At 63.7% G+C, this 40953-nt stretch carries 35 protein-coding genes, 1 tRNA gene, 1 rRNA gene and 1 pseudogene (1 of these 38 only partly in view); 17 read left to right on the top strand and 21 right to left on the bottom strand.

The features are described 5' to 3' along the window. From rrf to ACIPV6_RS19125, 7 genes are all read left to right on the top strand, one after another. A 5S ribosomal RNA gene (gene rrf, locus ACIPV6_RS19155) occupies positions 1 to 94 on the top strand; the annotation flags it as partial. A 333-nt stretch (positions 95 to 427) separates the two neighbouring features. Next, positions 428 to 922 carry an SRPBCC domain-containing protein gene (locus ACIPV6_RS19150; RefSeq protein ID WP_400272401.1) on the top strand — a complete coding sequence of 165 codons (495 nt, stop codon included), beginning with the start codon at positions 428 to 430 and terminating at the stop codon, positions 920 to 922. Between the two features lie 55 nt (positions 923 to 977). After that, positions 978 to 1481 carry a GNAT family N-acetyltransferase gene (locus ACIPV6_RS19145; RefSeq protein ID WP_400272400.1) on the top strand — a complete coding sequence of 168 codons (504 nt, stop codon included), beginning with the start codon at positions 978 to 980 and terminating at the stop codon, positions 1479 to 1481. Positions 1482 to 1574: 93 nt separating this feature from the next. After that, complete coding sequence (locus ACIPV6_RS19140) at positions 1575 to 3020, top strand: FAD-binding oxidoreductase (protein WP_400272404.1); 1446 nt, start codon at positions 1575 to 1577, stop codon at positions 3018 to 3020. Positions 3021 to 3131: 111 nt separating this feature from the next. Next, positions 3132 to 4568: an MFS transporter gene (locus ACIPV6_RS19135; protein WP_400272399.1), complete on the top strand. Its 1437-nt coding sequence runs from the start codon at positions 3132 to 3134 to the stop codon at positions 4566 to 4568. A gap of 57 nt (positions 4569 to 4625) precedes the next feature. Continuing rightward, a complete protein-coding gene (locus ACIPV6_RS19130; protein WP_400272398.1) occupies positions 4626 to 5096 on the top strand; it encodes a pyridoxamine 5'-phosphate oxidase family protein in 471 nt (156 codons plus the stop codon). Between the two features lie 573 nt (positions 5097 to 5669). Next, the gene (locus tag ACIPV6_RS19125) at positions 5670 to 7451 is read left to right on the top strand and encodes a DUF222 domain-containing protein (RefSeq protein ID WP_400272397.1); all 1782 of its coding nucleotides are present in this window, start codon (positions 5670 to 5672) and stop codon (positions 7449 to 7451) included. Between the two features lie 97 nt (positions 7452 to 7548). On the opposite strand, the gene ACIPV6_RS19120 is transcribed toward ACIPV6_RS19125, so the two are convergent. From ACIPV6_RS19120 to ACIPV6_RS19095, 6 genes are read right to left on the bottom strand one after another with little or no spacing between them, the layout of a single operon-like run. Continuing rightward, positions 7549 to 8766 (bottom strand): amidohydrolase family protein, encoded by a 1218-nt coding sequence (locus tag ACIPV6_RS19120; RefSeq protein ID WP_400272396.1) that lies wholly within the window; start codon positions 8764 to 8766, stop codon positions 7549 to 7551. A gap of 22 nt (positions 8767 to 8788) precedes the next feature. Continuing rightward, the gene (locus ACIPV6_RS19115) at positions 8789 to 9811 is read right to left on the bottom strand and encodes an ABC transporter ATP-binding protein (protein WP_400272395.1); all 1023 of its coding nucleotides are present in this window, start codon (positions 9809 to 9811) and stop codon (positions 8789 to 8791) included. A 7-nt stretch (positions 9812 to 9818) separates the two neighbouring features. After that, on the bottom strand, positions 9819 to 10859 hold the full coding sequence (locus tag ACIPV6_RS19110; protein ID WP_400272394.1) for an ABC transporter ATP-binding protein: 1041 nt from the start codon (positions 10857 to 10859) through the stop codon (positions 9819 to 9821). A 5-nt stretch (positions 10860 to 10864) separates the two neighbouring features. Next, a complete protein-coding gene (locus ACIPV6_RS19105; RefSeq protein ID WP_400272393.1) occupies positions 10865 to 11866 on the bottom strand; it encodes an ABC transporter permease in 1002 nt (333 codons plus the stop codon). 11 nt (positions 11867 to 11877) lie between these two features. After that, complete coding sequence (locus tag ACIPV6_RS19100; RefSeq protein ID WP_400272392.1) at positions 11878 to 13599, bottom strand: ABC transporter substrate-binding protein; 1722 nt, start codon at positions 13597 to 13599, stop codon at positions 11878 to 11880. Between the two features lie 34 nt (positions 13600 to 13633). Then, entirely contained in the window at positions 13634 to 14671 is a 1038-nt protein-coding gene (locus ACIPV6_RS19095) for an ABC transporter permease (protein ID WP_400272391.1), read from the bottom strand. 151 nt (positions 14672 to 14822) lie between these two features. Here ACIPV6_RS19095 and ACIPV6_RS19090 point away from each other — a divergent pair, with 151 nt between their 5' ends. Both ACIPV6_RS19090 and ACIPV6_RS19085 read left to right on the top strand, forming a co-directional pair. Next, positions 14823 to 16289: a chlorohydrolase family protein gene (locus ACIPV6_RS19090; RefSeq protein WP_400272390.1), complete on the top strand. Its 1467-nt coding sequence runs from the start codon at positions 14823 to 14825 to the stop codon at positions 16287 to 16289. Positions 16290 to 16342: 53 nt separating this feature from the next. Continuing rightward, positions 16343 to 17026: a GntR family transcriptional regulator gene (locus ACIPV6_RS19085; protein WP_400272389.1), complete on the top strand. Its 684-nt coding sequence runs from the start codon at positions 16343 to 16345 to the stop codon at positions 17024 to 17026. A gap of 21 nt (positions 17027 to 17047) precedes the next feature. Here the strand turns inward: ACIPV6_RS19085 and ACIPV6_RS19080 are convergent, their stop codons facing one another. From ACIPV6_RS19080 to ACIPV6_RS19060, 5 genes are all read right to left on the bottom strand, one after another. After that, on the bottom strand, positions 17048 to 18460 hold the full coding sequence (locus ACIPV6_RS19080) for a DUF4032 domain-containing protein (protein ID WP_397323290.1): 1413 nt from the start codon (positions 18458 to 18460) through the stop codon (positions 17048 to 17050). Next, positions 18457 to 20058, bottom strand: coding sequence for a beta-N-acetylhexosaminidase (locus ACIPV6_RS19075; protein ID WP_400272388.1), 1602 nt, complete (start codon positions 20056 to 20058; stop codon positions 18457 to 18459). Before ACIPV6_RS19075 ends, ACIPV6_RS19080 begins: the two co-directional genes overlap by 4 nt. A 95-nt stretch (positions 20059 to 20153) precedes the next feature. Then, positions 20154 to 21236, bottom strand: a complete 1083-nt coding sequence (locus tag ACIPV6_RS19070) for an ABC transporter ATP-binding protein (protein WP_400272387.1) — start codon at positions 21234 to 21236, stop codon at positions 20154 to 20156. 207 nt (positions 21237 to 21443) lie between these two features. Continuing rightward, entirely contained in the window at positions 21444 to 22247 is an 804-nt protein-coding gene (gene otsB / locus ACIPV6_RS19065) for a trehalose-phosphatase (RefSeq protein WP_400272386.1), read from the bottom strand. Then, positions 22237 to 23715, bottom strand: a complete 1479-nt coding sequence (locus ACIPV6_RS19060) for a trehalose-6-phosphate synthase (RefSeq protein ID WP_400272385.1) — start codon at positions 23713 to 23715, stop codon at positions 22237 to 22239. The genes otsB and ACIPV6_RS19060 overlap by 11 nt, the downstream gene beginning before the upstream one ends. Positions 23716 to 23881: 166 nt before the next feature. On the opposite strand from ACIPV6_RS19060, the gene ACIPV6_RS19055 reads away from it, so the two are divergent. Beyond that, positions 23882 to 24760 carry a DsbA family protein gene (locus ACIPV6_RS19055; protein WP_400272384.1) on the top strand — a complete coding sequence of 293 codons (879 nt, stop codon included), beginning with the start codon at positions 23882 to 23884 and terminating at the stop codon, positions 24758 to 24760. A gap of 139 nt (positions 24761 to 24899) precedes the next feature. Then, a tRNA-Thr gene (locus ACIPV6_RS19050) sits at positions 24900 to 24976 on the top strand. Between the two features lie 22 nt (positions 24977 to 24998). Here ACIPV6_RS19050 and ACIPV6_RS19045 read toward each other — a convergent pair. The 3 genes from ACIPV6_RS19045 to ACIPV6_RS19035 all read right to left on the bottom strand — a co-directional run bounded on the left by ACIPV6_RS19045 (position 24999) and on the right by ACIPV6_RS19035 (position 27350). Further along, positions 24999 to 25763, bottom strand: coding sequence for a hypothetical protein (locus tag ACIPV6_RS19045; protein WP_400272383.1), 765 nt, complete (start codon positions 25761 to 25763; stop codon positions 24999 to 25001). 20 nt (positions 25764 to 25783) lie between these two features. Further along, a complete protein-coding gene (locus ACIPV6_RS19040) occupies positions 25784 to 26773 on the bottom strand; it encodes an ArsR family transcriptional regulator (RefSeq protein ID WP_400272382.1) in 990 nt (329 codons plus the stop codon). Positions 26774 to 26870: 97 nt separating this feature from the next. Continuing rightward, positions 26871 to 27350 carry a DUF2306 domain-containing protein gene (locus tag ACIPV6_RS19035; RefSeq protein ID WP_400272381.1) on the bottom strand — a complete coding sequence of 160 codons (480 nt, stop codon included), beginning with the start codon at positions 27348 to 27350 and terminating at the stop codon, positions 26871 to 26873. A gap of 619 nt (positions 27351 to 27969) precedes the next feature. On the opposite strand from ACIPV6_RS19035, the gene ACIPV6_RS19030 reads away from it, so the two are divergent. The 3 genes from ACIPV6_RS19030 (at position 27970) to ACIPV6_RS19020 (ending at position 29057) form a co-directional block, all read left to right on the top strand. Continuing rightward, entirely contained in the window at positions 27970 to 28206 is a 237-nt protein-coding gene (locus tag ACIPV6_RS19030) for a hypothetical protein (protein WP_400272380.1), read from the top strand. Between the two features lie 65 nt (positions 28207 to 28271). Then, positions 28272 to 28451, top strand: coding sequence for a hypothetical protein (locus tag ACIPV6_RS19025; protein ID WP_400272379.1), 180 nt, complete (start codon positions 28272 to 28274; stop codon positions 28449 to 28451). Between the two features lie 51 nt (positions 28452 to 28502). After that, on the top strand, positions 28503 to 29057 hold the full coding sequence (locus ACIPV6_RS19020) for a TOPRIM nucleotidyl transferase/hydrolase domain-containing protein (RefSeq protein WP_400272378.1): 555 nt from the start codon (positions 28503 to 28505) through the stop codon (positions 29055 to 29057). A 65-nt stretch (positions 29058 to 29122) separates the two neighbouring features. On the opposite strand, the gene ACIPV6_RS19015 is transcribed toward ACIPV6_RS19020, so the two are convergent. The 5 genes from ACIPV6_RS19015 to ACIPV6_RS18995 form a co-directional block, all read right to left on the bottom strand. After that, positions 29123 to 30142, bottom strand: a complete 1020-nt coding sequence (locus ACIPV6_RS19015) for an agmatine/peptidylarginine deiminase (RefSeq protein WP_400272377.1) — start codon at positions 30140 to 30142, stop codon at positions 29123 to 29125. After that, positions 30139 to 31128: a nitrilase-related carbon-nitrogen hydrolase gene (locus tag ACIPV6_RS19010; RefSeq protein WP_400272376.1), complete on the bottom strand. Its 990-nt coding sequence runs from the start codon at positions 31126 to 31128 to the stop codon at positions 30139 to 30141. The genes ACIPV6_RS19015 and ACIPV6_RS19010 overlap by 4 nt, the downstream gene beginning before the upstream one ends. Before the next feature lie 86 nt (positions 31129 to 31214). After that, entirely contained in the window at positions 31215 to 31811 is a 597-nt protein-coding gene (locus ACIPV6_RS19005) for a TetR/AcrR family transcriptional regulator (protein WP_400272375.1), read from the bottom strand. Then, on the bottom strand, positions 31804 to 33321 hold the full coding sequence (locus ACIPV6_RS19000) for a purine-cytosine permease family protein (protein WP_400272374.1): 1518 nt from the start codon (positions 33319 to 33321) through the stop codon (positions 31804 to 31806). The genes ACIPV6_RS19005 and ACIPV6_RS19000 overlap by 8 nt, the downstream gene beginning before the upstream one ends. 416 nt (positions 33322 to 33737) lie before the next feature. Then, complete coding sequence (locus tag ACIPV6_RS18995; RefSeq protein ID WP_400272373.1) at positions 33738 to 34070, bottom strand: metalloregulator ArsR/SmtB family transcription factor; 333 nt, start codon at positions 34068 to 34070, stop codon at positions 33738 to 33740. Between the two features lie 67 nt (positions 34071 to 34137). Here ACIPV6_RS18995 and ACIPV6_RS18990 point away from each other — a divergent pair. Next, positions 34138 to 34563, top strand: a pseudogene (locus ACIPV6_RS18990) (SDR family oxidoreductase); the annotation flags it as partial. A gap of 496 nt (positions 34564 to 35059) precedes the next feature. Here the strand turns inward: ACIPV6_RS18990 and ACIPV6_RS18985 are convergent. Both ACIPV6_RS18985 and ACIPV6_RS18980 read right to left on the bottom strand, forming a co-directional pair. Continuing rightward, positions 35060 to 36319, bottom strand: coding sequence for a cation:proton antiporter (locus tag ACIPV6_RS18985; protein ID WP_400272372.1), 1260 nt, complete (start codon positions 36317 to 36319; stop codon positions 35060 to 35062). 78 nt (positions 36320 to 36397) lie between these two features. Then, positions 36398 to 37291, bottom strand: a complete 894-nt coding sequence (locus ACIPV6_RS18980; protein WP_400272371.1) for a glucose 1-dehydrogenase — start codon at positions 37289 to 37291, stop codon at positions 36398 to 36400. 241 nt (positions 37292 to 37532) lie between these two features. Between ACIPV6_RS18980 and ACIPV6_RS18975 the strand changes: the two genes are divergently transcribed. Continuing rightward, positions 37533 to 39590 carry an ALF repeat-containing protein gene (locus ACIPV6_RS18975; protein ID WP_400272370.1) on the top strand — a complete coding sequence of 686 codons (2058 nt, stop codon included), beginning with the start codon at positions 37533 to 37535 and terminating at the stop codon, positions 39588 to 39590. A gap of 108 nt (positions 39591 to 39698) precedes the next feature. Further along, on the top strand, positions 39699 to 40953 hold the 5' portion of the coding sequence (locus ACIPV6_RS18970) for a RecQ family ATP-dependent DNA helicase (RefSeq protein ID WP_400272369.1). The gene runs 440 nt beyond the window's last position; only the first 1255 of its 1695 coding nucleotides appear in the window; the start codon lies at positions 39699 to 39701; its stop codon lies beyond the right edge, outside the window.

The raw sequence follows: 40953 nt of genomic DNA, 5'->3' as shown, positions 1-40953 counted from the left end.
AACGCCCGGTCCCATTCCGAACCCGGAAGCTAAGACCCACAGCGCCGATGGTACTGCACCCGGGAGGGTGTGGGAGAGTAGGACACCGCCGGACACAAATTACAAATGGAGCCCCGACCACGACGGTCGGGGCTCCACTTTAACAACCACACTCGTTTCTAACAACGACCTCCGTTGCGGGGCCAACACAACACCCCAAAACCACGAAGAAACACGCACAGCAGGCCCCACAACAAGCTATGCGGCGCACCCGCTAACCCCCACCGTGCATGGGCGCCAAACCCGGCTCCGCCACCTAACCCGTTGCGAGGCCACAGGACACTCCAAAACCAGGAAAAAGCACGCACACCAGGCCCCACAACCAGCTATGCGGACCGCTTGCCGGCACGGGTAGAGATGATGATCGGCACGGGTAGAGTTGATGATCATGGACAGTCTTTTCAGCCACCCTGAGTCGGACAGCAGGGAGTCCCAACCCGACGCGGACCAGCTTGAGCCCTTGATATTTACCATCGTTGTACCTGCCACCATCCAACATGCCTTCATGGGTTTCACTGACCATCCCCATCTGTGGTGGCCGATGGAGGAGCACAGCGTCTACGGTGCCGGCTCGCACGTGGAATTCGAAGAGAACCTCATTCTGGAGACCTCCGAAGCCGGGGAAACGTCCGTTTGGGGCACCATCGACGATTGGCAGCCGCCCCTGTCCTTCCACGCCAGCTGGTATCCCGCCAGTACGCCGCTGTGGTCCACGGAGTTGAGGGTCGCTTTCCGGGCGGTTGATGAGGGTACGGAGTTGCGCTTGGTGCACGATGGATGGGAGGGCGCCGAGGATCCTGCCGCCACCAGGGCTTCCTACGCCGCGGGGTGGCCCGGCGTGCTCGCAAACTATTCGCGGTTCATGGGCGGAGCCGGTGCCTAGCATCCGGCGCCTGCGCCCCGAGGATTGGCCTCTGCTTAAAGCCGTCCGTCTGGAGATGTTGACTGACACTCCCATGGCATATGTGGAGAGCCTTCAGGCAGCCCGTCGGCAGACTGACACTCAATGGCTGGAGCGGGCTTCCGCCATGTCTGCCAAAGACAGTGTCACGCTCGTGGCTGACGAGGTTGGGCCGGGTTCCAGGATCCGCGCACTGATGCGCGTGGTGGTGAAACATCCCCAGGATCCAGGCCGCCCATTGCAAGGTATGTTGATCAGTGTCTACGTTGCCCCCGAATACAGGGGCTTGGGATTGGCCGATCAAATGCTGGCGTATGCGTGCCAGGCAGCTGTTGCGGAGTTGGGAGCGTGGTCCTTGGAACTGGGCGTCCACCAGGACAACCAGCGGGCCATGGCCTTTTACAGACGCCACGGTTTCCAGCTGACAGGGGAAAGCAAACCCTATCCCCTGGACCCGAGCAAGCAAGAGCTTTTCATGGAGAAGCAGCTCGCCCCAGCCGATGCAGGGGCTGCGGCGGTGGATGCTGCAGGTACTGATTAGACTGGTGAGCACCTAAAACACTGCGAAGACTGCCGATTTGGCGTGTCCGCGGTGCTCATGTGTGGAGGAACCACCTTGTCGGATGAAACGGCCATGGCCGCAACAACAGCAGAAGGCATCAAGGAACGCACCATTGGTGGCGGGGAAACCGATTCGGAGTCCCAGGCGCGGAGCGCTTTCCTAGCGGAGCTGAAAGCAGTACTGCGGCCGGACCAAGTGGTGGAAGACGAAGAGACCCGCACCATCTACTCGGCTGACCAAGGTCCGCTGCCGGAACGGCATCTTCCCCTGGCCGTGGTCTGGGCGGAATCAGTGGAGGACGTCCAGAACACCGTGCGCGCGTGTGCGGCCCACCAGATTCCCATCGTCCCGCGCGGCGCGGGGACTGGGGTATCGGGCGGAGCACACGCTACCCGCGGGTGCATCGTGCTCGGCCTCGAACGAATGAACCGCATCCTGGACCTCAACGCTGACGACGAAACCGCCGTCGTCGAACCTGGCGTCATCAACGCCGAGCTGAACGCGGCTGCCGCCCAACACGGACTGATGTACGCCCCGGACCCCGCGAGCTACAAGATGTCCACCATCGGTGGCAACGTGGCTACCAACGCGGGTGGACTGAGGTGCGCCAAATACGGTGTGACGCGCGATTCCGTCCTCGCTCTTGATGTGGTGCTCGCGGACGGCTCGTTGATCCACACCGGCCACCAGACCTTCAAGGGTGTGGCCGGCTACGACCTCACGGCACTGTTGGTGGGGTCCGAGGGGACGTTGGGGATCGTGGTCGGCGTGACGGTTCGGCTCAAATACCTGCCGCGCGAGATCCATACGATCGCCGCTTTCTACCAGGACTTCCGCAGTGCGGCCGCGGGCGTGCTGGCTGTTGGCAAAGCACGCGTTCAGCCGGCCATCATGGAGCTCCTGGACAACGGCACCCTGGTTCAACTCGATGAACTCAACGGTTCGGACCTGCAGGCCCGGGGCAAATCGTTGCTCCTGATCCAGACCGACGGTTTCGGTGCAGCGGCCGAGGCCGCAGTGGTGCGCCAAGTACTGTCCGACGGCGGCGCTACCGTCACCATGGAGGCCAGCGAAGAGGCCGACATGCTGGTGGACCTCCGGCGCAACAGCCGCGGCGTGGAGGTGGACGATGAATTCCGTGTGGGAGAGGACATCGCCGTACCCCGCTCCAGGCTGGTGGATTTTGTGGCTGAGCTTGAGGCCATGGCTGCCCGGCATGACGTGCGGCTCAAGGTGGTGGCACACGCCGGCGACGGCAACCTCCACCCCACCTTCTGGTTGGACCGGGTGGATCCCGCCTCCGACGCCGATGCTCTGGTCCGCTTGAACGCGGCACTGGACGAGTCCATCCGGGTGGGGCTGGAGATGGGTGGCACCATTACGGGCGAACACGGCGTGGGGCAGTACAAACTGCGCTGGCTTGGACTTGAACAGCCCGAGCCCGTGCGGGAACTACAGCGGCGCATCAAGGAGCTGTTCGACCCATCAGGAATCCTGAATCCAGGAAAGGCCATCTAACGCATCTGGTATTCCAGGAAGTCAATTAGCTTCTAGAGTCACATCAGCTATGCCTCACTGACGTGAGTTTACTTTAAACGTCCCGCGCCATATTCTTGCTTGGTATACCAAATGAGTTTGAGAGTGGGTGAGGGCGCGATGGAGCGGTCCTTCGGGGGCGGACGTGTTGCTCCGTGGCTGGTGCTGCTCGCGCTGGTGGTGGTGTCCGTGAATCTGCGGCCCACCATCACCACCGTCGCAGGCGTCATGAACCAAGTGAACGGTGTGTTTGGGCTTGACCCGTCGCTCCTGCCACTGCTGGGTACCTTGCCCGTCCTGGCCTTTGGCGTGGCAGGGCCGATCGCCCCCTGCCTAGCAAGGAAGGTGGGCGCCGGTCCTGCCGTCGCCCTGGCTTTGGTGGTGCTTGCGGTGGCACTGGTGCTTCGCGTCATGCTTCCGGCCCTGCTCCTTCCCGGCACCTTCCTCGCCGGGGCGGCAATCATGACCGCCAGTGTCCTGGTGCCACAGATCGTGAAGGCCAACCATGGCACCGGGTGGTGGACGGGGTTGTGCACCATGGGCTTCGGGCTCGGCGCCGCGCTGGGCGCCGGTTTGGTCCAGCCCCTTGAGCACGCCTTTGGCGGCAGCCTCGCCTGGGCGCTGGCCGTCTGGGCTCTCCCAGCCGTCGCCGGTGCCGCCCTCATCTTCCGCACAGGAACCCCGACGCCGGCACCCGGCGCTGCCACGCAAGTTGCCACGGCGGGACGCAGGCCAGCGGCGGCACCCGGCACGCCCGCCCAAGCATCCACAGCAAGCGGCGAGCGAGCAGCAAGCAGCCGCCCGACGGCGGCACCCGGCACGCCTGCCCAAGCATCCACAGCAAGCGGCGAGCGAGCAGCAAGCAGCCGCGTGCCGACGTCGGACGCTCCACAGGCGGTGACGCCTTTGCGGAAGCAGCGCACAGCGTGGGCAGTGACGGCATTTTTCGGGCTTCAGGCCATGCTCTACTTCGCCATCACCTCGTGGCTGGCTGTGTACCTGACCTCCAAAGGGCTCTCACAGGCCGACGCTGCCGCCCTGCTTGCCTGGTTCAGCTTGGCCGGCCTTCCTGCGAGCCTGTTGGCCCCGGTCCTTGCCGGTCGCCCCAAAGTCCTCCGGGTCCTGGCTCCGGGTCTCGGCCTCTCCGTGTCCGTCGCCCTGATCGGTGTGCTGCTGGCGCCGCCGGCCTTGCAATTCCCCATGGTTGGAGTGCTGGGAGTGGTCCAGAGCGCGGGGTTTGGCCTGGGCATGGCATTGGTGGTGATCCGTTCGGCGGGACCCCAATCCGCGGGAAGGCTCTCCGCGATGAGCCAGGGACTTGGATTTGCGCTGGCGTCGCTCGGTCCTTTGGCGGCTGGCCTGTTACATACCTGGACCGGTGGTTGGGAGGCGACGTTCCTTGCGCTGGCGGCAGAAGCGTTGGTCCTGGCGGGGGCGGGATACCTTGCCATTCGAGGTCCCGTAGCCAGTGTCGAAACGCCTGCCGAACCCCGGCCCGGGAACCAGGCCACGCCCGAGTTGGTTCGCTGATCCGGAGAGGGTTGCGCGCCCTGTTCGGCGGGTGCGCTCCGGCGTATCCTCTGCGGTATGACGAACTCAGTGCCCGGTAGCGGCACGGAAATTCTGCAGGCCAATGAATGCTGGGAACTCCTCCGCGGTGTTTCCGTGGGCCGTTTGGCCGTCTTGGTGGACGACCATCCGGACATCTTTCCCGTGAACTACAAAGTTGATCACGGAACCATGGTTTTCCGTACGGGTGAGGGCACCAAACTTCACGCTGCACTCAGCGATGCTCCCGTGGCCATCGAGGCCGATGGTGTCGATCCGGATACGGGCATCGCCTGGAGCGTCGTGGCAAAGGGACAGGCGACGGCGGTCAAACTCACCCAGGACGTCTTGGACACCATCGGTCTCCTGCTCTTTCCCTGGGAGGCTGGCCAAAAGGACCAGTTCATCCGAATCACCCCCAGCACTGTGACGGGACGCCGGTTCAAGGTAACCCCGCCGGTGACGTGGTGGACGCCGTTGGACGGCGCCCCCACTGCCAGCCCGGAATAGCGTGAGACGACCGCCAGACCGTGTTTTGCTGAATGGCTCCGTTCCCTCCACTCGGATGGGCGCCGCCGTCCCGCTGCTCCCGCTGCTGCCTCTGCGGGGGACACCTCAAGTCGTGCGAGGTGTTGGTTACGGCAGCTGCTTAACCGCTACGGCGTCAATCACGACGACGGCTCACTCACCTCCGGGGTTCGCGGCTGGGACCTGTTGGACTTGTCCAGGGAGGTGGCTCTCAAGGGAATGTCTTTGCAGGTTGTCGGTTGGCTTGCTTCGGTTGCTTCGGGTTTCAGGCGTGCCGGCGTTCCAGGCTGCCTCGGCAGGGGAGGGATAGGTTGGCTCCCGAATCAGGCCCGGTGTTGATGATCCGCTGATCGAATACACCCTGCCACAAGAACGGCCCTGAGGGCATCGGCACAGGCCCGTCGCTCTTCTTTCACCATCCAGACAATGCTTATCGGGCGACCCAGGTCCGCGCCCTCTGGTTGTGGAGGAGGGGTGGAGGGCCTTTGTTGGGGTGTTTCCACATAGCTCGTCAGCGGTCTTATTCAGCGGTTGTGGGGCTGGAAGAGTGGGGGTATGGACGGGTTTTCGGGGCAGTTGGGTGGTGGCGTGGGTGGCGCTGCCGGGGTTGCTGCTGCCCTCGTCCATGGGTCTTCCGCTTCTGTGTCTCCGGTCGTTGGGGCTGGTTCGTCGCAGCCTGGTGTTCCTGTCCTGGAAACGCCCATCTCCGCGCAGGCCTCGATTGCGGATTTGATTGCTGTAGTGGGTGCGCTGGAGCCTGCGGGTGAGGGTGGGGTGTTGGTGGGTTTGTTGCGGGGTTTGGAGGATTTGAAGTCGGCGGTGGTGGCGGCGCAGGCGAGGGTGGCTGTGGCGTTTGATGTGGTCCAGCGCAGGGAGCAGGCCGAGGCGGGCGTGCCGGCCTCGGAGCGGGGTAGGGGTGTGGGGGCGCAGGTGGCGTTGGCGCGTCGGGAGTCCCCGAATAAGGGTGCCCGGTTGTTGGGGTTGGCGAAGGCGTTGGTGGGGGAGATGCCGCGGACGTTGGCTGCGTTGGAGTCCGGGCAGTTGAATGAGTGGCGGGCGACGTTGTTGGTGCGGGAGACGGCGTGTTTGTCGGTGGAGGACCGGTGCGCGGTGGATGAGGAGTTGGCTGCGGATACGGGTACGTTCGAGGGTGCCGGGGATCGGCGGATTGTGGCGTTGGTGAAGGCTGCGGCGTATCGGCGGGACCCGGGGTCGGTGACCCGGCGGGCCGCGTACGCGGTGAATGAGCGAAGCGTGGGGTTGCGTCCGGCGCCGGACACGATGACGTATTTGACGGCGTTGTTGCCTGTGGCGCAGGGCGTGGCGGCGTACGCGGCGCTGACCCGGGCTGCGGGGACTGCCCGCTCCCAAGGCGATGCCCGGTCCAAGGGCCAGGTGATGGCCGATACTTTGGTGGAGCGGCTCACCGGCACACCGGGCGGTGCCGCCGGGGTGCACCTGGAACTGGTGATGACTGACCGGACCTTGTTGCAGGGTGATAGTGAACCGGCGAGGTTGAAAGGCTACGGCATCGTCCCTGCCGGCTGGGCCAGGACCCTGGTCAAGCACGGCCCCGACAACGACCCGACCACACATGCCGGGCAAGGGGCCGGCACTTGGCCACCCGAGCTGGCCGGGTTTGGCGGGGAAACGGCCGCGGAGGGCCCGGACGTCGGTGGTCCTTCAGGGCTCCAGTCCGATTTCGACGTCTGGATCCGGCGGCTCTACACGGCGCCGGGGACCAACGAGCTGCTGGCCACCGATTCCAAGGCCAGGCTGTTCCCCAAGGGGATGCGCAGGTTTATCGAAACCCGTGATGACACGTGTCGCACACCGTACTGTGACGCGCCCATCCGCCACTACGACCATGTCCTGGCCTGGCACTCCGGCGGAAAAACCACTCTGGCCAACGGTGCAGGGCTCTGCGAAGCATGCAACCACACCAAAGAAAACCCCGGCTGGAACACCAGACCAAGTGATCAGGGACCACGAACCCTGGAGATCAGAACCCCCACCGGACACCGTTACCAATCCACAGCACCACCACTCCCCGGAAGCGGCAACCCAGCAACTGAACACGCTGACCGGTCGCCTATTAGCGGGTCTGTTGTGGCGGGTGACCCGGACGGACGGCTGGTCGGCGGGAACCTAGCGGCGGGAGACCCGGACGGGTCGCCGGGGGACGGGAACCTGGCCGCGGGAGACCCGGACGGGCGGCTGGTCAACGGGAACCTCGCGGCGGGAGACCCGGACGAGCCGCCGGGGGAAGGGAGCGTCCCGGCTCTCTTCAGATTGGGGACACGAACCCGCTCACGAACCCCGGCGACAGTCCTGTAGCCATACGGTGCCGTACATCCACATGCCGCGAGCCGCAATTCCGTTCAGTCACGGTTTCTGCGCGGTCCAGCAACGCACCGACTCACGAGCTGCTGGGCTAAACGAGTTCCAGCTGGTCGGCCACTACCTTTCCGGCGTGGATGACAGTGCGGTCCTTGCCGCGGTCCATGACGGTGGACGCCACAGTTTCGCCGTCCACCAAGAGCAGTTCAGCGGGGTCGCCGATTTCGACTCCGGGACGGTGGGCTGTGTCCTTGAGCCGCGTGGCACCAGGATCCAGGATGCTGGCCCCGCCGATCGTCGCTATGGCCAGGCAGTGCTCAATGAGCTCGTCCTTCCGGAAACCGTGCGTGAAGGCGAGCTGCCAGGTCCGGTCCAGCATGTCCGTGTTTCCGTAGGGGGACCAGTAGTCACGCTGGCCGTCCTCTCCCAGGCCCAATCGCACGCCAGCCTCGGTGAGGAGGGGAATGGGCAGTTGTCCCGAAGCGGCCGGAGCCACGGAAGCCAGCGAGACATCGAGCTCGGCGAACGAGTCGATGAGGCGCCGCGTGGTGGCCTCGTTCACGCTGCCCAGCTGGTAGGCGTGGGACATGGTGACTTTTCCTTGCATGCCCAAGGCTCGCGTGCGCTCGAGGACCAGGTCCGTGCTGAAGACGCCCAGCTCGCCGGGCTCGTGCAGGTGGATGTCGATCGGCACTTGGTACTTTTCCGCCAAGCCAAAGACGATATCCAGGTGTTTTGCGGGGTCCCGGTCCAGCGAGCACGGGTCAATCCCGCCCATCACGTTGGCGCCGGCCTTCAGCGCTTCTTCCATGAGCTCAACGGTGCCGTCTTCAAGCAACAAGCCCGCCTGCGGGAAAGCGATGATGTCGACGGACGCGCGGTCCGCAAACGCGCCCTTCGCGGCCGCCACGGCCTCGAAGCGTTCCAGTTTACAGTCCACGTCCACTTGGGCGTAGGAACGGACTCGGGTAGTACCGCGGGCGATCATGCGGCCCAGCGTGTCGTTGACCCGGTCCTGCAGCGGAACCTCGGCGTTGCGCCAGTTGAGGCGATCGTTCATCATCATGGTCCAAACGCCTGGACCCCCGGTGTGTTCCCGGAAGGGGAGGCCGATCCGGGTGGAGTCCAGGTGCACGTGGACGTCCGAGAACGACGGCACCAGAATGCGGTTGCTGCCCTCGACGACGGTGGTACCTGCCGGTACCGCCCTGGTGGGGTCATGGGGTTCGACGCCGGTGATCTCGCCGCCGCTGAGCATGACATCGCTCAACGGCTGCCCCCAAGGTCGGACGGCACGAATCAGGGTGTTCACTGTTTCTCCTTTGATTGTGGATCTATTGCACACCCGCCAATGCCTCGGCTGCCACCCCGGTGTGGTGGCATGCCGGAGCGGCGGATTTAGCTGTTGCGGGAACCTCGTTCATGCATCGCTGGCGTTGCTCTTCGGGCAAGGTTGCGATCAGCGGGCAACGGGTCCGGAAGACGCAGCCACTCGGCGGATTGGCTGGCGAGGGCAGGTCTCCGCGGAGCCTGATCTTGACCTGTTCGCGGGCAGCCCGGGGATCCGGGAGCGGCACGGCCGAGAGCAAGGCTTTGGTGTAAGGGTGGCGCGGTTCGCTGAACAGGGAGTCCCGGGTGCCTTGCTCCACGATCTTGCCCAGGTACATCACTGCCACCTCATGCGAGATGTGCCTGACCACTGAGAGGTCGTGGGCGATGAAGATGTAGGACACACCCGTGTCCCGTTGAATCTGCTGCAGCAGGTTCACCACCTGCGCCTGCACTGAGACGTCCAAGGCAGACACAGGCTCGTCGCACACAATCACCGAGGGGTTCAGGGAGATGGCCCGGGCGATGCCCACGCGTTGACGCTGGCCTCCGGAGAACTCGTGCGGGAACCGGTTGTAGTGTTCGGGCTTCAAGCCAACCTGGTCCAGGAGTTCCTTGACCCGGTTCTTCAGTCCGCCCGGAGGGTTGATCTTTTGGGCGACCATGGGAGCGGCGATGGCCGTGCCTACGGTTTGCCGCGGATTCAGGGACGCGAAGGGATCCTGGAAGATCATCTGGACCTTGCGCCGGAAATTGTAGAGATCCCGGCCACGCAACTGGCTGATGTCCACGCCGTCGATCATGATGCGCCCACCAGTGGGGTCCATGAGCCGGGATACCATGCGGCCTGTGGTCGACTTACCGCACCCGGACTCGCCGACGAGTCCCAATGTCTGGCCGCGTCCCAAACTGAACGTCACGCCGTCGACCGCTTTGACCGAGCGCTTGGCGGCACCCGGCAGGAGGCCGCCCTTGAGCGGGAAGTGCTTTTGCAGGTTCTCCACCCGGAGAATTGGCTGGTTATCCATGGCGGTCCTAACGCGCAGTACGGATGGTGAGGAGCTGCGGACCGCTCAGGTGGCAGCGTTTGCCGTGACCGTCCTCGACGATGAGATCGGGCCGCTGGCTGGCACACACGCCGTCGCCGGCAAGGTCGGCGTACTGGCACCTGGCGCTGAAGATGCAACCCTTGGGCAGGTCGAGGAGCGACGGCGGCTGGCCGGGAATCGGGTTCAGCTGGCCGGAGGAACCGGTCAACGTGGGCATCGAATTGAGGAGGCCAAGCGTGTAGGGGTGGCGGGTGTCGTAGAAGATCTCGTCCACCGGACCGGATTCCACGCATTGGCCGCCGTACATCACCAGCACGTTATGGCACACCTCTGCTACAACACCCAGGTCGTGGGTGATGAGGATGAGGGCTGAGTTGGTTTCCTCCTGTAACTCGAGCATGAGGTCCAGGATCTGCGCCTGCACGGTCACGTCCAAGGCGGTGGTGGGCTCGTCGGCGATCAGCAGCTCCGGCTCGCAAATCAGGGCCATGGCAATCATGGCGCGCTGCCGCATTCCTCCGGAGAAGTGGTGCGGGTATTCGTCGAAGCGCTGCTCCGGGCTGGGGATGCCCACCCTTCCCAACATCTCGACGGCGGCCGCCCGGGCCTGCTTCTTGCTCGCCTTGTTGTGGACCAGGTACGCCTCGGCGATCTGGTGGCCCACGGTATAGAAGGGATGCAATGCAGAAAGGGGATCCTGGAAGATCATCCCGATGTTGCGCCCACGGAGTTGCCGCATGGCCGACTCCGGAAGGGCGACCAAGTCCTGCCCCTGGAACATGGCTTGTCCGGTGACCTGCGCCGATGTTTCCTTGAGCAGGCCCATCAAGGCTTGGCTCGTGACGGACTTGCCGGAGCCGGACTCACCGACGATGCCCAGTGTCTGGCCTCGCTCCAAGGTGAAGTCCATGCCGTTGACGGCCGAAACCAATCCGTCGTCGGTGGGGAACTTCACGGACAGGTTCCGCACGTCCAGGAACGCGCTGGTGCCCGCAGGGACAGTGCTGGTCCTTTGCGCGAGTGGCATGTGGGTCATTGGAGCCTCACTCGGGGATCGATGGCGGCGTAAGCGAGGTCCACCACCACGTTGGCGACGATCACGAAGAACGCGGCCAGCATGGTGATGGCCATGGTGACAGGCAGGTCGCCGGAGATGGCTGCGTGCACTGCCGTGAAGCCGAGGCCGGGGACGGAGAAGATTTGCTCGGTCAGGACGGCGCCGCCCAGGAGCAGGCCGATGTCCATGCCAAGCATGGTGACCACTGGTGTGATGCCGGCCCGGACGCCGTGTTTGAACGTCACTGTCCTCGGGGCGAGGCCCTTGGCTCGTGCTGTCCGGATGAAGTCCTCGCCAAACGTCTCGATCATGTTGGTGCGGGTGACTCGGATGTAGGAGGCGCTGAAGAGCACAGCCAGCGCTATCCACGGCAGGAGGTAATTCGTCACCCACGCGCCGGGACCTTGGGGGCCGAACGGACTGCTGATCTCATTGGTGGTGAAGGGCAGCAGATGCAGTTGGTTGACGAACAGCAACAACAGGAACAAGCCAGTAACCGGGATGGGGAGCGAAACGCCCACCGAAGCCGCCCCAACAATGAACTTGTCCATCGGCGAACCCTTGCGCAGGGCGGCCAGGAGGCCGAGGCCCACGCCGGTGATGGTCCAGAGCACCAGCGCCCCGATGGCCATGGAGAAGGTGTAGGGGAGCGACCGGGCGATGATGTCCGCAACGTTCTCATTGGTTTGGAACGACTTGCCCAGGCAGGGCCATTCGCACAGGGTCTGCGCACCGGCGGCACCGATCATCCGGGGAGAGAACAGGCCACGCATGTAGTCGAGGTATTGCACGAAGAACGGTTGGTCCATGCCCAAAGCAACCCGGGCTTCCGCAACGCGTTCCGGCGTGCACTCCTGCCCGCACGCAGCAGCGGCAGGATCAGAAGGGCCGAGCTGGAACAACGTGAAGGTGATGAAACTGACCGCGAAAAGGAGCAGGACCAGCGATCCGGCACGGCGAAGTATGAAAGTGATCATGGTGGTTGGAATTAGTGCTCGACGCCGACGATCGAAAGGTCGATGCCGCCGAAGAAGTAGCCAACCTGGGCGTTCCGCACATTGGAGCCCACCACGGAGTTGGTGTGGGTGCGGATCAGCGGAACGATCGGGTAGGTCTTCAAAGCCGTGCCGAACGCCTCAGACCACTTCTTGCCCAGTTCCTCCGAGGTGCCGTCCGTGTTGCGGAGCTCGTACATGGCCTTGGAGACCGTGGGATCGAAGTAGCGGGAGGTGTTGGAGAAGCCGTAACTGGTGCCGTCATTGTTCGGGCCCAGCAGCGGGTCCGCAGAGGTCCGGACCGAGGCGGGATCGGCCCCGCCGCACCAGCCGGATCGGCCCAGGTCCGGAAGCTGTTCGCTGGCCATGATCGAGTAGTAGTTCGGTGCAGGGATGGCCACGAGTTCGACGTCGATGCCCAGGGCCTTAAGGTTCTGCTGGATCACGGTACCGGTGTTCTTGAAGGCATCGCGGTTGTTCGCGTAGCCGTAGGTGAGCGTCTTGGGATAGTCCTTGCCTTCAAGGAGTTTCTTGGCTTCCTCAAGCTTGGGCTTGCCCGCGGGGTCCAGTTCCAGCTCGGTCTCAACGTACCCGCGCATCTTGTCATTGAGCGGGCTCTGCGTCAGTTCGCCGAACCGGCGTCCGCCGTATTGCACCAGGATGGACTGCCGGTCCAGTGCCAGCGCGATTGCCTTGCGGACATCCGGGTCCTTGATCTTCTGGGTGTTCAGGCTCAGCACGTCGTTGCAGCCAAGGAGCCCGGACGCCACGCGGTCCTTCACTTTGGCATCGGCCAATTTCGCGGAGTCTGAGGTCTGCAGGGCGCCGTTGGAGTCGAGCGTGATCGCGTTGGGATCCGAGTCCGCGAGCAACTGCTGGCTGATGGTGGCCTGCGACGTGGAAAGGGAGAAGCTGAACGTATCAGGGAGTGCAGACCTGTTGGGGTCCGTGGCAGGGTCCCAGTGTGGATTGCGGACAAGCTTCAGCGACTTTCCGCGGTTGTAGGACTCCACCATGTACGGGCCGGAGGACACCGGGTGGTTGGTGTAGTCCAGCTTGGTGTCCTTGCCTGCGGGAACCGGAGCCGTGTTGGAACGCGAGGCCAACGCGGGGAATTCGGCAAATGGCTTCTTCAAGTGGAAGACAATAGTGCGGTCGTCGGGCGTTTCAACTGCCTTGAGCACAGCGGAAGGATCCTTGTACGGCCCCTTGTACCCGCCGGCGTCGAGCGCTGCATTCAGTTCCTGCGGCGCCTGCGTGAAGACGTCCTGCGCGAAGGTGCGCTCCACACCGTATTTGATGTCCGCCGAGGTGATGGGTGTGCCGTCCTCGAACTTCACGCCGTCCTTGAGGGTGAAGGTCCAGCTGAGCCCGTCGTCGGAGACCTTGCCGGTGTCCGTGGCGAGGTCGGGCACCACCGTCGGCGGCTGTCCTGCTGTCTCTTTGGCCATGGTGAGGGTCCGGTAATACAACTGGCCCACGTTGGCCGTCTGTACGTAGTTGCTGTTTCCGGGGTCCAGGGTCTGGAAGTCCGAGGACATGAGGACGTTGAGGTTGCCGCCCTTGGTGTTGAACCCGGACTTCACCACTACCGGTGCCAGTTCGGTGACGGACTCGGGCTTGCCATTGCCGGGCTGGTTCTGTCCTGCGCTGCAGCCTGCGGCCGACATCGCGATCAGCACGGAAAGCGCCAGTGCTCTCGTGGGGGTTTTCATGATGCTCCTCTTGAAGGGTGGGTGAAACGGAGATTTAGTGGCGGGATGCTTTGGGGTCCAGGGCGTCGCGGACTGCGTCGCCCAGGAGGTTGAAGGCCAGGACGGTGACTATGAGCATCACGCCCGGGACGGCCAGGAACCAGGGATCGCTGAGGTACCAGTTGCCTGATTGGGCGGCGTTCAACATCTGGCCCCACGACGGCGTGGGGTCCTTGACGCCGACGCCCAGGAAGGACAGGGCTGCTTCAGCGGAAATGTTGGTGGGAATGAGCATGGTGGCGTACACCAGGACCACGCCCATGACGTTGGGGATGATCTGGCGGAAGAGCACGCTCAGGTGGGAGGCCCCGAAGGAACGGGCGGCTTCGACGAACTCGCGCTCGCGGAGACTGAGCACCTGGCCACGGACAATGCGGGCCAAATAAGCCCAACCGAAGAAGCCAAGGATGATCACCAGGGAGGCCATGGGCAGGAAGCTGCCTTCACCCAGCGGCGTGTCCCGGAGCCGCGATTGCAGGATCGGCGTCAGCGAGAGGACCAGCAACAGGTGCGGAAACGCGAGGAACAGGTCCATGACCCGGCTGATGATGGCGTCAGTCTTGCCGCCGAAGTAGCCGGCCGCCGCGCCGAGGACGGTCCCCAGCACCACGGAGACGGCGGTGGACAGCAGCGCGATGGTGAGCGATACCTGTCCGCCGAAGGCGAGCCTGGCGAAGAGGTCGCGGCCCAGGCCTGGTTCCACGCCCAGCCAGTGCTCGGCAGACGGGTACATATAGCCGGGCAGGGGCAGGCCCGGTGTCTGGAAATCGTCCAGGACCTCGGGGCTGGTGTTGGAAGTGAAGGGATCGTTTCCCGACATGGCGCTGAGGACGGGGGCGAGGATCGCGAAAAAGATGATCGCCACCACGACGCAGAGGCTCAGCAGCGCAACCTTGCTGCGACGGATCCTCAGCCATGCCGTGGCCAGCAGCGACCGGGCCTCAGCGGGGGCGGCAGTGGTGCTGTCCGGCGTCGTTGCCGAGGGTAGCGGTGGGCTGCCGGTGTTTGGTTCGACGGACTGTAACTGGGTCAACCGTTTGCTCGTTTCGTGAAGGGAGCTGACTCCGCAAAATCTTGTATACCAAAATAGACTAGATCAGGATGGATGGGATGTAAATCACAATTAATGTACTGTTTGGAATACCAGATACCAGTACCAGTTTTCCGTCCGCAAAGGAGCCCCCTTGCCCACCAAGACCACTGCCCGTTACGTACTGGGCCACCACGATGGCCGGCACGTCCTGCTGGAGAATGCCTGCGTGGTTTACAGCGGCAGCACCATTGAGTACGTCGGAAAGGACTACCGGGGACCAGTGGACGAGGAACGGCACCTGGGGGATGCCCTCCTGATGCCCGGCCTGATCGACCTTGACGCCCTCACGGACATCGACCACCTCATCCTGGACAGCTGGGCTGGTCCGGACCTCGCCACGGGGCACCAGTGGTCAGAGGACTACTTCAGGAATCGTCGCGACGACGTTTTTACGCCTGAGGAACGCCAGGAGATCCGCGAGTACGCGCTGATCCAGCTGGTCCTGCACGGCATCACCACTTACATGCCTATCGCGTCCGAGGTTCACTCTGAATGGGCAGAGACGTTCCAGGAACTGGTGGGCATGGCCGAAACCAGCCGGAGCTTGGGACTGCGCGGCTATTTGGGTCCGGCTTACCGCTCCGGAGTGAATGTGGTGCTGAAGAACGGCGAACGCTCAGTGATGTTCGACGCCGATCGCGGCCGTGAGGGATTCGCGGACGCCTTGCGCTTCATTGACTACGCGACGGAACTGAACGATCCCCTGGTCAACGGCGTGCTTCTGCCGTGCCGCATCGAGACCCTGGACATCGAAACGATGAAGGCGACTGCTGCGGCTTCCGGGGAACGGGACGTGCTGGTTCGTCTGCACTCGCTGCAGGGACTCGTGGAGCGGGACCTCGTCCTGGAGTGGCATGGCGTTACGCCCCTTGAGCTCTTGGACCAGGTGGGCCTGCTCAACCAGAGGCTCTTGATTCCGCACGCCACCTACATCGATCGCAATCCGGCCGTCTACGGCGAAGACAGGGGAGACCTTGCGCGGCTGGCGTCGAGCGGGGCCAGCATCATCCACTGCCCCCTCACCTCCATGCGCTACGGCAGCACCCTGGACTCCTTCAACGCGTACAAGGAAGCGGGCGTCAACATCTCACTGGGGACCGACTCGTTCCCGCCAGACCTCATCCGGGGGATCGACGCCGGTGTGCAGCTTGCGAAAATCCTCGCCGGAAGGAACGACGCCGGCGACCTCGCCGGATATGTGGACGCGGCCACACTCGGGGGAGCCCGCGCCCTGGGCCGCCCTGATCTTGGCCGGCTCGAGGTCGGTGCCCAGGCGGACATGGTGGCCTTTTCCCTGGACGACATCCGTGACGGTGTCCACGAGGACCCTGTCCGCACCCTGACGCTCAACGGAACAGCGCGGCAGGCTGTCCTCTCCGTGGTGGCCGGCCGGACCATCATGGCCGAGGGCCGGATTGATGGCGTGGACCTGGACGAATGGCGGGCCAAGGCCCAGGGTCTCTTTACGAAAATGCGTGAAGCCTACACAACCCGGGATGCTTTGAACCGTCCCACGAATGAGCTGTTTCCTCCCGTGTATGCTCGGTTGGAGCAGTGAGCGGAACCGTCCGGCAAAGTCGCGCGGGCACAGGCATGAAGGGGAGTTTGAGAGTGGCAGAGGCGATCCCGGAAGCCGGCAATGTCCGCGATGACGAAGCACGTGCGGAGTACGTTTATCAGTTGGTCCTGGAGGGCATCGTCTCGGGTTCCTTCGCCCAGGGATCCCGCCTCAGGGAGCGCGAACTCTCCGAGATGTACAGCGTTTCCCGGATCCCCGTCCGCGAGGCCATCCAGAGGCTGGAGCAGGACGGCTTCGTGGCCACCTTCCCCCGGCGTGGAGCGGTGGTCCGTCAACTGACCCTGACTGACGTCAACGAACTCTTCGATGTGCGGCTTTGCCTCGAGACGTTTGCAGCGAAGATGGCAGCCGCCCGCGTTGCCGAAGGCGGCGACGGAGGGCGCCTCGAGGAACTGATGGAAGCCTCAAAGGCGGCCATCGACGAAGACCGGACTGACGACGTCGTTCTTATCAGTGCCGAACTGCATGCCGAAATCGTGCGCCTCTCCGGCAACCGCCTTCTGATCGAGTCGGTCAAGCCGCTGTTCGGGCGCATGCGCTGGATCTTCGGCTTGGCGCACAACCGCAGCAACGAACTCCAGCGTGACGAGCATACGGAATTGTGTAACGCGATCCTGGCCGGGCGGCCCGAATTGGCGTACTCCCTGGCGTACTCGCACATTGAGCTGGGCCGCCAGCCCGTCCTGGCCGGGCTGGCGGAGACCCTGGAACCCTAGACGGATTCCAGGGAAGGCCCGTCAGTCGTCGGCGTCGGGGTATTCCTCGTCGTCGTAGCGGCCCGACTCCTCAACCTCCACTTCCAGGATCTTCAGCATCTCCGTGTCCGGGTTCAGCATGATCGCTGCCTCGTCACGGCGGTGCTGCAGGACCGTGTCGATGTAGGACTGGACGGTCTCGGCCAGCGGGATGTACCGGTCCTGCTTCTGGCTCATATACCAACGGTGCTCCAGGACCTCGTGGACCACTTCCGCGGGTTCCAGCTTTCCGGCCAGGTGCCGGGGAATGGAACGCACAATGGGCTCGAAGATCTGGCTGACCCAGGCGTGGGCGCTGATTTCTTCGTCCAGGTCCGGGTTGTTGTCCGCCCGGAACTGGTCCATGTCGTTGAGCAACCTGCGCGCCTGGTTCTCCTGCGCATCGAGGCCCGTGAGGCGGAGCAAGCGCCGCTGGTGGTGTCCGGCATCCACCACCTTGGGCTGGAGTTGGATGGTGGAACCGTCGGCCGTGGTCTTGATGGCATATTCCTCCACGTCGAAGCCCAGCTCGTTGAGCCGCCGGATACGCGCGCCCACGCGCCAGCGTTCGCCGAGTTCGAACGACTCCTTCTCGGTCAGCTCAGCCCATAGCCTTCGGTAGCTATCCATGATCAGCTCACTGGTGGCCACCGGATCAACCTTCTCCTCGATGAGCCCGCCATCCAGGAGGTCCATGAGCTCGCCGGCGATGTTCACACGGGCAATTTCGAGGTCGTACTCACGCTGGCCCTGGGACAGGTCCGGGTACAGTTCGCCCGTTTCGGCATCCACCAGGTAAGCGGCAAACGCACCGGCATCGCGACGGAACAGGGTGTTGGAGAGTGAGACGTCGCCCCAGTAGAAACCGATGAGGTGCAAGCGGACCATGAGCAGGGCCTGTGCGTCGATCAGGCGGGTCAGGGTGTCCTTGCGCAGCATCTGGGAGAACAGTGCGCGGTACGGCATGGAGAACTTCAGGTGCCTGGTAACCAGCACCGGATTCAGCGGCTTGCCATCGGCGGTGGTCCGGCCTGTAATGACTGCCACGGGCTCCACGCACGGGACATCCAGCCGGGCGAGCTTCCGCAGCATGTGGTATTCATGGCGGGCGACGTGCTCTGACGTTTCCTTGATGGCAATGACCGAACCGCCCAAGTGGGCGAAGCGCACTATGTGCCGGGAGATACCGCGGGGGAGCGCGGCGAGGTACTCGGCCGGCCATTCCTCCAGCGCGATGTGCCAGGGAAGGTCCAGCAGCTCAGGATCAGCGGCAGCGGCCGTGATGTTCAGCGATCCAATGACGCTGGCCGGAGGGGCTGAGTCCTGCGCACTGGCCGCTTCCGTCCGGGGGAGCTTGCCGATCTGCCCGTAGTCGGTTGGTTCGTCGTGCCACTGGGCTCCGTTTTGCTCGCTCATGCCTCAATTGTTCCGTACTCGGGGCTGCTGTTCAGTTCCGTGAACGGATCCGCCGCGGTGGCGGACCATTCGACGTCGGAAGCGGCCTGGAAGCCGACGCCCTGGTTGGCGAGCCGCTCACCAAAGGCGCCCAGCCGACGTCGGAAGTCACCGAGGTCCCGGTCCTCCTGCCGGGACCAACCCACCTCCGCCAGCGAGATGGCCCTCGGGTACATGAGCCAGTAGGCCTGCTGGTTGCCACGGACGGTTTCGGTCCAGAGCGGACCTTCGACACCGAGCAAGTGCTGGTCCCCAAGGCCGCCCTGGGCCGGATTCCATTGGTAATACTCAGACCACGTGAAGGGGCCGCCCTCCACCCAGGACAGGCCGATGGGGCTGCCGGAATCGTATTTCTGGTCCAGGTACGTGTTGGCTGCCGGTGACATGATGACCTTCGATCCGCCTTCTTCCGCCTGACGGACCACCGGCGCAAGATCGCCCCACCAGTACTGCACCACGCTGCCGGGCGGGAGCTCCACCTCCGCGTACTCGTTCCAGCCCACAACAGTCTTGCCCGTTGCGGCGCCGATCCGCGCGAATTCGGTGACCATGGCCACGTAGTTGTCGTGCCCCGTGACGTGGGCTTCGTCCCCGCCGATGTGGATGTACTGGCCCTCCGTCATGGCAGCGACCTGGCCCAGGACCTCGGTCACGAATTCGTAGGTGGCGGGCAGGTCAGCCGTCAGCGTGGAGTACCCCACGTCCCCCGTAGTGTTGCCTGGTTTGGCCACGCCATCAGGGTTCAGCTGGGGGATGGCAGACAACGCGGCATTGACGTGTCCGGGGAGGTCGATCTCCGGGACCACCAGGATGTTGCGTGCGGCAGCATAGGACTGGATGTCACGGAAGTCCTGCTGCGTGTAAAAACCGGTGTGCCCGGGCGTGAGCCCGACGCCCGGATGGTTCACTGCCCCGCCAACAGCCGTGAGGTTGGCGTAGTCCAGCCCCGACGGGTTGTTCTCCGGCATGAGGATTTCGATGCGCCAGGCTTGGTCATCGGTCAGGTGGAGGTGAAGGGCGTTCAGTTTGAACTGGGCCATGACATCGATCTGTTGCTTGACTTCGTCCACTGTGAAGAAGCTGCGGGCTACGTCCAGCATGAGGCCGCGGTAGGCGAAGCGCGGCGCGTCATGGATTTCGACGGCGGGAATCGCCCAGGTGCCTTGCCCTGCGATAGCGTCCGTGGATTCGGGCGATTCGGTGAGAGAGCGTTCGATGGAAGGGGGGAATAGCTGACGGAGGGTTTGGATTCCGTTGAAAAGCCCTGCCGGCGTTGATGCCCTCAGCCGGGCACCGGCATCGGTGACGGTGAGCGCGTAAGCCTCCGGGCCGCCGTCGAACGCTTGGTCCAGCTCCAGGGCGATGTCCCCGGGGCGGAAGTCATTGGCCAGTGGGAGGTCGAAACCGGTGCCACGCCGGAGTAGCGTGGCGAGTTGTTCGGCGACCGGTTCCGCCCCCTCGGACGCGGCAATCCGAGTGGTGTTCGTGAGCTCGAAGGCGTGACCTTCAAGGGGCGTGACGTGTTGGGGCCGGGGGATCAGGTTGTCCGTGGAGTTCATACCGTTCTTTCCGACAGAGAAGGGGTTAACGAGAGAGCGGCCCGACCGGTGAGGGTCGGGCCGCTGTCTGCTGATGGCCGGTTAGGCGAGGGTGACTAGTCGCCCAGGCGGAGGCCGGTCTTGGTGTCGAACAGGTGCACGTGGCCGGACTGCGGACGGACGAAGATGGCCTCGCCCTTCATCGGAGGACGGCGACCGTCGACGCGGGCAACGATGTCGTGGCTCTTGCCATCGAGGGTGGTGTGGCCGTAGACGTAAGCGTCGGCACCGAGTTCTTCAACGACGTCGACTTCAACCTGCAGGCCTTCGCCCTGGCCGACCGTTTCGAGGTCCTCGGGGCGGGTACCAACCGTGACGGTCTTGCCCGAAGCGTCATCCAGGACGTCGTGCTTGACCGGGTAGACGGTGCCACCGAACTGGACGCCGCCGTCAACAACCGGCAGTTCCAGCAGGTTCATGGCGGGGGAGCCGATGAAGCCTGCAACGAAGACGTTCTGCGGGCGGTCGTAGAGGTTACGAGGGGTGTCGACCTGCTGGAGGAGGCCGTCCTTGAGGACTGCCACGCGGTCACCCATGGTCATGGCCTCAACCTGGTCGTGCGTCACGTAAACCGTGGTGACGCCGAGGCGGCGGGTCAAGGACGCGATCTGCGTACGGGTCTGGACGCGGAGCTTGGCGTCAAGGTTGGAGAGCGGCTCATCCATGAGGAAGACCTGCGGGTTACGGACGATTGCACGGCCCATGGCAACACGCTGGCGCTGACCACCGGAGAGTGCCTTCGGCTTGCGGTCCAGGTACTGCTCGAGGTCCAGGAGCTTGGCGGCTTCGCGGACACGTTCTGCGCGCTCTTCCTTGGAAACGCCTGCGATCTTGAGTGCGAAGCCCATGTTGTCCGCAACGGTCATGTGTGGGTAAAGAGCGTAGTTCTGGAAGACCATTGCGATGTCGCGGTCCTTCGGCGGAACATCCGTGACGTCGCGGTCGCCGATCAGAATGCGGCCGGCGTTGACGTCCTCGAGACCTGCGAGCATGCGCAGGGAGGTGGACTTACCGCAACCGGAGGGTCCAACGAGGACCAGGAATTCGCCATCGGCGATGTCGATGTTGAGCTTATCGACGGCGGGCTTATCTGTGCCCGGGTACAGACGCGTAGCGTTGTCAAAAGTAACTGTTGCCACAGTTATCAATCCCTTCACCGGCAGGTACGTGCCGGACGATCCGTAGTGAATGGTTCTTTTTGTTCAGTTGAAACTCCCCGGCCGGAGCCGAGGAGTCATACGCGGCGTCGCACGATAATGTGCGTCACGTCACAAGCAAGAGTATTACAGACACTTCGACCCTCTGTCGAATTTGTTGCAAAGATCACATGTTGTCTTCGTCACAAGCTATGCGCCGGAGGTCGCCCGCCGACGTTCACGGAGCAGAGCCTCCAGGAGCTCGGCCACGTGAACGGGAGCTTCCACGCGGAACGCGGCCTGGGTGAAGTCGAGTCCCACCTTGATGCCCACGTCGTCGCCAAGGAGCCGGCCCAGCGCGTCCTCGTCCGTCACATCGTCGCCAGCGAACAGGATGGCCGTAGCTCCCGTCGCTTGGCGCAGGAACTCCACTGCTTCGCCCTTGGAAGCATGGACCACCGACGTCTCCAGCACGCGCTTCCCGGTCTTCAGGAACACGCCCGGGCGGTCCTGCAACTCGATCCGGGCGGCCTCGACGGCGTCCTCCGCCACGTCATCATCGGCAAGCCTTGTGTGCAGCACAACGCCCGCGGGCTTGTCTTCCAGAAGTGTTCCCGGAGCGACATTGACGATTCCGGCCAACACTTCGCGCACCGAAGCCAGCCGTTCACGCTGCTCGTCGTCCAACTCCAAACCCAACGAACCTTCGCCCATCCAGACTTCAGCTCCGTGGCTGCCAATCAACAACGTGTTTGCCGGTGGAGAGGCGACCAGCCGCAAACTGTCCAGTGCGCGCCCCGAGATGAGTGCCGTCGTCGTCCGCGGCAGTACGGCGAGTTCTTCCAGGGCCGCAGCCGACCGCGGAAGGGGGCGGGCGTCCTCCGCGCGGTCGACGATCGGTGAGAGCGTGCCGTCGAAGTCCAGGGCCACCAAGAGGTGTTCCGTTCCGGCGATCCCACGGATGGCGTCCAACAACTCCGGTGACAGCGTCAGGGGCGTCTGTTCAGCTGTCATCGCGGACCACCTTTTCCTTAAGGGACTCGAGGAACTCGGCCGACCAATGGTCAACGTCGTGGTCAAGGATTTGCTTGCGCATCAACTTCATGCGGCGTCGGGCTTCCTTCGGGTCCAGGTTGATCGCGCGGAGAATGGACGATTTGAGGCCGTCGATGTCGTGCGGATTGATGAGGAGCGCCTGCTTCAACTGGTCCGCGGCGCCGGCGAACTCGCTCAACACCAGGGCGCCGTCGTCTCCGGAACGGGCTGTCACATACTCCTTGGCCACCAGGTTCATGCCGTCCCGCAGCGCGGTGACCAGCATGACGTCGGCCGCAAGGTACATCGCCACCATTTCCTCCACCGGATAGCTGTGGTGCAGGTAGCGCACCGCGGTGTTCTGGATGGTGTCATACGTTCCGTTGATCCGGCCGACGGTGCCCTCGATCTCCTCGCGCAGGAGCCGGTACTGCTCCACCCGTTCGCGGCTGGGACTGGCAACCTGGATGAGCGTGGCGTCCTCCACCTTGATGTGGCCATCGGCCAGGAGTTCCTCGAAGGCCTTCAAGCGGTGCCCGATGCCCTTGGTGTAGTCCAGCCGGTCGACGCCCAAGAGGATCGTCTTGGGATTGCCCAGGTCCTTGCGGATCTGCTTGGACCGCTCGATGATGTCCGGGCGGCTGGCCAGTTCGCGGATCTGGTCCACGTCAATGGAAATGGGGAAAGCCTGGGCGCGGGCGATGTGGGTGACCTGGCCGTCCGGACCCTTCACATGGATTTGCTGCTGCTTGACGCTCGCCCCCAGGAAGCGCCGTGCCGAACGCATGAAGTTGCCGGCATCGCTGGGACGCTGGAAGCCGAGGAGATCCGCGCCCAGCAAGCCGTCAATGATCTCGCGGCGCCACGGGAGCTGCGCGAAGATCTCCGGCGGCGGGAAAGGAATGTGGTTGAAGAATCCGACCTTCAGGTCCGGGCGGGCCGTGCGGAGCATCCGGGGAACCAGCTGGAGTTGGTAGTCCTGGACCCACACGGTGGCGCCGTCCGAGGCATGGCGGATGACGGCGTCGGCGAACTTCTTGTTGACCTGCCGGTACGAGTCCCACCAGGTTCGGTGGAACTCGGGCGGCGCAATCACGTCATGGTAGAGCGGCCAAATAGTCGCGTTGGAGAAGCCTTCGTAATAGAGCTCCACTTCGTGGCTGCTCAACTGGACCGGGACGAGGTCCATGGACTCATGGCTGAACGGACGCACCGTCTCATCCGGGGCGCCGTGCCAACCCACCCACGCGCCGTCGGACTTGGTCATCATCGGTGCGAGGGCAGTCACCAAGCCGCCGGGTGAACGGCGCCAGCCGTCGTCGGACCTGTCGACGGGCAGGCGGTTGGACACCACCATGAAATCGAACGTGGTAGCCGTCGGCTTATGGGTGGGTGAAGCCCGGACGCCTTCCTCGGTACTGAGTTTTTCGCTTGCCAAATCCTGCATTACTGCTCCCTGGGGTTGCTGTGACTCACATCCCAGCCTACCGGCGGAATCATCGCCGCCAGTTGATCGTTCAACAACCGGGTCATTGTGCTGGCGGCAAATCCTCAGGTTTGCTCCCGTAAACTGGCCCCGTTGCACTACGACGCCGAGTAACCACGAGGAACTGATGAGCCCCGCAAATGAACCGCGCCTGTCCAAGGCCGAGAAGACCGCCCAGGCCCGGGAACAAGCGCGCAAAATCCGCGAAGAACAGCTGAAGAAGGACAAGCGCAACAAGATGCTGGTCCTCTGGGGCATCGTGGTTGCGGTAGTGGCCATCCTCGTGGTCATCGCCCTGGTGGTAGTCAACAACATCCAGAACAATGCGCCGATTGCTGACAGCGGCCCTACGCCTGCCAACGGCAACGTGCACGGTGGCGTAACACTTCTGGCAAACAGCGAAGTGGTGAAGTCCGCAGCTGCAACAGTGAATGTCGCCGATGTTCCGTCGCCGGCCGCTTCCAAGCCCGCCACCGTGACGGCTCCCGGTGCTGAGGCCGAGGCCGGCAAGCCGGTGAAGGTAGTGGCCTACATCGACTTCATTTGCCCCGTCTGCAAGCGCTTCGAGACCACCTACGGCGAGTCCCTGACCAACTTGCGCAACGAAGGCAAGATCTCCCTCGAGTACCGCCCGCTCGGTTTCCTGGACCAGCAGTCCACCACCAACTACTCCTCGCGTGCTGCGAACGCCGCGGCCTGCGTAGTGAATTCTTCGCCTGAGAAGTACGCCGATTTCTTCAACCTCCTCTTCGAACGCCAGCCAGCCGAAGGCAGCGCCGGGATCTCGGACAAGGACCTCAAGTCCATGGCCACAGAAGTGGGTGCGGCCAACATCGACTCCTGCATCGACAGCAAGCAGTTCCGGCCCTATGTGAAGGTTGCCACGCAGGAAGCTGCGGCGATTGGCATCACCGGCACCCCGACTGTCTTCGTCGACGGCAAGCAGTGGGATGGGTCAACCGACCTGAACGCAGAGATCCAGACCGCGATTACCGCAAAGGGCTGATTTCCCGGTAAGTACGACGGCGGCCGGTTGCCTCTTTCTTGGAGGCGACCGGCCGCTGCTGTTTTCCCACCCGGCCCGAGGCCCTTGAATTTCGTGGTGGGGGACGGTCTGGGCTAACCTTGACTAGCGTTCTTCGCACGCCTCCTTAGCTCAGTTGGCCAGAGCACCTGTCTTGTAAACAGGGGGTCGCCGGTTCGAATCCGGCAGGGGGCTCCACTCACGTAGGATTGCTCCAGCCTTACCGCTTGGCTGGCACCGGGATGTGCTTCCGGATCAGCAGTGACAACTTTGCGGCAGACTGCAGCCCTTTGAATGCTCTAATGCGCCGTGCCTCGGCCTGTGCAACGATTTCATGAAGTGCAGCGGCGGCATCCTTCCGCGACCCGGTTGCCGCCAGTCGGTCTTCGCTGTAACCCCACTTGTTGAGGGCATCTTTGTGCTCGTGGACGATCTCCATCAGCGTGGAGATGTCGGCCAGGTCCTTGTCTGCTTTTCTCGATTTCCATGCGAGGGCTTTTAGTATCAGCGCTGCTTCAACGTCCGGTACGGGAACTGTGAACCGCAGGCTGCCGCCTTGGAATAACTGCACCGTCGCTTCCACGGTCAGATAACTGGTCGAACTCAGGGCGAATCCCAGCCCGGGAATGGCATCAAATCTGCGGCCGTTGAGGATTTCGGTCTTGCCGGTACCAGAGCGTGGCACCAACAGATCGATTTCAGTCTGCTGGTCGGCGTGACGCCGGATGTAGTGGTTGCCCTTCGCTTGCTCGTAGCCCTGGACGAGAAGCCGGTCATGCAGGGCCTGACCGGCGGCTGTGGCCCGCTGGATCCCCGCATCCGCATCGGCGGTGCTTCGTTGCATGGCTGCGTCAGTCGGGTAGACGTGCAAAAGCAACTGGACCATGTGCCCGCCCACAATGCGGTATTGGTCGTGATCCAAGCCAGCAGCCGCCTCGGCGATGTCAGCCAGCGCCCGGTAACCAAGATTTGCTGCGTTTGACATGGCGAGGACGCTGATGGTTTTCATCGCACAGCTTTCGTCAAGATGACCTTGCGGAGATGATCGGCTGCCTCATGGCTATCCACGGCGTCCCCGGCCGTGACATCCCGGAGCACGATTAATGGGTCGGCCAGGGGGATACCCTCAGGACGGTGCACGAGTGCTGCAGTGGCCCAGAGCGTGAAATCTTCGGGCACTGCGGTGACCAGGGTTGCTTCCTCCGGAGTTGAGGGGGCGAAGCCGGCGTCCGTGAAGTCCACCGCCTCGAGGAGATACACGATGGCGCTGTCCGGCAGCCGCCAGGGAGCATAAATGTCCGCTGCTGCGTCGCCGGAAACCAACGGAGAGGCGCCCAGCTCGGAGGCAAATTCGGCTGCCTTCTTGGCTTGCTCAGCCGTAGAGTCCAGTCCATACCAGTAGGACGTCACGCCACGTGGGCCCGGGTAATTGTCCAGCAATGATGCCACGATGGCGTCAACGTCATGGGCGTGCCAGCCCCACTGATCCCGGTCGACGAAGGACTCAAGGGTCTTCAGGTGCTTGTTGACGGCCGGTTGGCTGATGCGGGTCGCTGCTGCTAGTTCCTTCTGGTTTTGTGGCCCGTCGGCGAGGGCCAGGGCTCGCATCAGCGCCCAGCGACCCCACGGTGCGCGCCCGCGGGGTCGCTTTGGGGTCTCGGGGGTGTGACGTCGTTCCAGTCGCTGAACACCGCCGATGATGACTGACGCTGGTGCGATGGTAATTAGCTCAACTTCGTCCTGGAGGGCCGCTTCTGTAAGTCGCTCGGTTGGGCGGATAGTGACAATCAGCCTCCGAACCTCCCGTTCCAGGATGGCCTGCAGCTTGCTGGGCGTTGGGGGAGTGGACGCCAGCTGTACTTTCACTTCCCGGACGCTGCGGTCCGGGAGCGTCAGAGACAAGGCGTCGAGGCTGCCGCCCGTGATCCGAACGTCCGTTTCGCGCAAGAGCATCATCGCCTGCGAGAGGATCAGGTCCGTTTCCATGATGTTCATCCATGCCCTTGGTTGTGTTGTCAAATAACCATAACCGGAAAAACCTGACTTAGGTTATACGCGCGTGGACCGTCATTGAGTGTGGCGGAGGGTTTGCCTACCGGTCGATGCTTTTAACGCGCAGTTGCAGCAGCCCGGCAACAGTCACCCCGGCGGTGAGCGCGAGAGCAGCTGCCCACAAGATGAGACCAGGGAGGTCGTGGATGGCCATTTGGGGGAGCCGCCGCTCAGGCACTGCAACGACGCCGATGAAGGCGCCGACCAGCCCGAAGTAACTGCCCGTCATGAACCGCTGGTGCGCGCGGATGTTACGTTTGCCCACCGACCACAGGCCGATGGTCAGCGTGCAGAATGTCAGTACGGACAATGCGTGGAGCCAGTTGAACCCGCCGTCGATCGTCCGGATCCCGAACGAAGTCAGGACCACGACGTACATGGCCGCCGCCCAGATTCGGCCCAGGACCTTATGCGCCGCGCTGCCTTTGTTGCGGCGAAGCAGATTTACGGCGCCGAAGATCAAGGCGTAGCCCGCAGCGATGGCATGCAGGGCGATCAGGAAAGTCCACGGTGATGGCATAGCGCCAGCCTAGCGAGTGCTTGAGCCGAAAATGGCGGCGCCTCTTGATGAAACCGCGGGCGGGCCCTCATCTTGAGGTACACCAACACATGGCACAGCATTTTGTTGACTTGGCCGGCCTTGCTCGGGAGATCCAAGTGGGGGAGTGGACGACGATTCCGCACCCCAAGTCGGCAATGGGGGCGTGCTAGGTGCTGCGGTCACGAGCCCGGGAAGCAGTGCTCCGAATGTGCCTTCTGGTCGCTTCGAAACATTCGCGGGCCGTGCGTGCGGAACAATGGCGTGCCGACCTCAGAGACGGGCCGGAACACGGCATCTCAACCTCGTCTTTGTTGATAGGTGCCCTGAGCTCATCCGCGCGGGCCAGATTTGCAGACGTTGTACACCGCGCCGGTCTTCTGCTGTCGCGCCAGAAAAGGGGGAAAAACATGAAACCGGTTCTTGGATTGATCAGCGCAGTCGCCGTTGCGGCGATTGGATCTACGGTGGTGGGGCAAATGACACGGGCCGACGGTGAATCGGGAAAGGCCGGGCCATCATCGCTGGTGGATACGAGGGCTGGTGGAATGCAACGCCCGTCTCAGGATCTGCCGAGGGATTGCCGCGGGAGACCGTCGCAGTGAACACCCGCACTGGAAAGATCGTCGACGCCTTCAACCGGACGAGGAACGAGGCCGGCAAAGTGACGACGTTAGATGACGTGGACTACGCGGTGGTGCCGGACCCCGCATGGCCGGCAAACTCGGTGGTTATCATTGACACCGCATCCGGCAAGGTCATCGAGGACTTCCTGATGACCGAGGACGGGTCTCCCTTTGATGAGCAGGGGCGCCCGCTTGGCTCAAGCACGCACTGACGGGTACTCGGAGACGCCCGCAGGCTAGACTCAACCAAACATCACAAAGATATGGGGGATCTGGGATGGGTACATTCAAAGTTGGGGACAATTTGCCCACCGAGTTGTTGGGTATCAACGACGACGCTTGCCCGGCAGAGACAGAACACTTGGGCTTCACGGCATTCTGCAACCTGGACGCAGGCCATAAAGGCACCCACCTCGCCGGCAACTCCGAACTGGTAGTGGTTGCCGCCTGGGAATAGCGGGCAACTCTCAGCACTGCATGCAGCAGCCTGGTCCTACATACTGGCCATATGCGGGAAACAACGGTGTTGGTCGAAGGGGAGAGCGACAAGGTGGCCGTGGAGGTGCTGGCTGCCCGGCTGGGACATGACTTGGCTGCTGAAGGAGTAGAGGTGGTGTCCATGGGCGGCGCCACCAGCATTATCCACTTTCTCGACCAATATGGGCCCGCCGGTGCGAACCACCGCTTGCTGGGCTTGTGCGACGCCGGCGAGTCTCCCGGAATTGCCCGGGCACTCGGCCGGGTGGGTATTGGGCCAGGTTCCATGAATGAGTTGGGCTTCTTTGTTTGCCACGAGGACCTCGAGGACGAGCTGATCCGGGCACTGGGGACGGAGGGCGTGCTGGATGTCATTGACCAACAGGGCGAGCTTGCCTCGTTCCGGCTCCTGCAACGCCAGCCCTCGTTACGGGACCGACCGGTCGCGGCGCAGCTGAGGAGGTTCTTCGGCGGCCGCAGCGGCAACAAAATCCGGTATGCGGGTTTATTGGTTGAAGCATTGCCCGACGGCGAAGCGCCACTGCCGCTGCGGCTTCTCGTCGCGTCGTTCGCTTCCGGGCACTAGGCGGCACCCGACTGAACGGCGGCACCCAAGGAGGTGCCGCCGTCGAGCCTTAAGCCAGAACGCGCCTACACAGCGGGCTGGTGCTGGGTGATGCAGTGGATTCCGCCGCCCCGCGCGAAAATGGGGCGCGCGTCCACCACGACCACCTCGCGGCCGGGGTAGGCCTGCTCCAGGATCCTCTTGGCCTCGGCATCCGCGGGATCGTCGAAGCTGCAGGCGATGACGCCGCCGTTGACCACCAGGTGGTTGATGTAGCTGTAATCCACCCACCCTTCCTCGTCGCGCAGTATCTCAGGGGCGGGCACCTCGACGATGTCCCAGGAGCGCCCTGCGGCATCGTGCGTTCCGGCCAGCAGCGAAATGATGTCCGCCGTGATCTGGAAGTCCGGATGGTCGGGATTGCGCTGGGAGTGGACCAGCAACACGCCAGGGGAGGGGATGGCTGCGACGATATCCACGTGGCCGCGGGTTCCCAACGCCTCCGAGTCCCGGGTCAGGCCGCGCGGTAGCCAGATGACGTGGGTGGCACCTATGGTGCGGGCCAGTTCGGCCTCGACATCAGCCTTGCTCAGCTCCGGGTTCCGGTATTTGTCCAGCTGCACGGTCTCAGTGACCAAGACCGTGCCCAGTCCGTCCACCTGTATTCCGCCGCCCTCGTTCACCAAGGTACTGTCCACCAGGCCTGCGCCGGCCAGCCGCACTACTTCGGCCCCGACGGCGGAGTCCTTGCCCCACGTGGCCCAATCCTGCTGGCCCCACCCGTTGAAGACCCAATCCACGCCACCTAGCCGGCCGCCGTCGTCAATCACGAAAGTCGGCCCGATGTCCCGCATCCAGGCGTCATCAAGGGGCGCCGCCACCAAGTCGATATCAGCGGACAGGTAGCGGCGTGCCACCTCCATGTCCGGCGTATCGACGAGCATGGTGACCGGTTCGAACCGCAACACGGCGTGGGCCACCGCAGCCCAAGCCGTCCGTGCCTCGTGGGTTTCCTGGTCCGTGTGCCCGATCGAAGAGCGTTCAGGCGGGAACGCCATCCAAACGCGCTCCTGTGGAGCCGTCTCGCTGGGCATGCGCCAGGTCATGGCCGTGCCGCGTTCTGCGCACCGGTCTCGGCGCCGTACGGGCGTTCGACGTCCACTTCCCGCGTGAGTTCCGCATAGGTGTCAGGCCTGCGTGTGGTCAGGAAGGGGAACAGGTCCAGCCAATCCTTGCGCTGGTCGAGGTCCAGATCGGCAATGAGCACAGCCTCCGTGTCCCGCGGTGCCTGTACCAGGACCCGCCCGTAGGGGTCCGAAATGAACGAGGACCCGTAGAACGTGATGTCCCCCTCGTCGCCTGTGCGGTTGGGGACCACCATGAAGGTGCCGTTGGTGATGCCGTGGCCGGTGATCACATGCTGCCACAGCGGTTGGTGGTCAAAGCCCGGGAACGTCGGCTCGGAACCGATGGCGGTGGGGTACACCAGGATCTCGGCGCCGGCAAGGGAATAGAGCCGCGCAACTTCGGGGAACCATTCGTCCCAGCAGGTAGGAAGCCCGACGGCGGCATTGTCCAGTTCCGATGGACGGTACACCGGGTAGGCGTCCTCGGCGGGTCCGGCCCGGAAGTAGGTGTCCTCGTAGTAGCCGGCGCTGATGGGGATGTGCGTCTTGCGTGTCCGCGCGAGCAGCTCACCGGTGGGGGAGACGAGGATGGCGGTGTTGAAGCCCAGCCCGTCGTCGCCGTCGGCGCGTTCGTAGAGGGAGGCGTGGACAGTGACGCCATGTTTGCTGGCCGCACCAGCCGCGAAATCGAACGTTGGGCCGGTGAGGAGGTCCTCGGCGTCCTGCGCTGGGTTTGCTCCCGCGCGGACGTTGGCCGGGTACTTGGAGAGTGTCAGCTCCGGCAGGAAAACGGACGTGGCGCCCGCTGCGGCTGCCTTGCCGATTGCCTCGGTCAACACTGACCGGACTTCGGCGGCGTCGTCCCGCCAGCGGTGCTGGACAAGCGCGACGCGGAGGGGCTGGCGGCTGGTTTCGCGGCTTCGGGCGAACGACTCTGGGGGCGTGGTGTTGCTGATGATGTCCATGGTGGATCGTCCTGACTGGACCTAGGGGTCCTTGTCTCGGGGGTTTCTTGAGGAACCCGGTACGTGGTTGTGGTGCTTGGGGTTGTTCATGAGCCAAGGTCCTTTACGGGAACCTTGGGCAGGGGAGCAGTCAGCGAGTCGATGGCGCCGGAAACCAGGGAACGTGCGTGTTCCGTGGTGATGAAGCCGCTGAGCCAGCGTCCCGAGATCCCCTCCACCAGGCTGGTGAGGATTTCTGCCGTGACGGCTGCTTCCTGGTTGCTGGTGCCTGGGTGGACGGCCTGGATGGCCCCGGCGATCTCGCGGTTCCATTCGGACGTAGTGCGGGAGAGGGGCTCGGTCAGTTCAGGTTCGAAGATGGAACAGGCCCGGAGTTCGTTCCACGCCACCGAGTTGCGGCGGACGTCGGCGTCGTCCTTGATTTCGTCCAGGAGGAGATGCCTGAGGTGCTTGCCGCTGTCCTGGCTGGCCTTCGCCGACGGTGCGTCGTCCTTGCTGACCTGCTTGTTGATGTGCTCGAGGGTAGCGGCGAGCAGGCCGGCCCTGTCCGTGAAGTGGTAGTACAGCAGCCCGGAGGAGACGCCGGCTTCCTTGGCAACATCGTTGACTCGCAGTCCCCGCACGCCGCTCCTGGCAATGCAGGTGGTAGCGGCGGTGAGGATCTTGGCTAGTTTGTCAGTCATGGTTTGACAGTAATACGTGCTCACCCCGCTCCGTTGCCGTGCCCTCTTGGACAGCCGGGGCCTCGGGCCAGAGGCGCAAGGCTGCCAGGTATCCCAGCGATCCGATCACCGTGGATCCCACGAAACTCAGGTCCACGCCACCTCCCAAGTGGGAGAGGGGACCGGTGTAGAGGGAGGTGTCCGTGGCGAGGAGGCCAAACACAGAGCCGAGAGCCCACGGAATGACTGCCCTCAGGTTCCAGCCCCTGGTGAACCAATAGCGTCCTGACGGACCGTTCGCCCGGAACAATTGGAGGTCTGCGGGACTGTACTTTCCCTTTCGGGCAACAAGGAACCCGAGAACGTTGATAGCCACCCAGGGACCGGCGAAGCCGTTGAGCACCAGTGTCATCGCCGTGATGGAGTCGACGGCGTTGAACACGAAGACGCCGAGGTAAAGAAGCCCGACGGCGGCTGCCGAGGTGATGAGCGTGGTGTGGATCCTGCGGAGCCGTGGAAAGAGGGCTTCAAGGTCGAGGCCACTCGCGTAGAGATTCAGGACTCCTTGGCCCAGCCCGCCCGCCAATGCAATGACCAGGATGGGCAGCAGGTACCAAATGGGGGAAGCTTGCACCAGATCCGCGACGTACGAGCCGCCCAGTTCAGGAATGGCGGAGGCGGTGAAAGCGCCGAAGAGCGCTGTGACAAACAGACCCAGGAATACTCCCGAGCAGGTTGCGGCGAGGACGGCGCGATCCGAGTGGGCTTTGCGGGATATCCGCCGGCTGTAATCACCCAAAGTGGGCGCATAGGACAGCGGACCGCCAATGGAAATCACCACGGACAGAATCCACGTGGGCCAGAAGTCGCCCAGGAGGTAGTCGCCATGCACGGTTGTGGGGCTGAACGTGGGGGCGAAGGCCACGACCCCTGCAATGAGGAGAAGCCCGACCACCGGCGCTACGAATTTCTGCATGGCGACCACCGTTCCGTGGCCGAAGAGTGCTACCAGCACGATCTCGACGGAGATGATCGCGTAACCGATGGCAAGCGTTGTGCTGTCGAGGGGTATGCCCAGGAGCCGTTGGGCAGCTGCCACGAGCGCGTCCCCGGAGGTCCAAACGGCAATGGCTGCATAGGCCAGGGCGAAGAGGAGGGTCAGTCCGGAACCGATCAACCTTCCCCGCGTGCCGAAGTGTGCGGCGCTGGAAACGGTGTTGTTGGTGCCGGTCCGGGGGCCGAGGAGTGCCATGGGGGCAATGAGGATGGTTCCGATGAGAAGCCCGGTGAGACTAGCTGTTGCGGCACCCAGAAAATCGAGCCCGAAGGTTATGGGAAGCCAGCCGAAAACGATGACCGAGAAAGCAAAGTTTCCGCCGAAGAAGACGGAGAACAGATTACGTGGGCGGGAAGTGCGTTGTTCGTCGGGGATGTACTCGATGCCGACTGATTCGATGCGGCCGAAGCTGTCCTTGGGAGAGGACTCGGCAGCGACGGGATCCGCGTCTTTGCGGAAGCGCGTGCTGAACATGTCAGAGCCTTTCGTGAACTACATCACGTTGATGCGGTGTATCCACTATAGATTCTGACTGAAATTTCAGTCAAGAGTGTCTAAGGTGCTCAAGTTTGAAGGGGAGTGGCGGCAATCATGAATACGTCGCACCCACTGACGCCTTGCGCCACGTTTCTCACGGGTGCGCAGGGCGGGAGTGGGTGCGCTGGGTGGGCTTTTGTGGTGCCCGGGGCGGGAGTGGGTGCGCTGGGTGGGTTCTCGTGGGGCGGGAGTGGATGCGCAGGGCGGGAGTGGGTGCGCTGGGTGGGTTCCCGCAGGGCGGGAGTGTGTGCGCCCGTGGGCCTCATGCTCAGGTGCGCAGGGCGGGAGTGGGGGTGCTGGGTGGGCTTTGGTGGTGCGTGGGGCGGGAGTGGGTGCGCCCTCGGGCCTCATGATTAGGCGCGGGCTTCCTTTGTTGGCTTGGTGGGGCGCTTTCGGATTTCGCGGAGAACGATTTGTTCCGGGCAAACCGTCGAGAGGAAGTCGCCGACCGAGAGTGCGAGGCGCTCGCCGACCAGCGAGTAGAGGATGCGGTTGGCATCCCGGCGCTCGGTAACGAGGCCGGCTTGGCGCAGCACACTGAGGTGGCGGGAGATGGTGGGGCCGGTTGCGTTGAAGCGGGAGGCGATCTCCCCGGCGGCCAGTTCGCCATCCTTGAGATCCTGCAGGATTTGCCGCCTGGTGGGGTGCGCCAAGGCGGCAAAGATATCGGACGCTGCATCTGCCATGTTTGCAATATAGCACATTAGCTATATACAGTTTAGCTTCATTGCTAATAAGCGAAGGAGTGAAAGCATGCGGATAGCTGTTACGGGCGGGACCGGATTCGTGGGACGTCATTTGGTCGAGCGTCTGGCCAGTCCCGATACCGTGGTTGTTTCACGGAGAACCGGCGTGGCCGTCGATGACGTGGAGGCCCTGGCTGCGGCGTTCGAGGGGGTTGATGCCGTGGCGCACTGTGCGGGCATCAACCGCGAAATCGGGCGTCAAAGCTTTGAGAAGGTGCATGTGGACGGCACTAAGGCAGTGCTCGAGGCAGCACAGCGCGCCGGTGTGAAGCGGATCGTTATGCTCAGCTTCCTACGGGCCAGACCGGACTGCGGTTCCGGCTATCACGAAACGAAGTGGGCGGCCGAGGAACTGGTCCGCGCGTCCGGACTGGACTACACGATCATCAAGGCGGGCATGATCTACGGGCAGGGAGATCACATGGTTGATCATGTCACCAAGGCGGTGCGGACCTGGCCAATCTTCGCGACCGTGGGTTTCCGTGAGCGGACGGTCAGGCCGGTGCCGGTACAGGAGGCGGTGACTGTTCTGATCGCGGCCCTCCAGGGTCGGCTGCCGGACGCCACGGTAGCTTTGCTGGGCGGCGAAGAACTCAAGCTGGGGACTGCCATGCGACGGATTGCCAGGGTTGCAGGTCGTCGACCATTGTTCGTGCCGGTACCCGTGTGGACCATCCGGGCCTTGGCACAGCTCACGGAATGGCTGATGGTTGTTCCCCTCGTGGCCAAGGCGCAAGCCCGGATGCTCGACGAAGGAGTGAGTGAGCCCGCGCCCTACGCCTCCGAGATTCCGCAGGACCTCAAGCCGAAGCTCCCGTTTACCGAAGTCAGCATCAGGGCTGCCCTCCCGGAAGGGAAGTTCGGGCTCAGTGATCTGCGCCTTGCGAGCTGGTGGAACGCGAAGGGGCGGGGAGCGCTCCGCGAACAACTCACGCTGGTTCCTGGATCCGCGTGGCTTTCCGCCCACGCTGCCGCAGGGCCAGCATCGGAAACAGCAGCACTGAAAGCATCCCGGCGCCCACCAAGGCCGACGCTATGCCGTTGGGGATGATCCCCGTATCCTGCCCAATCCCGGTCACGGCCACGATGATGGGCAATCCGGTTGCGCCGAACAGGGCAACAGCCCGTTTCTCCGCAAAGGTGGAGCCCTTGGGTGCGGCGAGCATGGACGGCAGGCCGCGGATGACGAGGAGAAGCAAGAGGAGAAGGGGAACCAGGGCAAGAGCCAGCGGGCTGGCAGTCAGGGCGCCGAGATCGAAATCGATGCCGGTGTCAATGAAGAAGATCGGTACCAGGAAACCGAAGGCGATGGCGTCGACTTTGGCCTCGATGACTAGGCGGTCCTGCTCCGGCGCGCGGGCGATGACCACCTTCCAGAGGATGCCTGCCGCGAACGCACCCAGCAGCATGTCCAGTCCAAGGGTCATGCTCAGGACCACCAGTACGGTCAGGATGAACATGATGGAGCGCACGGCAAATTGACTGCTGGTGTGCAGGGTCCGGGTCACTTGGGCGTGCAGGAACCGGTGCCTTGAGCGGGATGCGAGGAAGACGGCCAAGCCGGTGAGGACCACGAAACCGAGCAGCACGCCAGTGGCCGGCCCCAGTTGCTTGCCGCTGAGGAAGAGTGAGATTGCCACCAGCGGACCAAATTCCCCGATTGCTCCGAGGGCGGTCACCGCGATGCCAGCGGGCGTGCGGGACTGGCCTGCGTCCCGAAGGATCGGCAGCAGCGTTCCAAGCGCGGTTGAGCAGAGTGCGACGCCGATAATCACTGCTGCTTCCACGCTCGGTCCCAGCAGTAGGCCGGCCCCTATGCCTGCGGCCAGGGAGATCAGCCAGCCGAGTCCGGCGCGAGACGCCGGCCGGCCGCGGATCGGGGCAAAGTCGATTTCGTTGCCCGCGACGAAGAACAGCATGGCCAGTCCAAAATCGGCCAGCGTGTCGGTGAATTGAACAGATTGGACCCAGCCGAGCACGCTGGGACCCAGGAGGATGCCCAGCACAATCTCGAACACTACCAGCGGAACCTTCACCACCCGGTCCAGTGAACGGACGGCCAGTGGTGCGGCGACAGCGAGCAAGGCAATGACCACCAGTGACGTTGATAAGCCTTGCATCAGCGGTACCTCCACCGCATTGAAGGAAGAGTAATCCAAAGCTACAGCCACGGCTCGCGAGGACGCCATAAAACCCGGGCGCCTTAAAGGACACCGCACGACGACGGGACTCACCGCTGGTGGTGAGTCCCGTCGTCGTACGTCTTGCTATGGCGTGGGGCTGCCGCCGTTCACATTCAGCGTTTCCCCAACCACATAGCTGGATTCCGGCGATGCGAGGAAGACGTACGCCGGTGCCAGCTCGGCCGGTTGCCCGGCCCTGCCCAGGGGTGTGTCCTTACCGAACTCCGGCAAGGCTTCCTTCGGCTGGCCGCTGCTGACCTGGAGTGGGGTCCAAATGGGCCCGGGAGCCACGGCGTTCACCCGGATTCCCTTCGGTGCGAGTTGCTGGGCCAGGCCCTTGGTGAAGTTGTTGATGCTGGCCTTGGTAGTGGCGTAATCCACCAACGTTGGCGAGGGGTTGTAGGCCTGGATGGACGTGGTGTTGATGATCGTGGAACCTGCCGGCAGGTGGGGGAGGGCAGCCTTGGTCAGCCAGAACATGGCGTAGACGTTGGTCTTAATGGTGTGGTCGAACTGCTCGTCAGTGATTTCTTCCAGTTCTTCCTGTGCCACTTGCTTGCCGGCGTTGTTGACCAGGATGTCGATCCCGCCCAGGGAATCCACTGCGGTGTCCACAACGTTGCGGCAGGCTTCGGCGTCTTTGAGGTCGCCGGGAACCTTGACGGCCTTGCGGCCTGCGGCTTCGATGATGCGGGCAATGCGGTCGGCGTCTTCTTCTTCCTGGGGCAGGTAGGAAAGGACGACGTCGGCACCCTCACGGGCGAACGCGATGGCAGTTGCTGCACCGATGCCTGAGTCTGCTCCCGTGACGATGGCCTTGCGGCCCTCCAAACGCCCGGTTCCGCGGTACGTGTCCTCGCCAAGATCCGCTTTCGGGGTCAGCTCCGCATCCAGGCCTGGCTCTGGCTGGTGCTGCTTGGGTGGGGAAATGTGCTCGTAGGCAGTGACCGGGTTTCGGAACGTGTACTGATCGGTCATGGTGATCCTCCTGGAGAGTAGGCGTGGAACACTGGCGGTTTCGCATGCTCATTAGTAAGTAAGCTTACTGTTTTAGCCTAGGCATGATGGTTTGGAGTCGCAAGTGAGGCGTGGTCCGGGCGGTGCCTGCAGTCGGATAAGATAGCCGCGGACAGGTGGTTGTACCGGTAGGCATCCCTCGCTTCCAGCGTCGCCTACGGAAACCTTCGGACCCTGTCTTCGCATCTTTATTGGGGGACTCTTGAGCTCTGTACTCCGCCGTACCCGGCGCCGCGTTTCTGCTGCCATTCTTGCCGCCGGAGTTGGCGCCTCGCTCCTCTTCGCAGCTCCGGCGCAGGCTTACGACGCTCCTGTCTTCGACGTACCGGATGCCTCGCAGGAGCCCTTGCCCTACATTGGCCGGGCTGCTGATGCGGCCGATGTCCTGGAACTCTGGACCAGCGGCGGGCCGGCCACGCGGAAGGCTGCAGGCGTGGCGCTGACGGCTGGCACCGGTGCCGTGCAGGCCTTCATCGACGGCGGACAGGACGGGCCGCTGGCAACTGACCGGAAGCAACTGGTGACCGAATTGTCGCAGAGCGGCACGGAGCACGTGCGTTCGTCCGCCTCGAAGATGCTGGCCACGGGCGATCCCGCAAAGATTGACGCTTTCCTGGCCACAGGGTGGGAGCGCGCCTGGCAGGCGGACTTGCGGATAACGGCCACGAACTTCCTCGACTACGGAGTGGCGAGCGTGCAGCAGGCTGCCCGCACCAGCCTGGACACGTCCGAGGACGCTGTGGAGGAATTCGTGCTCAACGGCTGGAAAAAGGTCGCGGCCACCAACGACCGCGTGGAAGTCACTTGGTTGACGGATTCCTCTTCGCCCAGCGTCACCCTCGGAGCGCAGGCGGCCCTCGATACTTATGAGCCGGCTGCGCTGGCGGATTTCCTGCGCTACGGCCAGCATGTGGCCGCCGACCGCGATGCGGAGGCAGCCTCTGTGGCGAAGGTTCTGGAGCAGGTCAAGGCCGACGTTTCAGGCAACCCAACTGGAACCGCAGCTGTGGCTGACAGGGCGGAAGCCGCCGTCGGGCAGGCCACAACCATCGCTGCCGCCGCGAGGACCGAAGACCAGACGAGGCTGGGGGCGGACAGGACAGTTCTCGTCTCCCAGGCCAACAAAAGGGCTGTGTTGGAGGGCGTTGTCCTCGCCCGGCAAAAACCGGCGCGTGAGGCGTTTGCCAATGCTGCGAAAGAGCTCCCTGGGCTGTTGAAGGCGCTGGCCGGAGCGGACCTGGACCAGAACATCGCCAAGTCCCGTCAAGCGACGTTGTACGTCTCCCTGGTTGAAACTCCGACGGTACAGAAGGCGGCCACGGATGCCTTGGTGGGCGGTGACCAAGCGGTCAAGACGTTCATTGCTGCCGGGCTGGATGACGCCAGGGCGGCCGGCGGCTCGGAGTTCGAGTCCGACCGCCAGCGCACCTACCACGCCATCGGCACCGGCGGCCCCACCGTCCAAAAGGCTGCGAAGGTGGCGCTGGAAACCGGCAGCCACCCGGATGTCCGCTACTTCCTGGAGTACGGATGGGCTCAAGCCGCAGAGCTGGACAACTCCATTTTCGCGTACAAGAGCATTGCTAACGGTGGCCTGGAAGAGCGCACTGCCGCGGACGTGGCCTTGAGTGGCAGCCGGGAAGATCAGCAGGCCTTCGCAACTGCGGGACAATCCACCGCCGCCAATCGTGATGCGGCTACTGCCGCGCACATTGGGCGCGTCGACTCCATGATTGCGGAGCTGACGGCCCTCGCCAACAAGGCAAGGCTCGACGCCGGTGTTGCGGCTGAAGCGGCGAGGGCGGCTGAGGCCGCCAAGGCTGCTGAAGCGGCGCGTGAAGCAGAAGCCGCACGCGCAGCAGAAGCCGCCCGGGCCGCGGAAGCGGCGCGCCAGCCGGCCGGCACGTCTGCGAATGCGCCGTTCTTCGACGCCTCGCGTGGATCCGCCCCGATCGTCATGCCGTGGCCCCAGGTGGGTTCCTCCGCAGTTCCGCTCGGCGATCCGGGCGCACAGCCGCCGGCGGATGACTCGGCCAACCCCTTGCCCACCATCACCGTCCCGTCGCCGCAGGCAGCCTCGGAAGAATCGGCGCTTGCCGGGGTTCCCTCTGCAGAGCAGGCCGCGCAGTCCACCAGCACTGCTTTGGGCGGATGGACCATTGGACTGATCGTCGGTTTGGTCCTCGCCGCAGCGGCCGCCATCACAGCGCTGCTTCGCAGGAAGGCGCCGGCCGCCAAAGTTCCGGCAAAGAAGGCGTAGCCCCGCTGTTCGGACAAGCCCCAATTCCCGATCGTGAGCATGGTGGGGATAGGGTGGATTCTCGGCTGAAGCAAGCGGCCACAGTCACAACTGTGCGGAGCTGCTTCAATGCCGGACTACTCATATCTGATCGACGCCGCCGCCTCGGTGTTCAGCCTTCCCGAACTCCGGGACGGGCAACTCGATGCCATGGGCGCGCTCACCGACGGTCGTGATGTCCTGGCCGTCATGCCCACCGGCTATGGCAAGTCAGCCACCTACCAAGTGGCGGCGTGGTACCTCCACCTACGCAAGGGCAAGAACAAGACTGCACGTCCCGCCGTCGTGGTTTCTCCCCTCATTGCGCTGCAAGAGGACCAACGGGAGGCGCTGACTGAGCAACTGGGTGATGGTGCTGCCGTGGCCATCAATTCGTCCCGCAGTGACTCTGACGTCGAGGCTGCGTGGGACGCCGTTGAATCCGGGCGGGCGGCGTTCCTCTTCCTGGCCCCCGAACAACTGGCTAAACCGGACACTGTGGACAGGCTTGGCAAGCTGGACCTCTCTGTTTTCGTGGTGGATGAAGCCCATTGCGTATCGTCTTGGGGCCATGATTTCCGACCCGACTACCTGGAACTCGGCAGCGTCCGGGAGCGGCTGGGGAACCCTCCTGTGGCAGCACTTACAGCCACGGCATCGCCACCGGTTCGGGACGAGATCGTGCAACGGCTCAACATGCGGGACCCCCTGGTCCTGGTTCGAGGCTTCGACCGGCCGAACATCAGCCTGGACGTCGTCCGTCACCAGGACGACAAAGCCAAGCGGTCGGCTCTCCTGGAGCAGGTTGCCAGGCTGGCGGGGGCGGGGGAGAAGGGGCTGCTCTATGCGGCCAGGCGCAAGGACACTGAGAAGTACGCCGCAAGGTTGGCGGACGCCGGCGTGAGTGCCGAGGCCTACCACGCTGGCCGCTCAGCTTCCGACCGCGAACGCATCCACGAGCAATTCCTGGCGGATGAACTGGATGTTGTCGTCGCAACGACGGCCTTCGGAATGGGCATCGACAAGCCCAACGTGCGGTTTGTGGTGCATGCGGACATTCCCGAATCGCTGGACGCCTACTACCAGGAGATTGGCCGCAGTGGCCGGGACGGTGGGCCAGCAAAAGCCGTGCTGCACTACCGCGCCGAGGATCTTGGACTGCGGAAGTTCTTCGGCACCCACGCGCCGGACGAGGAGGCGCTGCTGGCTGTACTGAAGGTCGTGAAGCACGCCGGCGGGGCCGCGCCTAAGACGGCCATCGCCGAGTTGACCGGTTTGAACGCCCGCCGTGTTACGGCGTTGGTGAACCAGCTGGAGGAATCCAAGGCAGTGCGGGTCGGGAGGC

The sequence above is a fragment of the Paenarthrobacter sp. NPDC089988 genome, assembly GCF_044748465.1.
GTDB lineage: Bacteria > Actinomycetota > Actinomycetes > Actinomycetales > Micrococcaceae > Arthrobacter.
The sequence above is the reverse complement of the archived record's forward strand: the minus strand, read 5'-3'. Positions and strand labels throughout refer to the sequence as shown.

Bases quoted from the DNA above. Each gene is read 5' to 3' on its own strand.
- ACIPV6_RS19150 (WP_400272401.1), top strand. From the start codon at position 428: ATGGACAGTCTTTTCAGCCACCCTGAGTCGGACAGCAGGGAGTCCCAA.
- ACIPV6_RS19145 (WP_400272400.1), top strand. From the start codon at position 978: ATGTTGACTGACACTCCCATGGCATATGTGGAGAGCCTTCAGGCAGCC.
- ACIPV6_RS19140 (WP_400272404.1), top strand. From the start codon at position 1,575: ATGGCCGCAACAACAGCAGAAGGCATCAAGGAACGCACCATTGGTGGC.
- ACIPV6_RS19135 (WP_400272399.1), top strand. From the start codon at position 3,132: ATGAGTTTGAGAGTGGGTGAGGGCGCGATGGAGCGGTCCTTCGGGGGC.
- ACIPV6_RS19130 (WP_400272398.1), top strand. From the start codon at position 4,626: ATGACGAACTCAGTGCCCGGTAGCGGCACGGAAATTCTGCAGGCCAAT.
- ACIPV6_RS19125 (WP_400272397.1), top strand. From the start codon at position 5,670: ATGGACGGGTTTTCGGGGCAGTTGGGTGGTGGCGTGGGTGGCGCTGCC.
- ACIPV6_RS19115 (WP_400272395.1), bottom strand. From the start codon at position 9,811: ATGGATAACCAGCCAATTCTCCGGGTGGAGAACCTGCAAAAGCACTTC.
- ACIPV6_RS19110 (WP_400272394.1), bottom strand. From the start codon at position 10,859: ATGCCACTCGCGCAAAGGACCAGCACTGTCCCTGCGGGCACCAGCGCG.
- ACIPV6_RS19105 (WP_400272393.1), bottom strand. From the start codon at position 11,866: ATGATCACTTTCATACTTCGCCGTGCCGGATCGCTGGTCCTGCTCCTT.
- ACIPV6_RS19100 (WP_400272392.1), bottom strand. From the start codon at position 13,599: ATGAAAACCCCCACGAGAGCACTGGCGCTTTCCGTGCTGATCGCGATG.
- ACIPV6_RS19080 (WP_397323290.1), bottom strand. From the start codon at position 18,460: ATGAGCGAGCAAAACGGAGCCCAGTGGCACGACGAACCAACCGACTAC.
- ACIPV6_RS19075 (WP_400272388.1), bottom strand. From the start codon at position 20,058: ATGAACTCCACGGACAACCTGATCCCCCGGCCCCAACACGTCACGCCC.
- otsB (WP_400272386.1), bottom strand. From the start codon at position 22,247: ATGACAGCTGAACAGACGCCCCTGACGCTGTCACCGGAGTTGTTGGAC.
- ACIPV6_RS19060 (WP_400272385.1), bottom strand. From the start codon at position 23,715: ATGCAGGATTTGGCAAGCGAAAAACTCAGTACCGAGGAAGGCGTCCGG.
- ACIPV6_RS19055 (WP_400272384.1), top strand. From the start codon at position 23,882: ATGAGCCCCGCAAATGAACCGCGCCTGTCCAAGGCCGAGAAGACCGCC.
- ACIPV6_RS19045 (WP_400272383.1), bottom strand. From the start codon at position 25,763: ATGTCAAACGCAGCAAATCTTGGTTACCGGGCGCTGGCTGACATCGCC.
- ACIPV6_RS19040 (WP_400272382.1), bottom strand. From the start codon at position 26,773: ATGAACATCATGGAAACGGACCTGATCCTCTCGCAGGCGATGATGCTC.
- ACIPV6_RS19035 (WP_400272381.1), bottom strand. From the start codon at position 27,350: ATGCCATCACCGTGGACTTTCCTGATCGCCCTGCATGCCATCGCTGCG.
- ACIPV6_RS19025 (WP_400272379.1), top strand. From the start codon at position 28,272: ATGGGTACATTCAAAGTTGGGGACAATTTGCCCACCGAGTTGTTGGGT.
- ACIPV6_RS19020 (WP_400272378.1), top strand. From the start codon at position 28,503: ATGCGGGAAACAACGGTGTTGGTCGAAGGGGAGAGCGACAAGGTGGCC.
- ACIPV6_RS19015 (WP_400272377.1), bottom strand. From the start codon at position 30,142: ATGACCTGGCGCATGCCCAGCGAGACGGCTCCACAGGAGCGCGTTTGG.
- ACIPV6_RS19010 (WP_400272376.1), bottom strand. From the start codon at position 31,128: ATGGACATCATCAGCAACACCACGCCCCCAGAGTCGTTCGCCCGAAGC.
- ACIPV6_RS19005 (WP_400272375.1), bottom strand. From the start codon at position 31,811: ATGACTGACAAACTAGCCAAGATCCTCACCGCCGCTACCACCTGCATT.
- ACIPV6_RS19000 (WP_400272374.1), bottom strand. From the start codon at position 33,321: ATGTTCAGCACGCGCTTCCGCAAAGACGCGGATCCCGTCGCTGCCGAG.
- ACIPV6_RS18995 (WP_400272373.1), bottom strand. From the start codon at position 34,070: ATGGCAGATGCAGCGTCCGATATCTTTGCCGCCTTGGCGCACCCCACC.
- ACIPV6_RS18985 (WP_400272372.1), bottom strand. From the start codon at position 36,319: ATGGCGTCCTCGCGAGCCGTGGCTGTAGCTTTGGATTACTCTTCCTTC.
- ACIPV6_RS18980 (WP_400272371.1), bottom strand. From the start codon at position 37,291: ATGACCGATCAGTACACGTTCCGAAACCCGGTCACTGCCTACGAGCAC.